Here is a 43,832-nt window from a genome sequence, read left to right on the forward strand (position 1 = left end):
TCATCACACAGTTTAGATAAAAGTTGAGACGGCCCCACATGTAAGGTTAAAATTTGATCTGACATAAAAATTTCCTCATCTTCCTCTAGTTAGATAATCATTCAATTCTACAAAGAAGGAGAAAATTCCTTTAAAAAAATCACAAAATAGAAAAATTTACGTGCGGAATATGCGGTACAAAGTTAGATTCTATTTTAAAGGAAAAAAATATTGATCATCTATATATTACAGGATTTAATACAGAGTATTGCTGTTTATTTACTGCTATAACTGCATTTGAAAGGGGATATAAAGTCACTTTTATCGAAGATGCAACAGGAACTGTTAATGATGATGATACCTATGAAATGAAGGGATTGGATATAAACGATTTTGTAGGTTGTATATTGGATTGGTCAGGTATAATTGAGGTTCTTTACTACGAGGAGTTTGAAGAGCAATATGCTGCATCAATATGAGAAGGCTATTGTATCAACAATAGTGACCAGGGGTATCTTGTGAATGTCTTTTGATTCTTTATGAAAACGGATTTATCCTACGTAATAGTAGAAGTATTATTCTTCATTTATTTCATTTTGAGAGATAAATATAAACAAAAGAAGCACTTTAATAAAATGAAAATTTCCATTGAGGTGTGTAACTATGAATATTATTACCTACAATTGGTCCGTTCATAATGGGGAAAAAGTTGAAACTGTAGTCAAGTATTGCCCAAATTGCGGAAAGGTAGTAAATTTTTATGACACTTTAATGAGAAGACATAATTCAAACGGAAAAAATATTTATAAATTTACTATTTTTAAATGCGAAAAAAACCACACTTGGAATAGAAAAGAGAAAATCTTTAAATCGTATGACCCTAAGTTGGAAATTAAAAATAGGGATTTTCCGAATGAAGCACCCCAGAATGATAACGAAAAAATTAATTTGGTTACACACTTAAAAAACGGATTTAATAAGATTTGTATTAATATAAATTATTTAGATGAACCTGTTCGTATCGATAAGGTGCTTGGAAATCAACTCATTGATATAAGTAGGAATCAAATTTGTTCGTTAATTAAAGAGGGGAAAATACTATTGAATAAAAATACAATTAAAAATCATACTGCTGTTAAAGAAAAAGATACAATAGAAATATTTATTTGATAAAAAATTAAATGATATTTTCACGGGATCAGTTCTATATTTTTATATTTAACCTGTGAAACTGAATAAGGAGATACCAAATCTTTACAGTATCCTTTTTAACTTCTGGTTACGGATACAGGAATCTACCACCACCCTACCAATTACCAACCTTCTTACAGGTGAATATACGAAAACCAAGGATTGGTGTGCCAATCCTTGGTCCTTGTTGAAGAACGTTACTACATGTCTTCATCAATGTTAAATTCGCCGTTTTCTTTTAAATATTGATAGGTAAATTGCAGTTCTTCCCTCGGCCTTATGCCTTTTTTTATAGCCTCCTCGTATTCTCTTAGCCAATAATCTTTCTGATTGTATGTTTTAAGCTTATTGAGCAAGCTAAACAATGCGTCTTCTTTAGATTCTTCCTGAATATTGCTTTTAAAATAACGGATAGCTGACTCATATTCACACAGTTCCATCTTTAGTTTGAAAACCGTTTCAATCAATTCATTTATATTTCGCTCCCGGCTATATTCATCATCCTTCCAAACCCATGTCTCTTCTGGCGTTATCGTTCGCTGCTTCAATCCCATTAGAAAATGATGGCATTGTTCGATTGCTATTTCTTTAGCATCCACAGTTCTCAAATTCGCAATGAACACGTTGAATAAAGATGACCGCAGTGTATCCATGTCGAGATGATAATTAATAATTTGTTTCAGGGCAGAACTTATAGTTTCTTTGTTAATCCCCATACTGAATTTTCTTTTTAGGAGAATATCGAATAATTCCACTTGCTCCATACCAATAGATCTAAAGGGATTGTCTGTGTTAAAGATGTAATAGCCACACCCATAACATAACATTTCATACAGTGCATCGAGTAAATCTGTAGCACGCTTCCCTTCGTTTCCTTCAACGGGTACCTGTTGCAATTGTTTTATGTATGATTTGACCTTGAATCGCCACTTGGGACGTTCCTTTTTGCTAACATACCGATTTGGGGCAATGTAATTTTGTTTATAAGCATTTTGAATGAATTGCGTAATTTCACGTTCCAAATCATTAAGGTCAACATGTTTTTCTTTCTCTTTTTTTATCTTTTCAGCTTCTTTGTACTGCTGAAAATCTTGCAACATCCCATCAATTTCTTTTTCATCACGCACTTTTTTCGGTATCGCCTTATACAATTCAATCATCATTTTGCTTAAGTCGTCCTTACTGTATTTTTCAAGGAGCTCTCTCAGCTCAGTGACACGCATTTAACATCCCTCCCATTCGTTTAAAAAACTCCCGGATTCCCGGCATTTGCTTGTTTCAATCAACAAATGTTACTCAATGGTATCTATTTTATTTACCATGTAACCCTCTGTTTAAATAAAAATTTTAAGTGATAAACTTCGAAGGTAAATTACTTATAACAAACTGTTTTTATGTTTTCATTGGATATAGTTTTTTCCTATCTGGTTCTTTCATTATATTTACGCTCCTTTCATTTTTCAATATATCTTTTATAAGTTCACATTTTTATTTGAATTACATAATTAATCCGCTTTCATCCAGCTTTTAATCCTTTTCTTCGGTATCACACTCTTCACATCTGTCAAATCTATGGAAATGTGTATGTGCAAACCATAAGTTTAAAAAAGGGTGTGAGACCCAGAGTGATTAAAGTGTCACTTTTCCCTTTAATATGTTGCTGGCGAGTTTGCAGCTGCCTGATCAGCCTTTACACAATCGATGGCGACAACGATAGCTATGAGAATCGTTTCCATTTCTTCTTTTAAGATTTGAATTTTGTAACTATCGCCCCAAGTAAACCATTCCTTACTAACTTTACCGACCACTTCACCGTGCCGCAACACTTCAAAATCCATATCCAGCCAATTCCCACGCACTTCAATTCCTGCCGCATCAATCGTATAGCGTGCCTTAAAGAAGGATAGCTCTTTCTTTATTGTTAACACTTCTCGTCCATTTACCTCGACAATAAACTTTGGAAGAAAGCTAAACGCCTTTTTCGTAATAAGCGAGACTTCCTCTCATTTTGTATTCATAATCGAGAACGTCTTAGGGATTTGCAAAAAGCTGCCCTCAACATAATAAACATCTCGTTCCTGTTGATCCTTGACCGTAAATTTGCCGCTTAAACTAAAAACCTTCTGCTTCATATATAGCTGCTTCATACCCGTCCTCCTTTATTTTAAAGGAATTTTTTATGATTCTATTCTCTCACATTATACCGAATCCACCAATGGGTTGACATGGCTGTTTGTACTAGAATAGAAAAATAATCTTGAATATAGAAGTTAAATTAAATGCTCGTTTGTTTAATAGTCTTTGGACACTATATAAAATGCACTAAACCTTGTTACTCTGTTTCCTAGCCCTGAAGTTACAAAGGCTCAAGACATTCCTTTTGCACAAAAAATAATTCGATAAGATATTGTAGGAAAAGTAATCGAAAGAGACATCGTAATTTAATATGAAAAAGACCCAGAAATCGAAAATGAAATCCGGGTCTGAATGGGAAATGTTTTATATTATTCTACATCCCAAACAGCAATTTTGTGACGACTTCCACATGTGTCGTATGCGGAAACATGTCAACAGGCTGTACTTCCACTGTACGGTATCCTCCCGTTTCCAGGAACCGCAAGTCTCTTGCCAATGTTGCCGGGTTGCAGGAGACGTAGACGACTTTTTGCGGTTTCATCTCCAGGATGGTTTTGAGCAGGGCTTCGTCACAGCCTTTGCGCGGCGGGTCAACCACTAAGACATCTGCCTTGTTGCCTGCCTCGTACCATTTTGGGATGACCGTTTCCGCTGTGCCCGCTTCAAACTCCACATTCGTGATACCGTTGAGCGCCGCATTTCGCTTTGCATCTTCAATCGCTTCCGGCACAATTTCTACGCCGAATACTTTGCGGGCCTTCTGTGCAAGGAAAAGCGAAATTGTCCCGATGCCACAGTATGCATCAATGACCGTTTCGCTGCCGGTAAGTTCCGCGTACTCGAGCGCTTTTTCATACAGCACTTTCGTCTGAACGGGATTGACCTGGTAAAAAGAAGGCGCGGAGATGGCGAATTTTATATCCCCGATTTTGTCGTAAATGACCTCATTTCCCCACAGTACTTTGGTTTTCTCCCCTAAAATCACGTTTGTGCGCTTCGGGTTGATATTGTGCACGATCGACTTAACTTGCGGCAGGCGCGAGACCACTAAATCCACGAGTTTTTTCCGATGCGGCAGTTCCACTGTTCTCGTGATCAGGACGACCATCAGCTCGCCGGTCTTCCTCCCGTAACGCACCATGATGTGGCGGAGGACGCCGCTGTGATGTTCCTCATCGTAAGCCGGGATGCCAAGTTCCCGGCAAATTTCTTTTACCACTTGGACGGCTTCGTTTACCGCCGGAAGCTGGATCACGCTCTCATCGGCATCTAGTATTTCATGGGTTCTCGGTTTAAAAAAGCCGGCTACGAGTTTCCCATTTTTTTCGCCGACCGGCACCTGGGCTTTGTTCCGGTAATGCCACGGGTTGTCCATGCCGATCATCGGATGGATGCGGGCGCCTTCAATTTTTCCAATCCGGGCGAGTGCCTGGCGCACCTGATTTTCTTTGTACATAAGCTGGCCATCATAGCGGATATGTGCAAGCTGGCAGCCACCGTATTTCGGTGCGTCTTCTTTCGGGATGTCGACGCGGTACGGGCTCCTTTCGTACAGTTCGAGGAGGCGACCGATCCCGTAGTTCTTGTTGGCTTTAATGACTTTAATGCGGGCTTTCTCCCCTGGCAAGCCGTTTTTGACAAACAGCGGATAGCCGTCCACCTTTGCCACCCCTGCACCGTCATGCGTCAAATCTTCAAAAACAACCTCTATTTCTTCGTTCTTTTGAACCGATAATGTTTTTTTCATGCCTGTCTTCCTTTTCGTCTTAATGGCTACGGAAATTTTAACATAAAGCGGCTTTGAATGCGAAAAACAATCAGTTGCCGCGGACTGTTTTCTTGAATATTCGACCGTTTTTAAAAATACACCTTTATTAAACAGATATTATGATGATAAAATGTTGTTGAAAGGACCAAAAACAAAGGGGGAAACGCTTCTTGAGTGATCAAACATTAAAAATGATTTCGATCGCCATTTATATGGTGCTGATGCTCTGGATCGGCTGGGTGGCTTACCGGCGGACGAGCAACCTCGATGATTATATGCTCGGCGGACGTTCGCTCGGCCCTGCAGTTGCTGCTTTAAGCGCAGGCGCTGCCGATATGAGTGGATGGCTGTTGATGGGCCTGCCGGGCGGTATTTATCTGACCGGGCTTGCTGATGCATGGATTGCGATCGGACTTACGATTGGGGCCTATTTAAACTGGCGGCTTGTGGCACCGCGTCTCCGCTCCTATACAAAGGTGGCCGGTGATTCCATTACGATCCCTTCTTATCTTGAAAACCGTTTCAAAGACCCGACCAAAATGCTGCGGCTTGTTTCTGCACTTGTCATTTTAATTTTCTTTACGCTTTATGTATCTTCCGGGATGGTATCCGGGGCCGTCTTTTTTGAAAACTCATTCCATACGTCCTATTATTTAGGGCTGATCATCGTTGCGGGCGTTGTTGTGTTGTACACGCTTTTCGGCGGGTTTCTCGCTGTTTCATGGACCGATTTTGTCCAAGGGCTGATCATGGTCATCGCGCTCGTTCTTGTGCCGATTGTGGCTTTTACCAAAACGGGCGGGCCGGTTGAAACTTTCCATACCGTGAAATCGATCAATCCGGATTTGCTGGACTTTTTCAAAGGGACAACGGCATTGGGGATCATTTCCGCGCTCGCGTGGGGGCTCGGCTATGTCGGCCAGCCGCATATTATTGTCCGCTTTATGGCGATTAAATCGGTAAAAGAAACGAAAAGCGCGCGCAGAATTGGGATCGGCTGGATGATTTTGTCGCTGATCGGCACATCCCTTACTGCGTTGATTGGGATTGCTTATTTCCATCAGGCCGGCCATAAACTGGAAAATCCGGAAACGGTTTTTATCCAGCTTGGGCAGATTTTATTCCATCCGCTCATTGCCGGATTTGTGCTGGCAGCAGTGCTTGCGGCGATTATGAGCACCGTCTCGTCCCAGCTGCTTGTCACTTCAAGTGCGCTGACAGAAGATCTGTATAAGCTCTTCTTCCGTCGCAATGCTTCGGATAAAGAGTCGGTATTTTTCGGAAGGCTCGCGGTGCTTGTTGTTTCTGTTGTCGCTGCATTGCTCGCTTTAAACCGCGATTCCACCATTTTGCAGCTTGTCAGCTATGCATGGGCCGGGTTTGGCGCATCATTCGGGCCGGTGATCTTTTTGAGCCTGTTCTGGCGCAAGATGAACCACTGGGGCGCCCTTTTCGGTATGATTGTGGGTGCCGTGACAGTGATTATCTGGACCGTGTCAGGAATGGATGCCAAATTGTACTCCATGGTACCGGGTTTTGCCTTTAACCTGATTGTCAGCATGGTGATCAGCATCGCAACCTACAAACACCATGCAGGCATTGAAGAAGAATTTAATGACAGCCTTTCCGCAATGAAAAAGGAAAGTTGATTGTAAAAAACGTCGGAAGCTTTTTATACTGCTTCCGGCTTTTTCAATGGAGCAGGGGTTGCACAAAATGCCGGGTTGGACTACAGATTTAAAAAACGCCGGCAGTCTGCGTGTATGCTTCCGGCGTTTAATCTTGTCCTACAGGCATTATTTCCAATCAGAGATGGCTCAGACTTCCAAAATCTGGGACTGCTTTCCGGTCTTTTCACCAAGGCGGTTGGTGCTAAAAACCCGCAATGGCAGTGTTTTCAAAAGCCGGCAACCTGCATACCCGCTTCCCGTTCTTTTGTCAGTCAGCCTTGTCCGGCGGGCGGATGTTGCCAATCAGAGATGGCACAGATTTTAAAAACCGGGACTGCTTCCGGTTTTTTACCAAGATGGTTGTTGCTAAAAACCCAGGATGACAGTGTTTTCACAAAAGCCCGCTTCCCGTTCTTTTGTCAGTCAACCCTGTCTTGCGGGCGGATTTTATCAAGCGGCGCAAAGACTTCGAGATGGCGGTACAGGTTTTCAAAAACAGCAGGGGCTTCTCCGCCGAGTTCGCCGTCCAGATTTAATAAAATTTTATCCGGTGAATGAACTTTTACGCGGCTGGCGGAGGTGTAAATGACGTTCGGGTCATTCAAATGTTCACCGCGCAGCGCAAGGGTAACAACCCGGATGAACTCAGCCAGGTTCGTTTTTTTCAAAATCATTAACGTAAACAGGCCGTCATTGATTGAAGAGTCCGGAGCAAGTTTTTCAAAGCCGCCAATGGAATTCGTCAGGCCGATTAAAAACATCATCGCTTCGCCTTCAAACAGCTTCCCGTCATATTCAATCGTCATCTGAGTCGCGCGGATCGAAGGCAGCATTTCAATCCCTTTTAAATAATAGGCGAGCTGGCCGAGCATCGTCTTCAGCCGGCTTGGCACATCATATGTCAGTTCCGTGAGCCGCCCGCCGCCACCGATATTGATAAAATATTTCTCATTCATTTTCCCAATATCGACCGGAAGGGTATCGCCTTTTACGATAATTTCCGTTGCTGCCTGCACATCACGCGGGATTTGCAGGGCGCGCGCAAAATCATTGGTCGTACCCATTGGGATGACGCCGAGTTTCGGCCGGTAATCCTGTTCGGCAATGCCGTTGACGACTTCATTGATCGTGCCGTCCCCACCGGCTGCCACGACAATATCATACTTGCGTTCAACCGCTTTCCTTGCTGCTTTAATGGCATCCCCGCCGCCGGTTGTGGCATGGCAGGACGTTTCATATCCGGCCACCTCCAATTTTTGCAGCACATCCGGGAGATGGCGCTTAAACGCTTCACGGCCGGAAGTCGGATTATATATGATTCTTGCTCGTTTCATTCGCATCATCCTTATTTATGTTGATGTACATGCGTATTTATGTAATCCCGTTTCGCGCAGGCAAAGGACAGTTTCCCCAAAACAGACCCGGATAGGGAAACTGCTCGATATGTTGTCCGTTCTTTCTGCATGGGGCAAATCCTTCATACATCCACCGAATTATCATACAACTTTTTTGAAAAAAAATCCACTAACAGCAAGGTGCGGCGTGCGCCTTGGCCGCAAAAAGACCCTTTTCGGCTGCCGTGTGCGTAGGGACTGCCTTTGCCTTATACCAAAGTGGTTCAAGGAAAGGGGGACGTGCAGGCATGGATGATTTGTGTATGCACCCTAAAATTTTCCATACTTCCGCATCATCACGGGCTGAACAAACGGATGCCGCGCTCATTCAGAAATTGTATCGTTTCCAGCAGAGCATCTTCGCCGATCTTGTATACTTCCCCGATGGTATCTTTCCAGCGGGCGAAATCCCGCATGTGCAGCTCGCGGATATTGCGGTAGTTCATAATTTTTAATGAGCGGTCGCGCAAATAGTAGCATTCCCGCCCGTTGAAGCGAACGGCGGTCACCCTGCGCATCGTCTGATTGGCGTTGTCGTCAAGGTATGATGCACGAATATCTTCTTTCAAATCGTCTTCCGTAAGCGGCAGCCATTCAATTGTTTTTTTCACAAAAGATTTCCCATTTGAACGGCGGTCGATTTCGTAACGGCCGGGCTCAAGCTGCGTAAAAATGATATCTTCACCAAAACCATGGAGCACGTGGCGCCGTTTTGCCTCAAGTTCAACCGGCTTCATGATCGGGGAGCCGTAGCCGACATCCACGTACAGTTTTTTTTCGTTTAATAAAACCATCAGCGCGACATGGCCGGGCACCACACGCACAAACGAGCATTGAAAACCCAAGCCACGCAACAGCCGCGCAAAATTGATGTTTAATGTAAAACAGGTGCCGCCCCATCCTTTTTCCCATAAATGCTCCACAAAAGTCTCAAACGGAGGTATGTAAATCCCCTCACGGAAGTAATGAAACTTGCTGAACGTTTCATAGGGGACACAAGAAAGATGGTGCTGGATGAGCCGCTGCAAAAAATTCAGCCCCGGCTCTTCACGTTCAAGCTTTAAGTAATTCAAATAAGCCTCCACCTGTTCTTCCATTTTCTTTTCCCCTTTCAAGTGCTTTATCCGTTCTTTTCGCTGCCCGGCATGAAAAAACCTTTTTTTCGCAACAACAGGGATGAAAAAAGTGACTCGACATGCATCCTTATTCTATTTTAAACGTTTCTGCACTAGACGCACAGCTTACAGGCTCTTTATTTCCTTATTGGAGTTTTTAAAAGGACAGTTTGCTCCCGGTCCGGTACTCTTTTTTGTCTTTTTAAGCCCTCCAAAAGGACAATTGGCCCCGGGTCTGGCTCTCTTTTGTCTTTTTGAAGCCCCCAAAAGGACAATTCGAACGGATTCCAGTTCCCTTTTGTCTTTTTAAACCCTCCAAAAGGACAGTTCGACCGGATTTCAATCCCCTTTTGTCTTTTTGAACCCTCCAAAAGGACAATTCGACCGGATTTCGGCTCTCTTTTTGGTCTTTTTTTGAAGCCTTCAAAAATCAATTTGCCCATCCCGGTTTCCACCCCTCCAAAACCTGTCTCTCAAAGGGTGCATGCCCATTTTTACAACGTTTTCCGGACGGGCGCTGCTTAAAAGATGATTCCATTTTTGTCTATTATTTTTTGGTGAAAGTTTATTCCTGCTAGATCGTGGTATATATGATACCGTAAGCGATATTCACAATCACCGAACAAAGGAGAGATTTGAAATGGCAGACAAAGATAAAAAAATGACAGTAGAAGAAGCAGGTCGCAAAGGCGGAGAAGCTACTGCTGACAGCCACGATAAAGAATTCTATCAAGAAATTGGTAAAAAGGGTGGAGAAACCACTTCCGAAAAACACGGCAAAGAATTCTATCAGGAAATTGGTAAAAAAGGTGGAGAAGCCACTGCCGACAGCCATGACAAAGATTTCTATCAGGAAATCGGTAAAAAAGGCGGAGAATCTACAGCGGATAATCACGATAAAGAATTCTATCAAGAAATCGGCAAAAAAGGCGGAGAAGCCACTGCTGACAGCCATGACAAAGATTTCTATCAAGAAATTGGAGAAAAAGGCGGTAACGCAAGAGCGAAAAACAACGGTGAAGATTAAGAGGAATGGTTTCACCCAAACCGGTTCAGCCCGCACGCTGAACCGGTTTTTTGCCGTATTCGTACTCTCTTTCTTTTTCTCCAATTGTTATCCTTATTATAGCACAGCCTGCCGGATTTGGCAGTACATTTTGAAAAGACACGCAATTTGGATGCGCTTACATAAAAAGAGCCGGCATCCACTTTGCCCGCTCTTTTTATGCATTCTATTCAACTGGCAACTTTATCGCAAGTGTTTTAAGCTTCTACCGGATTTGCCTGTTTTTCAACAGTTTCTTCGATCAAATTCCGGATTTTCACTTTTAAAAAATGTTCTTTGCAATAATAACCGAGCAGTTTATTTGTTTTCCAGTCATACACCGGATAAACAGCATCAATTTCTTTGCCGGCTTTTCTCAAACAATATGCACACGTGGTTGTCAGTTCAAATAAGCAATCACACATTGTTTGCAGCCTCCTATCGTCAATTTCACCCTTTCGTTATATACCCGGTCACCAAATTTTAAAACAAAAAAAGCGGTGGGGCACACCGCTTTTTTTGAAAACTTAACGTTTATTCATTTCCTGAATCAGCAGTTTATTGACAATCGGTGGGTTGGCCTGCCCTTTTGTTGCTTTCATGACCTGTCCGACCAAAAAGCCGAGCGCCCGGTCTTTTCCGTTTTTATAGTCAATAATGGATTGTTCGTTTTTATCCAGCACTTCTGTTACAATTTTTAAAAGCTCGCCTTCATCAGAAATTTGCACAAGTCCTTTTTCCTTGACGATTTTTTCCGGGTCGCCGCCTTTTTCGACCAGTTCGCGGAACACTTTCTTCGCCAATTTTGAAGAGAGCGTGCCGTTTTCGATCAATTTGATCATGCCGGCAAGGCTTTCCGGTGTAAGCGCAATATCATGCAGCTCTTTCTGGGCTGAATTCAGGTACGCGGACACTTCGCCCATCAGCCAGTTCGATGCCTGTTTTGCATCGGCGCCAGCTGCGATCGTCGCTTCAAAGAAATCGGACATTTCTTTCGTCAGTGTGAGCACCATGGCATCATAAGCCGGGAGCCCGAGTTCTTCCGTGTAACGCTTTTTCCGTTCATCCGGCAGTTCCGGAATTTCGGCGCGCACCCGTTCTTTCCAGGCGTCATCAATATACAAATCCACAAGGTCCGGTTCCGGGAAATAACGGTAATCGTCTGAGCCTTCTTTCACCCGCATCAGAATCGTTTTGCCGGTTGCTTCGTCAAAACGGCGTGTTTCCTGTTGGATCACACCGCCTGCAAGCAGCACTTGTTTCTGGCGTTCCTGCTCATACTGCAGGCCTTTGCGCACATAGTTGAACGAGTTCAAGTTTTTCAGTTCGGTTTTCGTGCCGAATGTTTCCTGCCCGATTGGACGAATGGAAATATTGGCATCGCAGCGGAGTGACCCTTCTTCCATTTTGCAGTCGGAAACGCCGGTATATTGAATGATGGATTTTAATTTTTCAAGATACGCATACGCTTCTTCCGGCGTACGGATATCCGGTTCCGAGACAATTTCAATAAGTGGCGTGCCTTGGCGGTTCAAATCGACGAGAGAATACCCTTCATTTGCCGCGTGGAACAGTTTCCCGGCGTCTTCTTCCATGTGAATGCGGGTAATGCCGATCTTTTTCTTTATGCCGTCCACTTCGATTTCAATCCAGCCGTTTTTCCCGATCGGTTTATCAAATTGGGAAATCTGATAGGCTTTCGGGTTGTCCGGGTAAAAATAGTTTTTCCGGTCGAATTTCGTTTCGGTTGCAATTTCGCAGTTCAGCGCCATGGCGGCCTTCATTGCGTAGTCAACCACTTTTTTATTCAGTACCGGAAGCACGCCCGGATAGCCGAGATCGATGACATTTGTGTTCGTATTCGGTTCTGCCCCGAAATGCGCAGGCGCCGGCGAGAAAATTTTTGTATTGGTTTTGAGTTCAACGTGCACTTCAAGTCCGATCACTGTTTCAAAATTCATCTTTTTCACCCCTTACAATTGCGGTTTTTGGTTATGGAAGTCCGTCGCCTGTTCAAATGCGTGGGCAACGCGGTACACGGTGCTTTCGTCAAAATGCTTCCCGATGATTTGCAGTCCTAATGGCAGCCCACCTGCAAACCCGCATGGAACAGAGATCCCCGGAACGCCTGCCAAGTTGACCGGAATGGTTAAAATATCATTCGCATACATTGTTAACGGATCTTCAATTTTTTCCCCGATTTTAAAGGCCGGCGTCGGCGTGGTCGGCCCGATGATGACATCATATTTTTCGAGTACATCGTCAAAGTCTTTTTTGATCAGGGTACGGGCCTGTTGTGCTTTCTTGTAATACGCATCGTAATAGCCTGCACTTAGCGCAAAAGTTCCGAGCATGATTCGGCGTTTTACTTCGTCCCCAAAACCTTCCGAACGGGTCTTTTTATATAATTCTTCGAGGTTCGTGGCGTTTGGCGAACGGTAGCCGTAGCGTACGCCGTCGAAACGGGCCAGGTTGGAAGACGCTTCAGATGAAGCAAGCAAATAATAGGTGGCCACGCCGTATTTCGAATGCGGCAGCGACACTTCTTCCCATGTGGCACCGAGCTTTTCCAGTACTTTCAAAGCATCGAGAACAGCCTGGCGTGCTTCTTCGCTGACGCCTTCGCCTAAGTATTCTTTTGGCACGGCAATTTTCAAGCCTTTTACATCACCTTTGAGCGCCTCCACATAGTTCGGCACTTCCACATCGGCTGAGGTGGAATCATGCCGGTCAAGCCCGGAAATCGCCTGTAAAAGATAGGCATTGTCTTCCACGGTCCGGGTAATCGGCCCGATCTGGTCGAGCGAAGAGGCGAATGCGACAAGGCCAAAACGGGAAACGCGCCCGTAAGTCGGCTTCATTCCGACAACCCCGCAAAATGCGGCCGGCTGGCGGATCGAGCCACCGGTATCGGATCCAAGCGCAAACGGTACTTCTCCCGCTGCCACGGCTGCAGCCGAACCACCGGAAGAACCGCCCGGCACCGTATCCAGGTTCCAAGGGTTATGGGTGATTTGAAATGCGGAATTTTCCGTCGACGAACCCATCGCAAATTCATCCATATTCAATTTGCCGATTGTGATCGTCTTTTCCTTATGTAATTTTTCCATAACCGTGGCATCATAAATGGGTTCGAAGTTTTCAAGGATTTTGCTGGCACAGGTTGTCCGCAAATCTTTCGTGACAATATTGTCCTTGATTCCGATCGGCATGCCGAACAGCACATTTTCAGCTTCCGGCGAGCCGATTTTGCCGTCCAGTTCCGCTGCGGTTTTGCGGGCCCGTTCTTCATCTAACGTTAAAAAAGCTTTCACTTTGTCGTCTGTTTCTGAAATTTTTTGATACGCTTCATTAACAAGTTCTGAGACTTTAACTTCCTTATTATGTAAAAACTCGTGGAGTTCCGAGATTTTATGGTCAAATAAAGACATGCTTTCCCCTCCTTATTCTACAATTGTCGGCACACGGATCATTCCGTCCTGGGTATCCGGCGCATTTTTCAACACAAGCTCGCGCGGTAGTCCTTTTTCCACTGTATCTTCACGCATGACATTCCGGATTTCAAGTACGTGCGTGGTCGGCGGAACCCCGGTTGTGTCAAGTTCATTTAATGATTCCGCAAAATGGATAATATCCCCCAGCTGTTTCGTAAACTTTTCCGTTTCCGTCTCATTCATTTCAAGGCGTGCCAGGTCGGCAACGTGTTGGACTTGTTCTTTTGAAATATCAGGCATAGCCTTTCACCTCCGTTATAAAAATCACATCAATTGTTCATGGAACCACCAATCGGGCGTGCAGTTCATTGCCCCGCAGCACAACCCGGAAAGCGGGGCCTGACTGTCCGTTCATATGGGGCGAATCGAACCCTGCAATACTATTGATCATAGCAGAAAAGCCCGCCCTTAAGCAAGGGGGGCGCCAGGGTTGCAAAAAAGAAAACGCGGCAGACCTGGCTTCGTCCTGCCGCGTTTTGGCGTGTTCCAATTTAATGAATGAATTGTTCCTGCTCGGTCGATCCTGTGAGTGCGGTGGTGGAAGAAGTGCCGCCTGAGATGACCATCGAGACTTCATCGAAATAACCGGTCCCGACTTCGCGCTGATGGCGTGTTGCCGTGTAACCATATTGTTCGTTTGCAAATTCGGCCTGCTGCAGTTCGGAATAGGCTGCCATGCCGCGGTCGCGGTAGTTGCGGGCCAGTTCAAACATGCTGTGGTTCAAGGCATGGAAGCCGGCAAGCGTAACGAACTGGAATTTATAGCCCATGCGCGCAATTTCTTTCTGGAAGTTCGCAATTGTTTTGTCATCGAGTTTCTTCTTCCAGTTGAACGACGGCGAGCAGTTGTAAGCCAAAAGTTTACCCGGGAATTTTTCATGGATCGCTTCTGCAAACCGGCGTGCTTCGTCCAGATTCGGCTCACTCGTTTCGCACCAGATCATATCGGCATATGGCGCGTAAGCAAGGCCGCGGGCAATCGCCTGGTCTATGCCTGCTTTTGTGCGGTAAAAACCTTCCGCTGTCCGTTCCCCGGTGATAAACGGCGCATCATATGGGTCAACATCGCTTGTGATTAGATTTGCCGCATTTGCATCCGTACGGGCAATGATAACGGTCGGCACGCCCATGACATCAGCAGCAAGGCGGGCTGCAATCAAGTGGCGGATAGCTGTTTGTGTCGGCTGCAACACTTTGCCGCCCAAATGGCCGCATTTCTTCTCGGATGAAAGCTGGTCTTCAAGATGGACAGACGCGGCACCCGCTTCGATCATCGCTTTTGTCAGTTCGAATACGTTTAACGGGCCGCCAAAACCGGCTTCTGCATCGGCAACGATCGGCGCAAACCAATCAATCCGTTCGTCCCCTTCTGCATGGTGGATCTGGTCGGCACGCTGCAGGGCCTGGTTGATCCGTTTGACGACATTCGGCACGCTGTTCGCCGGATACAGGCTTTGGTCCGGATACATTTGCCCGGCAAGGTTCGCATCAGCTGCAACCTGCCAGCCGCTTAAATAAATGGCTTTCAATCCGGCCTTTACCTGCTGGACGGCCTGATTTCCCGTGAGTGCACCCAATGCATGGATATAATCTTCCGTATGCAGCAGATTCCAGAATTTTTCCGCCCCCCTGCGCGCCAAAGTATATTCAATTTGAACAGAACCCCTCAGTTTGAGCACGTCTTCCGGAGCATACGGGCGGACAATCCCCTGCCACCTTTCATCTTTCTCCCAGCTTCGTTTCAATTCAAGCGCTTTTTCGTTTACCATCAAAAATTCCTCCCATTTTTTCAATATAATGTAAATCCGCAGGCAAAATAAGGCTTTCCCGAGGTTCAAACGATTCTCCTTTATACGGCTGCGGCTAAAGCAGCTAACATATAGAGCTTACGATATTCATATGATTCCTCTCTGCATGACTGCAGAACTTTCCATTGTACGTCTCCCCTTGTTGCGCTCATGCTCCGCAATTTGCCATTCGATCAGCCCAGCAGTTCATACGCCGGTAAGGTTAAAAATTCAATAAATTCGTCTTCTTTAACAAGCCGGTCAAATAAGGCCACTGCTTCTTCAAAACGGCCGGCCCGGTAATGTTCCTCCCCGATTTCCCGGCGGATGCGTTCCAGTTCTTCCGCTTTGATTTGTTCATATAGCTCAATCGTCACTTTTCTGCCGTCTTGAAGCACGCCCTTCGGATGGCGAATCCAGTGCCAAAGCTGGGTGCGAGAAATTTCAGCCGTCGCCGCATCTTCCATTAAGTTCGAGATCGGCACAGCACCCCTTCCCCGGAGCCAGGATTCGATGTACTGGATGCCGGCATAAATGTTCTCGCGGATGCCTTTTTCCGTAATTTCCCCTTGCGGCACAGCGAGCAGATCATCTGCCGTTGCCGTAAAATCCATCTGCTTGCCGGAATGGATTTGGTTCGGCTCAGGCATTTCTTTGTTAAATGCTTCCATGGCGACCGGCACAAGCCCCGGATGGGCGACCCAGGTGCCGTCATGCCCGTCTCTTGCTTCCCGCTCTTTATCGGCGCGCACCTTTTGGAAGGCTTCTTCATTTTTTGCCGGGTCGTCTTTTACCGGGATCTGCGCGGCCATTCCCCCGATTGCCGGCGCATTCCGGCGGTGGCACGTCTTAATAGTCAAAAGCGAATAAGCGCGCATAAACGGGACCGTCATGGTGACGAGAGACCTGTCTGGCGTAATAAACTGCGGATTGGTACGCAGTTTTTTAATATAGCTGAAAATATAGTCCCAGCGCCCGCAGTTGAGGCCTGCCGAATGCTCTTTCAGTTCGTAAAGGATTTCGTCCATTTCAAATGCAGCCATGATCGTTTCAATCAGGACAGTTGCTTTAATGGTGCCTTTCGGGATACCGATATACTTTTGCGCAAAGATAAAAACATCATTCCAAAGGCGCGCCTCCAGATGGCTTTCCATTTTTGGCAGGTAAAAGTACGGGCCTGTGCCGTTTTCAAGGAGCCTGCGGGCATTATGGAAGAAATAGAGCCCAAAATCTGTTAAACTGCCGGATACGGGTTTGCCGTCTACTAAAATATGTTTCTCTTCCAAATGCCATCCGCGCGGCCTGACAATTAAGACAGCGGGATGATCGGCCAGCTTGTATTCTTTTCCGTTCGGGCCGGTAAACGTAATCGTCCGGTTGACCGCATCACGGAGATGGATCTGGCCTTCAATGATATTCTCCCACGTCGGGGAAGTGGCATCTTCAAAGCAGGCCATAAATATTTTTGCGCCTGAATTCAAAGCATTGATCACCATTTTCCGGTCAACCGGCCCGGTAATCTCCACACGCCTGTCCTGCAAATCTTCGGGAAGCGGGGCAATGGTCCAGTCGGATTCGCGGATGGAGGCCGTTTCTTCGAGAAAATGCGGAAGCTTGCCCGACTTGATTTCTTCATCGCGTTTTTTTCTGTAGGCCAGCAGTTCGCGCCGCCTTTCGCCGAAATGCCGCTCCAGCTGTTCCAAAAACTGCAGCGCTTCCGGGGTCAATATTTCGTCATACCCGTCCTGGATGGATCCCGTTACGGTAATGCCTGGTGCTTTGGTCTCCATATCTGCACTCCCTTTCCTTGTTATAATACAGTATGTTTTGCATGTTTTTATTATATAACAGTGTTTTCAAAAATGGTAGCCTTTTTTTGAAAAAAACTTAAAAAATGTTTTCCTTTTTTGAAATGTGACATACTAAAAAAAGAGCAGATACAATTTTCATGTATCTGCTCTTTTTTCAGTTATAAATGTGGACGGTCGGGTCTTTTGCTTTTGATTCTCTTACAATGAGCGCTTTTGCTTCATTGTTAGCCGTGATGCTCACTTGTAAATTGACATAATCCGGGAAGGTTTTGACCACCAAGCCGGCGACATATTGCGTAAAGGCAATGACTTCCGCCTGGCCATAAAACTGGATCGGAATGTCGATGCTTAAATCAGCAAGCTGCCCGTCGCTGTATCTTGCCCTGCCAATACACCCGGTGTAATTCGGGAAAAAGTCTTCAATGTCCGTTTTAAAATTCTCAAATGTTTTCTCATCATCACGATGGGCTTTTTCCGCATCGTCGGACGGGAACAAATAATATTTTTCATTGATGTTTTTCCAATCGTCTGCAGATGTGCTGTTTGCCGGAACGGTAGCGTAAGCAAAGTAATTTCCGGGAATAACGGAATCCTTGCTCTGCTGTTTGTACAGCCCGATCGTAATCGGGACATTTTTCAATCCATCCATCTTGCGCAGGCGCTGGACGACTTCCGATGCAATCTGCTTCCCTTTTTCGTCCAGCGTTTTTTGGGAAATATTGACGTCATACGTGGAACCGTACTTTTCCGTCTGATAGTAATAAACCGAGTTCAGGGCAAGCCCGATGGCAACGCCGGACAGTTTGACGTTCCCTTTGCTGTCTTTTGTTAAATAATCCTGTTCGAGAATTTGCGCCAAATAAATCGGGTTTTTCTCGTTTTGCTGCTTTGCCGATCCTTTTTCATCATTCACCGGATTCAGCCCGACATTGTCCTGTTCTTTCAGGCCTTTCTTTTTCAACTGGTCTACCGTATATTTCCGGTTCAGCCATTTTGTTATGGTGTCGGAAGTCAGATACTGGCCTTCCTGAAAAAGATAGTCATCCGGCGGGTAGTTTCTCTGCGCAACCCGCATCAGGCCGGTTTCAAATTCCTCGATATCATATGAAGTATTTAAGTTGCTGACAACGAGCCCCCGCGATTTGCTCGTTTTATAGGGGTAAATATTTTTATAATACTGGTCGGAAATTTGGTAACTCGAAACAACGGATGTTTCTTTTTTATTGTTGCTTTTCTGGACCACTTTGTTATCCGAGCCGAAACCCGGTGAACAGCCTGCCAGTAAAACCATCGATATGATGAGGGGGTACCATTTTTTCATACTGCCTTTCCACCTTTTTGATTTCTCGCTTTCCCTTGCATTTATGAATGGAGCCGTTCCAAAAACGCTGCTTCATCCCATACTTCAATGCCGAGCTGTTCCGCTTTGGTCAGCTTTGTGCCCGCATCTTCCCCGGCGATGACAAGGTCGGTATTTTTGCTCACGCTGCCGGTCACATTTGCCCCGAGCGCCTCCAGTTTTTCTTTTGCTTCGTTGCGGGTCATGTTCACCAGTTTTCCGGTTAAAACGACCGTCTTTCCGGCAAAAGGCGAATCTGCATTGCGCTTTTCCGCACGTTTGGGGCCTTTATAAACCATGTTGACCCCGAGTGCAGCCAATTCCCGGACCAGGCCAAGCGCTTCTTCATTTTCAAAATACGCAGCAATGGAATCCGCCATCTTTTCGCCAATATCGGGTATGGCCTCCAGTTCTTCACGCGTTGCTTTCGACAGCCGTTCCATTGTTTCAAAATGCGCTGCTAAAATTTTCGCAGCTTTGGCGCCGACATGGCGGATGCCGAGGCCGAACAGCAATTTTTCCAGCGAATTCTTTTTTGAGGCTTCAATTGCGGCAAGCAAATTGGAAACCGATTTTTCCCCCATTCTTTCTAATTGTAACAGTTCTTCTTTTTTCAGTCGGTAAATATCCGCAACATTGTGGATCAATTCATGCGCGAACAGCTGGCTGATGACCTTTTCCCCCAGCCCTTCAATATTCATCGCATTCCTTGATACGAAATGGATCAGCCCTTCGCGGATCTGCGCCGGGCAGTTCGGGTTAATACAGCGGAGCGCCACTTCATCCTCAAGGCGGACAAGCTCGCTGCCGCAGTCCGGGCAGTGGGACGGCATGGAAAATGCCTGCTCTTCGCCTGTCCTCCGTTCGGGAATCGGGCGGACCACTTCGGGAATAATGTCACCCGCTTTTTTCACCACCACATAGTCCCCAATCCGGATATCTTTTTCACGGATCAAATCTTCATTGTGGAGTGTGGCCCGCTGGACGGTTGTTCCGGCCACCCTTACCGGATTTAGTATCGCAGTTGGTGTGACGACCCCGGTACGGCCGACTTTTACTTCAATACCGGTCAGTTTAGTGACGACTTCTTCAGCAGGAAATTTATAGGCAATAGCCCAGCGCGGACTTTTCACCGTTGTGCCAAGGGCGGCTTCCTGGGCATAGTCATTTACCTTGATTACAATGCCGTCAATTTCATACGGAAGGGCCGGCCGTTTTTCCGTCCATTCCGCGATAAATTTAAGCACTTCCCCGATATCCCGGCATATTCTTGTTTCTTTATTGACCTTAAGGCCGAGCCTTTTCAAATACGCAAGCCCTTCGCTATGGGCGGAAATATCGAGCCCGGTTGTATCACCGATTGCATACATAAACGTATCAAGGTTCCGCGATGCCGCAATTTTCGGATCGAGCTGGCGAAGCGAGCCGGCTGCCGCATTGCGCGGATTGGCAAACGGTTCTTCCCCGTTTTCTTCTTTAATACGGTTCAATGCCTCGAAAGACTTTTTCGGCATAAAACATTCCCCGCGCGCCTCGATGGTAACCGGTTCATTCAACCTGAGTGGTATCGAGCGGACGGTTCTGAGGTTGGCCGTGATGTCTTCACCGATCGTCCCGTCCCCTCTTGTGGACCCTTGGACGAATAATCCATTCTCATATTTAAGCGAAATCGCCAGCCCGTCAATTTTTAGTTCGCACACGTATTCATATCGATAGCCGGCCGTCTCTCGGACTCTGCGGTCAAAATCGCGAAGGTCGGCTTCGTTAAAGGCATTTGCCAGACTGAGCATCGGTGTATCATGGACCACTTTGGCAAATCCGGATAAAGGTTCTCCTCCGACCCTTTGCGTTGGCGAATCCGGCGTGATCAACTCCGGATGCGCATTTTCAATCTCCTGCAGTTCACGCAAAAGCCTGTCGTATTCCGCATCCGGAACGCTCGGGCGGTCGAGCACATAATATTCATAACTGTACTGGTTGAGCAGTTTGCGCAGTTCGGCTGCCCGGGCGGCTGCCGCGTGATTATCCATGTGCAACAATCCTTTCCATCAGGGCAAAAGTGGCATTTGCCGCCTGTGTCCCTTTCGTTGTCCAGACTTATTCTATTCTATTTTTGTAATCGGCGCAAACTCGGCTAAAAGCCGTTTGATGCCGACAGGGCTCGGGAATGCAATGTCAAGTTCAGCTGATTTGCCTTCTCCCTTGACACTGACAACCGTGCCGATCCCCCATTTTTTATGTTCGGCTTTATCGCCCACTTGCCAGGAAGGATTGCCGGCCCTGTTTTGTTGCCAGGCAGGAACAACAGGCGGCCGTTTCTCTTTTCTTCTCGTATTGCCGCTTGAAACCTGGCGGAAATCGAGCCGGTCTTTTTCCTCCTTGCGAATATCCTCGATCAGTTCTTCCGGGATTTCATTGATAAACCGTGAAACAGGATTGATGTTCATGCGCCCGTAAAGCGTCCGCACTTCAGCATTGGTCAGGTACAGCTCCTCTTGTGCCCGCGTGACGCCGACATACATGAGCCGCCTTTCCTCTTCCATTTCCGCTTCGTCCATGAGGGAACGGCTGTGTGGGAAAATGCCCTCTTCCATGCCGATCAGGAAGACAACCGGAAATTCAAGCCCTTTGGCGGCATGTAACGTCATTAATACAACGGCATCTTTTTGTGCATCATCTTCTTCAAGCCGGTCAATATCCGCGACAAGCGCCAAATCCGTCAAAAAGGCAACAAGGCTTTTGTCATCGTTCTCTTTCTCAAATTCCTGGGCAACTGAAAGAAATTCATCAATATTTTCGAGCCGGCTTTCGGCTTCAAGCGATTTTTCCAGTTTCAGCGCATCCCGGTAGCCGGACTTGTCCAGCAATTCTTCCACCAGTTCGGTAACGGATAAATATTCCTGCATCCGGGTAAAATTGCTGATAAGCTCGTAAAATTCTCGGCAGGCTTTGGTAATTTTCGGACTGAGGCCGATAAAATCGATTTCCTGAAGTGCCGTAAATAAGGAAACATCCTGGTCCGCCGCATAACGCACGATCTTATCCAATGAAGTCTGACCGATCCCGCGTTTCGGCACATTGATAATCCGGGTCAGGCTGAGGTCGTCATCCGGATTGGCGATGACCCGCAAATACGCGAGAATATCTTTAATTTCTTTCCGGTCGTAGAAACGGGTGCCGCCGACGATATTGTAGGCAATGTTCGATTTCATCAATACTTCTTCGATGACACGGGACTGGGCGTTCGTGCGGTACAAAATGGCAATATCGGAGTACCGGCGTTTACCCGATGCAGTGAGTTCCTTAATTTTTCCGGCAACAAACTGCGCTTCCCCCTGTTCGCTGTCTGCCCGGTAATAGACGAGATTTTGCCCCTCATCGTTTTCCGTCCATAAATTTTTCTTTTTCCGGTTTGCGTTGTTTTCGATGACTTTATTGGCCGCCTGTAAAATTTTCTTCGTCGAGCGGTAGTTTTGCTCGAGCAAAATGACTTTCGCGTTCGGGTAATCTTTTTCAAATGACAAGATATTGGCAATATCCGCACCGCGCCAACGGTAAATCGACTGGTCATTATCCCCGACAACACACAAATTCTGAAACCTTGAAGCCAACAATTTCACAAGTGTATACTGGGATTTATTGGATATGGATAGGTAAGCCTTTGAAGTCATCTCCAGCTTTTCCCCCCATTCACACCGTACATGAGAGTTTCCCCTCATACGGCGTTCCATCAATTTGTTATCGCGTTATAATACCTACTATTTTATCGTTTCCAACCAAATCGCGAAGTTTGTTGATTTTATCTAGGGCATTCTCGTCTTTCTTTAGCTTTTGGTTGTTATCAGTCAACTAATCACCACCCGGTTACTGGCAGCTTTCGTTTCTCTTAGTCATACTCGAACCTGATAGACGATAAATGTAGTTGCTTTAACAAATTGACTAGTGGCTATCCCTCCATGATGTTTCCATCACCTCAACGGTACTGTGCCACCACTTTCACTGACATAAAGATAAGTTATAGCCTTCGCTTTTCCTTATCACCGCTTCATTGGCCGGTAAGTCCTCCGCGTTGTCAGCTTCCCACGTTCCGATGATTCTATCTGTACATACACTTTTAGGTGAATCCTCTAGTCCTGCTAGCTTGGACGTGCCTGTAACACGTCAAGGTGTTTCATAAAGACAATTCTTACTCCACCTCACTAGCGCCACGTACCGTGACAATGCCATTTCTAGCATCTATACCTCTAGAACCGTACATTCGGATTTTCGTCAGTTAGTTGTTGTTCACTAACATTCTCACCATGAGTGTTTTATAGACCCCCGGCTTATTTGCTGCACCTTCCACCTCTGGAAAGCTTTCGTCAACTTGACTTGTTACGGCAGCATTCAGCCGACTTCACCGAGCTTATAACCTCAAGATCCTTACCTATCTTGACGCTATTCGGAGGATCAGGGAGAGCCTTTCCGGGCGTTACTCCTTCATTCGACTCTTCGAATCATCAGTTCTCCCAGCTTTCGCTGGTGGCTAATCTTTTCAATTAGCAACGTGTCGCACTATCCTGATACTCATCAACGTGGATGTATTGAAATTTTCTTTGGTAGTATTCGAGGACTTCCGGGACGCGCTTGAACAATTGGATTGTCATCATGATCAGATCGTCAAAGTCAAGCGACTGGTTTTTCTTCAGGCGTTGCTGGTAAGCCTCGTATACGTCACTGACAATTTGGTCAAAAAAATCGCCCGCTTGTTTGGCGTACTGCTCAAAATCAATCAGTTCATTTTTCGCGCTGCTGATTTTCCCTAAAATCGCCCGTGGATCAAATTTTTTCGGATCCAGATTTTTTTCTTTTAAAAGGTTTTTAATGACCGATAGCTGGTCGGTCGCGTCAAGGATTGAAAAATTGCGGTTAAAGCCGATCCTGTCGATATCCCTCCGCAAAATGCGCACGCACATCGAATGGAAGGTGGATATCCACACTTCTTCAGCAGCACCACCCATGATCCCGGCAATCCTGTCTTTCATTTCGCGGGCGGCCTTATTGGTAAACGTAATCGCTAAAATATTATACGGATTCACGCCTTTTTCCACCATTAAATAGGCAACGCGGCGAGTCAGCACCCGCGTTTTGCCGCTTCCCGCCCCGGCAAGAATCAAAAGCGGCCCTTCCGTTGTTTTGACCGCTTCTTTCTGTTCGGGGTTCAGCCCGTTCAGAATACGGTCGGTTAAAAATTGCATGATTTCACCACCAAATGAGAATGTTTGTTCTATTTTATCACAAACCTGTTTGCTTTACAACCCGAACCGTTTTCACGGCCTCGTGTATATTTTCATAAACCACATTGCCGACGACCACTACATCTGCAGCCCGTGCCATCTCCGCAGCCTGTGCCGCAGTGCGGATGCCGCCGCCGTAAAACAAAACGGTATCTTCCAGTACTGTTTTCACTTTTTCAACAAGCTTTGGATCTCCGTAAGTGCCGCTGTATTCCAAATAAAAAACCGGAAACTTGAACATATGCTCCGCCATGCTTGCATAAGCGAGAACGTCGTCGTCATCAAGGCCGGTTGCTGCTTCTGCAAGCTGAGCGGCTTTACAGTCCGGATTTAAAATACAGTAGCCTTCCATGACGATCTCATTCCAATTCATCCATTCCCCGTATGCTTTCACTGCTTTATGGTGGGCACCGGTGATCCAAGTTGTATTTTTGCTGTTTAAAACCGCCGGAATCAAGTAAAGGTCATAAGCTGGTGCGATTGCGTCCGGATCCGATACTTCGAGGCAGCACGGCACGGCGTATCTTCTCACCCTTGACATTAACTGTAACGTGTTATCAAGGGTGACACCGTCCGTTCCACCGATAATCACTGCATCCGTGCCGGACTCGCAAACTTTTTCCAAATCTTTTTCCGAAATATCTTTATTCGGATCCAATTTGAAGGCATGCCGCCATTCACGCACATCATACATCAACCGGAAATCCTCCATTCTTCATCCATCATAGCCCATTATAGCATTTGAAGGTACAGGCAAAAAAGCTTTTCATCGGAACGGGAAAATATAACAGGCCTGCCCGGAAACGCCGCGCTTTCCCCCCATTAAAGCCGGAAAATCTCTCCTGTATGCTTATGCAAAAAAAGCGGTGCCGGCAGAAGGAAAAATGAAAAGCGCAACTTTTCTAGCAAGATGCGCCAAGCCCCGTGATTCTATCACGAAAAGCGGTTGTTCTGCGTAAAAAAAGCCCTTCTTTTAAAAGAAGAGCTTTTTCTTTTTATTCTGATGGTTCTTCTTCTGTACGGTTTTCCTGCCTTTGTTTTTTTTCGATCCGGTCGAGGACCATCTGGTAGGAATCGTTGCCATAATTCAGGCAGCGTTTGACACGGGAGATAGTAGCTGTGCTCGCGCCGGTTTCCGTCTCAATCGCATGGTACGTCTTATCGTTGCGCAGCATTCTCGCCACTTCCAGGCGCTGCGTCATCGCCTGAATTTCGTTGACGGTGCATAAATCGTCAAAAAAACGGTAGCACTCTTCAATCGTTTCAAGCGACAGGATCGCTTCAAACAGCTGATCCAGCGCTTTTCCGCGTAATTTGTCTATTTGCATAAACGTTTTTCTTCTCCTTTACTCTATTGCTTTCCAGCACGGCTCTGCCGGACTGCCCGAACCCCTGCCTAATCTGTAACGGTAACACTGCTTAAAGTTGGTACAATATTGATCCATGTTTTTCCCGGCACCAGTTTGACCGGTTCCCCGTTTTGATACGGAAGAATCCTGCCGTTGTCATTTTCCCATTCGACTTCCCGGAGCTTTCCCTTTTGGATGAGATACGCTTTGCCTCCAGATGTTAAATCAATATCCTTGCGCCCGTGACTGTCAATCAGCTTATGTTTAGCAGCAACAATGAACAAATTGTCGATGAGGACCGGTTGATCGTTGTTTGCATCCACCGTCTCCACCCCGCCAGAGTAGCGGTCATACTTTCCTTTTTCTGCGTTATACCGGTACACGGCATTTAAATTTTCCCGGCTTGAATAACGGATACTGACTTTCCCCGCAGAAATGCCCGAAATGTTTTTCACTTCATTGGCAGAGGCAAAAGAAAGAGGAGACGGAGGCTGGTTCATTACATAGCCTTTTTTCCGTGCGCCCTTTAAAATATTTTGATAAGTGATATAGGAATTATGGGGCGCTTTTCTGGCCGCCGACCGTTTGAACAAAGTGCCGTCATACTGCATGCCGTTCAGTTCATCGACATAGCCCGAATCGAGCAGCTTTTTCGCGCCCGGGCTGTAGCCGTGGGCAATATATAAAGCATCGTATCCCTTTGCCAGCTTGATGAAATACGGTCTGGCGCTCCGGACAGGCCCGAATTTGGCCGGCATATGGCTCTCAAAAATTGCGACAAACCGGGTGATTTCCCCTTCTGCCAGGGCTTCATAGACCACATCGGCTGAACTTAACCCTGACTGCGGGCGTGCAAGCGGATGATTATTGATCATGACGGCAACCGCCCGTTTTGCTGGCCTGTTTGTTGTCCGAAGCCCTGTCAGCGGTGCGGTCCACCGGTGTGCCGCAGATTTTCCGGCTCCCTGCTGCTGACTGCCTGTACCATGCTGGCGGCCGCATGCCGATAGCACCAACAGGAGGAACATCAGACCAATCAGTCGTTTCTTTCCCATTTTTGCAACTCCAATCACATTTCTTAAATACACCGAACGGCAAACCGCAACCTGCCGTACAGAAAGAGGTTTTTTAGAAACGAACCATCTCCCTTTTTACGCCACGCTTAACCATTTCCATTACTTTATTATTTTAACGCATTATTGTTGGAAAGAGTATCGTTTTCTTCATCACATCGTACATTCCTTTGGAAGTGATCCGGATATAGGGCAAATGGGTCGCGCATAAAAAGAGCAAAGAATACATCGGATCATCATATGCATAGCCGCGGTCCCTTAAAATACTGGAAAATTTTTTCATATCCCCGATCAGTTCATCCATGCTTTTATCCGACATGATGCCGCCGACCGGGAGCGGAATCTCATGGATGATTTTCCCGTTTTCCGCAATCACGATGCCGCCGCCCATTTCTTTCATCCGTTTAAATGCAAGCAGCATATCGCTCTTTGATTTTCCAATGCAAAGAATGTCGCCTGTTGATGAATAAGAAGAGGCAAGGCCCATCAGATTTTTGGCAAATCCTTTCACCAGTGTGTTGATCCGCCATTTTCCTTTTTTATCCATTAACATGAGAAAATTATCTTCATAGTTGTCCGGAAGCACTTCATACGATACGTCATACGAAATGGAGTACGGCCTTGTAATGACACTGTTGGACATCTCTAGTCCGAATGGCATGGAAAATTGCAAATCGTCCGGTTCGAGATCCCAATCCAGTTCAAGCGGGCCTTGACCGTACAATGCCCAATCGACCGGTTCTTCCGGTTCGATTCCTTTGCCATCTTTTTTCAACCAAACTCCTTTCGACAGAACCGAAACAGGCACCGGATTTGTTTCGCTCTCCAAAAAATTGATACTTGCCACCCGGCCTGTTGCAATGATACCGTGCAAATGCTGGATATTGTAGTAACGTGCCACATTGTAGCTTGCCATTAAGTATGCGTCCACCGGGGGCACCCCGTGTTCCATCGCGATTTGAATCATCCTGTCGATCACGCCTTCTTCGTAAAAAGCAGGCGAGCTGCCGTCGGTTGTAAAAAACATTTGATCATACTGGTCAATGCCGAGCGCTTTCATTTCATCCAGTAACACAGGCAGATCGGGGCGGATGGATGAGTGGCGCAAAGACACCGTGTATCCCTGCATCAGCCGGTTCAGTACTTCCTTGCCCGTCATCGCTTCATGGTCACAGTCTGCCCCAAACAGCATCATTTTTGCCAATGTTTTCTCGGAGGCACCCGGGAAATGGCCTTCAATTTTTTTCCGCATCCGCTTGGCTTCCTGAATCCAATGGAGCATTAAGTCGTCGCCGTCCACCAGTTTCGGCCAGCCGGTCAGCTCCCCTCCCTGCAGGACAGCATCATGCTCGAGCCACGATTTTACACACTCGTGAGAAAAAACCATTTCTTCGTCCACAAGCTCCGTCTGCCCGTCGAACCGGGCCCACCAATACATCGTAACCGGTGAATGGCGGAGCTTTTGCATTAGAGAAAACGCTTTCTTTTTGTCTGTTAATAAAACGAGCATGAGGTTATCGTTGATCAATGTTGTTGTCCCTTTTTGCGCTGCATAATGGGCAAAGGTTTGGGGATTATAAAGTTGAAACGGATGGACATGCGGTTCAATATACCCGGGCACAAGCCACTGCCCCGAGCAATCGGTGATTTCGCATCCGGATGTCTTTTCAGGCAGTTTTTCCCCGGTGTATATAATCCGGTCCTGATAAATCCAAATATTGCCCGTAACCCATTTTCTTAACGTCGAATGAAGAAACCGGGCATTTGTTAAAACCATGTCTGGCGAAAGCTTGCCGTCCAGCACGGCGACATGTTCCCTGATTTGTTTGTTTTTCCATCTGTAACGTTGGTCAAGCATTGTCTCATTCCTCCCTAGGGAGACCCTAATATATTCATATATTACCATATTTTATCCATTAAAGCAGTAAAGAAGTTCGAAAACATGGGAAAGGAGATGTTCATCATGAAAATCGCACCCAATATTGGCATTTTAAATGCCTTAATCCGAATTACGTGCGGGCTCACTTCGCTTGCATGGGCCACAGCTAAATTATCGAAAAAACCGGGGCGCTGCAGCTATTTATGTGTTGCGCTCATGGGTGCCATGAAAGTGGGAGAAGGGATTGTCCGTTACTGCCCTGTGACGGATCTCATTCAAAACCGGCAAATGAATGGCGGCCAGGAAGAAGTGTAAACGAGAAGGTAATATAAGGAATAGGAAACATTACCATCTGGAGAAAAAACATACCAGGCAAAAGGCCGGGATTTTCCAGCCTTTTGCCTCAAGGGCTAAGCCTGATTTCTTTTGCCGATATCTCTCCGGTAAAAAAAACCATCCAAACGGAGCCTTTCCAATTCGTGATACAGCGCTTTTCCCGCTTCTTCCAGCGTACCGGCTTTCCTTCCGATGAAAAGAACCCTTCCACCGTTTGATACAAGCCTTTCCCCATCCGCGCGCGTGCCAGCATGGAAAACAAAAGACTGCAATTTTGAAAGCGACGGAATTGGAATCCCTTTTTCGTACGCATCCGGATAGCCGTTTGCCGCAATCACAACCCCTAATACAGCTTCCTTGCGCCACTTGATGCTAGGGGTTTTGTCGTCCAACAGATCGAGAAAAATCTGTGCCAGATCCGATTCAAGCCTTTCGAGCACAACCTCCGTTTCCGGGTCACCGAAGCGGGCATTGAATTCAATCACTTTCACACCTTTTTCCGTCAACATCAAGCCGGCATACAGGACGCCGGTAAACAGGCAGCCTTCCTCTTTCATCGCTCTGGCTGCCGGGCGCAAAATATGTTCCACTGCCTTTTTCACTTCTTCATCCGGGATTTGCGGAACCGGGGAGTAGGCGCCCATTCCGCCTGTATTCGGGCCGCTGTCGCCGTCATATGCACGCTTATGGTCGCGCGCGATGACCATAGGATACACTTCTTCTTCCCGGACAAACGCCATCAGGGAAAATTCTTCCCCTTTTAAAAATTCTTCTACAACCACTTGGTTTGAGGCTTCCCCGAATTTCTTCCCGATCAGAGCAGCACGGAGCGCTTCCTTTGCTTCTTCCAGTGTCATCGCAACAGTTACACCTTTTCCGGCGGCGAGGCCGTCTGCTTTAATGACGATCGGTGCGCCTTTTTCTTCAATATATTTCTCTGCCTCCGAATAGTCGGAAAAAACGCGGTAATCCGCAGTCGGAATGTCGTATTTTTGCATCAGTTCTTTTGCGAATGCTTTGCTGCTTTCAATCCGAGCCGCTTGTTTTGTCGGCCCGAATATTTTCAAGCCGGCATTTTGAAATTCGTCGACAATCCCTGCGCTTAAAGGGGCTTCCGGACCGACAACTGTTAGTTCAATGCCCTTATCTTTTGCAAAAGCAAGCAAAGAAGCCGTGTCCGTTTCATGGATCGGAACGATTTCGGCGATTTGCGCAATGCCGCCGTTTCCCGGTGCGCAATAAATTTTATCAACGCGGGCGCTTTCCGATATTTTTTTGCAGACGGCATGCTCGCGGCCGCCGCTGCCGATTACAAGTACTTTCATTTTAACGTGGCCTCCTCTCTTTGTCCATCATTTTGTAAGGTCTTCTGACTAATTTTATGATCTGATATAACGGGCACCCAGGGACAAATTTCCTGCCGAAACATTCGCCGGTCCTGGCCGGACAGTGGCCTTCGCTTTTCTGTTTACCCGGCTCTGCTTCCCGGGCTTGCGTACTTCTGCGCCTTTTCCTTTTGATAAGCGGGCATCGGTTCGCCTGCAGTCATTGTGTCCTCCAAAGTAAGCCGTACGCTGCGCTTTTCTGTTAGTGTTTAAAGTGGCGGATGCCGGTGAAGACCATGGCGATGCCGTATTCATCGGCCTTTTTAATGGAGTCTTCGTCGCGGATGGAGCCGCCCGGCTGGATGATCGCGGTAATGCCAGCTTTGGCAGCTGCTTCGACAGTGTCGTCCATCGGGAAAAACGCATCGGATGCCATCGCGGCTCCTTTTGCTTTTTCGCCGGCCTGGGCCAACGCAATTTCTGCCGCGCCAACACGGTTCATCTGCCCGGCGCCAATGCCAAGCGTTTTTTCAGTATCCGTCACCACAATCGCATTTGATTTCACATGTTTTACCACTTTCCAGGCCAGTTTCAAAGCCTTCCATTCCTGTTCTGTCGGCTCACGTTTTGTGACAGTTTTCACTTGGGCTTCATTCAAAGTATAGGTATCCTGATCCTGGATCAGCAGCCCGCCTTCAACGGAAGTAATGATTTTTTCCGGTTTGTGCGCTTCCGTAAAAGGCACAGTCAAAAGGCGGATATTTTTCTTACTTGCCAAAATGTCAAACGCTTCGTCCACAAACGACGGGGCAATTACAATCTCGAGAAAAATTTCATGTAGCAGCTTGGCCGTTTCCGGGTCAACAGGCCGGTTGAATGCGACGATGCCGCCGAAAATCGATTTCGAGTCTGCCTCGTACGCTTTTTTATACGCTTCAAGCGCCGAATCTCCGACCCCGATGCCGCACGGATTCATATGCTTTACGGCTACAGCTGCCGGTTCCTTGAAATCTTTTACAATCTGCAGGGCGGCATCTGCATCGCGAATATTATTGTACGATAATGCTTTGCCGTGCAGCTGCCTTGCGTGCGCAATCGAAAACGGCGAACCAAGCGGGTTGATATAAAAGCTTGCTTTTTGGTGCGGGTTTTCCCCATAACGGAGCGTTTGCTTGAGCTCATATGTAAATGTGACATTCTCCGGGGCCTCTTCGCCAACAAGCGTTGTCATATAACCGGCAATCATGGCGTCATACGCTGCTGTATGGCGGAAAACTTTTGCAGCCAGCGCTTTTTTCGTATCTTTCGTCACATCGCCGTGCGTTTTAATTTCGTCAATCACTTTGTCGTAGTCCCCTGCGTCCGTAACAACGGTGACATATTCGAAATTTTTCGCAGCCGCACGCAGCATTGACGGTCCGCCGATATCAATATTTTCAATGGCCTCTTCTTCCGTGACATCCGCCTTTGCAATCGTCTCTCGGAACGGATAAAGGTTTACACAGACAAGGTCAATCGGTTTGATCCCGTGCGCTGCAATTTGCTGTTCATGTTCCGGCGTCCGTTTTGCCAAAAGCCCGCCGTGGATATTTGGATGGAGCGTTTTTACCCTGCCTTCCAAAATTTCCGGGAAACCTGTTACCTCTTCCACCCCCGTAACAGGCACGCCGGCTTCTTCCAGCGCTTTTTTCGTGCCGCCGGTTGAGAGAATTTCAAAGCCGAGCCCGCTCAAACTTTGTGCAAATGCCGTTACCCCTGTTTTATCCGATACACTGATTAATGCTCTTTTCATTCTGGTAAAACCTCCATGTTGGTTTGATTTTCCACTAGCTTCCTGAGCACATCCGGATACAGCATATGCTCTGTCTGATGAATTCTTGCCGCCAGTGTTTCGTATGTGTCCCCGTCAAGCACAGGGACAGCCGCCTGTGCAATAATCGGCCCGGTATCCATGCCTTCATCGACGTAATGAACGGTTACACCCGTTATTTTCACGCCTGCCGCAAGCGCCTGCCCGATCGCATCTTTGCCCGGGAAAGCCGGCAGCAACGACGGATGGATATTGATGATTTTCCGTGGATACTGATTCAGGAGCACCGGCCCGATCAGCCGCATATAGCCGGCCAGAATGATCCATTCAATCTGTTTCTCCTGTAACTGCGCCAAAATTTCCTGCTCATACGCCCGCTTATCTGGGTACGTTTTCGGATTGAACACAAACGCCGGGATGTTTTCTTGTGCTGCCCGGCGGATGACATACGCATCTTCACGGTCACATACCAACAGTTCAATCGCGGCATCAAGTTCCCCTTTTTTGGCTGCATCACATATCGCCTGGAAGTTTGTGCCGCTGCCCGATGCGAAAACAGCCATTTTATGCATTGCCTCTGCTCCCTGCTGCAAAACGGACACCCGCCGTATTTGTAACATGGCCGATGATGAAAGCTTGTTCCCCGGACTGGTTGAAAAAGGAAACAGCGGCCTGTGCCTCTTCCGCCTTCACCGCGAGGACAAACCCGATGCCCATGTTAAAAACGTGAAACATCTCATCGCGGCTGACGTTTCCGTAAGATGCCACAGCGGAAAAAACGGGTGGGACCGGCCATGAACCGAGGCTGATTTCAACACCGAGCCCGTCTCTGTGCATACGCGGAATATTTTCATAAAACCCGCCGCCTGTCACATGTGCCATTCCTTTAATCTCAAATTTTTTCAGCGCGGAAAGCACCGGTTTGACGTAAATTTTGGTCGGGGTTAACAGCACTTCTCCAAGCGGCCGGCCCAGTTCCGGCAAAATCGTATCAACGGTCATCGCATGGTCTTTGAAAAAAATTTTCCGGATCAGCGAATAGCCGTTACTGTGAATGCCACTTGAGGCAAGGCCGATTAAAACATCTCCGGGTGCGGTATTACCCGTGACAAGCGCCTCTTTTTCACATGCGCCAACCGCAAATCCCGCCAGATCGTATTCGCCTTCTTCATACATATCCGGCATTTCTGCCGTTTCTCCGCCGACAAGCGCGCACCCTGCCTGCACGCATCCTTCCGCCACGCCTTTTACAATTTGCTCAATCGTTTCCGGGTTCTGGCTGCCGCAACCGATATAATCAAGGAAAAATAGCGGTTCCGCCCCCTGGACAATGATGTCATTGACACACATGGCGACACAATCGATGCCGATCGTATCATGCTTATTTGTTAAAAAGGCAAGTTTCAGTTTCGTGCCGACGCCGTCCGTTCCGGAAACAAGCACGGGCTTCTGGTAATGGAGCGCGGATAAGTCAAACATGCCGCCAAATCCGCCGAGTGCACCGATTGCCCCCGCCCGGTTTGTTCGCGCCACATGCTTTCCCATCCGTTTGACCGCTTCATAGCCTGCTTCGATGTCGACGCCTGCATCCCGGTATGTGTTTGCCATAGGAATCCTCCGTTAATTGCTATTTTTGAATCAGTTCTTTTTCATGCGGCAGCACCGTATCCGGATAAATTTCCGTCGGATACTTGCCGGTAAAACAGGCGAGGCACTGGCCGCATGTTTCATTAATGGCCGGCCTGCCGATTGCTTCGAGCATATTGTCAACCGTCAAAAAAGTGAGGGTGTCTGCGCCGATCATCTGGCGGATTTCCTCCACGCTGTGATGGGCTGCGATCAGTTCTTCATGCGTCGATGTGTCAATGCCGTAAAAACACGGATGTTTCATTGGCGGTGAGCTGATGCATACATGCACTTCCGTTGCCCCGGCATCGCGGAGCATGGTGACGATCCGTTTGCTTGTCGTTCCGCGCACGATCGAATCATCGACCATGACCACCCGCTTTCCTTCGACGATAGCGCGCACCGGCGACAGTTTCATTTTCACACCCTGTTCGCGCAGCGACTGCGACGGCTGGATGAACGTGCGCCCGACATAGCGGTTTTTGATCAGGCCCATTTCATAGGGGATGCCGGATTGTTCTGCATAACCGATCGCCGCCGAAATGCTTGAATCCGGCACGCCAGTTACGACATCCGCGTCAATACCCGCCTGGATCGCAAGCCTTCTCCCCATATTTTTGCGTGCGGCATGGACGTTGATACCGTGGATATTGCTGTCCGGCCGGGAAAAATAGACATATTCCATTGTGCAAATGGCCGGATTCGCAGCATACGCATACTGCTCCGACTCAATGCCGCGGCTGCTGATCGATACGAGTTCACCAGGGCGGATGTCGCGGATAAACTCTGCCCCGACAATGTCAAGCGCGCATGTTTCAGAAGCAACGCAATAAGCGTCGCCGATTTGTCCGAGTGAAAGTGGGCGCAAACCGTTCGGGTCAAGGGCGACAAGCAACTCGTCTTCAGTCATAACAGCAAATGCATACGCCCCCTTTAGCATCGTGAGTGCGCTTTTCATCTGTTCTTTCATGGTACGGTAGCCGCTTCTTTTCATTAAATGGGCGAGCACCTCTGTATCCGATGTCGTCTGAAAAATGCTGCCCTGCATTTCAAGCTGGTGCTTCAATGTATGTGCGTTGACGAGATTGCCATTATGCGCAAGCGCAAGGCTGCCGTTTTGCGAATGGAACAGAAGCGGCTGGACGTTTTCAATCCCGCCGCCGCCCGCTGTTGCGTAGCGGACATGCCCGAGGGCTGCATCCCCGTCAAGCCCGGCAAAAGACTGGGCTGAAAATACTTCCGTCACAAGCCCTTCCCCTTTTTTTCCAATGAGTCGCCCGTTTTGTTTGACTACGATACCCGCACCTTCCTGCCCCCTGTGCTGCAGGCTGTGGAGCCCGTAATAGGCAAGTTGCGCTGCATCTTTGTGGCCCCATACCGCGAAAATCCCGCATTCCTCATTTAATCCCTTTATTTCAGCAAGCATCTTAAGGCTCCTTTCCAAGCCGTTTCACATTCCGCTGTATCCGCCAGAATCCACGTCTCCCCGTTTTCCCCTTTGATGGTCATTTGCTTATCATCCGTGACATGGCCTATCCAAACAGCCTCATTCACCAAATTTTGAAAAACCTGCTGGTGCTCTTTTTTCACTGACACAATAAATCGTGACTGGGTTTCGCTGAATAACGCCGTAACCGGGTTGCCTTTTAAAACGACATGGGCCCCCAAATTTTCCGTCCCAAACAGGCATTCGGCGAGTGCCGGTGCAAAACCGCCTTCCGAGACGTCATGGGCGCTTTGCACAAGGCCGGACTGGATCGCAGCAAGCAGTTGGTGCTCTCGCCGGGCTTCGGTTTCCAAATCGAGTGCCGGCGGTTTTCCGGAAATTTGGCCGTCTGTAAGCTTTTGCAGTTCGCTGCCACCGAATTCCGGTTTTGCTTCCCCGATTAGATAAATGAGGTCACCAGCCTGTTTAAATGTCTGCGTGGTCGCATGAGTAATGTCTTCGAGAAGCCCAACCATGCCGACAACCGGTGTCGGATACACGGCCTGTACGGAGACTTCCCCATTTTCCGTTTTTTGCCATGTTTCATTGTACAGTGAGACATTGCCGCCAATGACCGGGGTTTCAAGCGCGCGGCACGCTTCGCTCATGCCATCTGCTGCTTTTTCGAGTTGCCAGAAAATTTCCGGTTTTTCCGGTGCGCCGAAGTTCAGGCAGTCTGTCACGCCAAGCGGCTGGGCCCCGGAACAGACAATGTTGCGCGCCGCTTCCGCCACTGCGATTTTCCCGCCCGTTTCCGGATCCAAATAGACGTAGCGGGCGTTGCAGTCCGTTGTCATCGCGAGCGCTTTTCTTGTCCCGCGTATCCGGATGACGGCTGCATCTGATCCCGGCATGACCACCGTGTTCGTCCGCACCTGATAGTCGTACTGTTCATACACCCATTCTTTGCTGGCAATGGTTGGCTGTTTGAGCAATTGGAAAAAGGTTTCCTGAAGATTTTCCACCGCCGGAATTTGCGGTTTCATCACCTGATAGGCCGCAAAGTAAGCCGGCTCTTTGGACGGTTTATGGTAGACGGGCGCATCCTCTGCAAGCGCATCGGCCGGCACATCTGCGACAAGTTCGCCGTGGTGGTACAGTTTCAACCTTTTATCATCGGTTACCGTTCCGATGGCAACAGCATCGAGCCCGTATTTTTGAAAAAGGCGGATGATTTCCGGTTCCCGGCCCTTTTTTACGACAATCAGCATCCGTTCCTGCGATTCGGAGAGCATCATTTCGTATGGTGTCATCCCGGTTTCGCGTTGCGGAATGCGGTCAAGATTCATCACAAGCCCGACGCCCGCCTTGCTGGCCATTTCGGAAGAGGAGCTGATGAGCCCGGCCGCCCCCATATCCTGGATGCCGACGAGCGCATCATGGCGGACAAGTTCGAGGCAGGCTTCAAGGAGCAGTTTTTCCATAAACGGATCGCCAACCTGGACTGCCGGACGCTTTTCATCCGAATCTTCGCTGAGCTGCCCGGAGGCAAAAGTGGCGCCGTGGATGCCATCCCTTCCTGTTTTTGCGCCGACATACATGACCGTGTTGCCGATGCCGCGCGCCTGCCCTTTTTGAATGTCTTTATGTTCGATCAGGCCGACGCACATCGCGTTGACGAGCGGATTGCCGTCATAACACGGGTCAAATGCCACTTCTCCGCCGACTGTCGGAATGCCGATGCAATTGCCGTAGCCCGCAATTCCGGCAACGACTTCTTTGAAAAGATGTTTCACCCGCGGAGAATCGAGTTCGCCGAAACGGAGCGAATTGAGGAGCGCAACCGGCCTTGCCCCCATCGAAAACACATCGCGGATAATCCCGCCGACACCCGTTGCCGCGCCCTGGTACGGTTCAATCGCAGACGGGTGGTTATGGCTTTCAATTTTAAAAACAACCGCCAGCCCGTCGCCGATATCGATGATGCCGGCGCCTTCCCCGGGCCCCTGGAGAACGCGTTCGCCTTTTACCGGAAACTTTTTTAAGACCGGCTTAGAATTTTTATAGCTGCAATGTTCCGACCACATGACGGCAAACAGCCCTGTTTCGGTATAATTCGGCGTCCGGCCGAGAATCGCTTCGACCCGTGCGAATTCTTCGTCTGTCAGCCCGATTTCACGGTAAATCTTTTGGCTCTTGATTTCGGCCGGTCCTGGTTCAAGCAATAACGGCATGGGATTCCCTCCAGTTTTTCACAATGGATTTGAACAGCTTCAAGCCGTCCGTGCTTCCGAGTAATGTCTCAACGGCCCGTTCCGGATGGGGCATCATCCCGAGTACATTACCTTGTTCGTTCATAATTCCCGCAATATTGGCAATACTCCCGTTAGGATTTTCCCCGTACGCGAACACAATTTGCCTATTTTCTTTCAGCTTTTCGAGCGTTTCTTTATCACAAGTATAGTTCCCTTCCCCGTGGGCAACTGGAATCCGGATCGTTTCCCCATGTTCATACAGGGAAGTAAACATCGTTACGGCATTTTCGACCACAAGCGGTACCGTTTTGCAGACGAATTTCAAGCCTGCGTTCCGGAGCATGGCCCCTGGCAAAAGGCCGGCTTCAAGCAAAATTTGAAACCCGTTGCAGACGCCGAGCACCGGTTTGCCTTCTTCAGCAGCTCTTGCAACAGCCTGCATAACCGGCGAAAAGCGTGCGATCGCGCCTGTCCGCAAATAGTCGCCGTACGAAAAACCGCCCGGCAGGAGGATCCCGTCAAATCCATCTAAACAATCTGCATCATGGCGGACGTATGCCGCTTCTTCACCAAGTGCATCTTGAATCGCATGAAACATATCGGTGTCACAATTGGATCCCGGAAAAACGATGACAGCAAACTTCACGGCGCAACACACTCCTCAATTTCATAGCGGTAGTCTTCGATGACAGGATTTGAAAGCACCCGCCCGCACACTTCCCGGATGACGTCATCCAGGTCCCGGTCCGTTTTTTCTATAAGCAGCTCCAAATATTTTCCGGCCCGCACGTCCTGCACTTCGCTGTAGCCGAGCTGGGCAAGCGACTGTTTGATGGCAACCCCCTGTGGATCAAGGATGCCTTCGCGCAAGGTGACATAGACTTTCACTTTATACATGTTATACATGCGAAATATCTCCTCTCAAGCGATTTAAGATTTCCTGGTAAACTTCCGTTAAACTGCCCAAATCCCGGCGGAACACATCTTTATCCAACTTTTCATTCGTTGCCCGGTCCCAGAGCCTGCACGTATCCGGGGAAATTTCATCAGCCAACAGGATCGCCCCGTCACGTCCGCGTCCGAACTCGAGTTTGAAATCCACAAGGCGGACGCCGATTTCTGCAAACAGCGCCTTTAGGCTCTCATTTACAGCCAGTGCCTGTTTTCTTAAAAACTGCAAATCTTCCGAACTTGCAATCCCTAAAAGCCGTACATGGTCTTCTGTAATGAGTGGGTCGCCGAGTTCATCCTTTTTATAATAAAACTCGACAACCGGCTGCCCGACCGGCGTTCCTTCTTCAAGTCCGAGGCGTTTTGCAAGGCTGCCCGCCACGACATTGCGGACGACTACTTCAAGCGAGATGATCTCCACCCGGCGCACAAGCTGTTCGCGTTCCGATATTTTACGGATAAAATGGCTCTTGACCCCTTTTTCCGCAAGCCGCTTAAAGATCAGGCTTGAAATCTCATTGTTTAGCTGCCCTTTTCCTTCAATCTCCGCTTTTTTCACGCCATTAAACGCGGTGGCCGAGTCTTTATACTCAACGCGCAATACATCCGGATCCTCTGTTTCATACAACCGTTTTGCTTTCCCCTCGTATACAAGCATGCGCCTGCCTCCTTAAGCCTGCTGCAAATTTCGCAGCCGCTTTTTATTTTCCGGGACAGCCGGGCTGAATTCACCCGGCCGCCCCGGTTCAGTTCAGCCCGAGACGGTCAAAAATCGTATCGACATGTTTCAAATGATAATAGTAGTCAAAGCATGCCTCGAGTTCCGCTTCCGTGAGCCTGCTTTGGATGGCCGGGTCTTTTTTCAACAGTTCCTTAAACGGTACCTGTTTCTCCCACGACTCCATCGCTTTCGGCTGCACCGTATCGTATGCCGCTTCACGGGACATGCCTTTATCAATCAAAGCAAGCAAAACCCGCTGTGAATAAATGAGACCGAGCGTTTTGTCCATGTTCCGTTTCATATTTTCCGGGAAGACGGTCAGGTTTTTCACAATATTGCCGAACCGGTTCAGCATATAATTAATAGCAATCGTTGCATCCGGCAAAATAATCCGTTCCGCGGAAGAATGCGAGATGTCGCGCTCATGCCAAAGGGAGACATTTTCATACGCCGTTACCATATAGCCGCGCAGCACCCGCGCCATCCCGGTCATATTTTCCGAACCGATCGGGTTGCGTTTATGCGGCATCGCGGACGATCCTTTTTGCCCTTTGCTGAAAAACTCTTCCACTTCACGGGTTTCGCTTTTTTGCAGCCCCCTGATTTCCGTAGCAAATTTTTCAATCGATGTCGCGATCAAAGACAAGGTCGCGATGTAATAAGCGTGGCGGTCGCGCTGCAGCGTTTGCGTGGAGATTGGCGCCGGCTTTAAGCCGAGTTTCCCGCAGACATACTGCTCAACGAACGGGTCGATGTTGGCATAGGTCCCGACAGCACCGCTTAATTTCCCGTAACGGATGCCGTCCGCCGCTTGCCTGAAGCGTTCGAGATTCCGTTTCATTTCTTCGTGCCAGAGCGCCATTTTCAGGCCAAAAGTGGTCGGTTCGGCATGGACGCCGTGGGTACGGCCCATCATGACGGTGTATTTATGTTCAATTGCTTTTTGCTTTAAAATTTCAATAAAACGTTCAAGGTCTTTTTCAATGATTTCATTTGCCTGTTTGATCAAATAAGAAAGCGCCGTATCGACCACATCCGTGGACGTCAGCCCGTAATGCACCCATTTTCTTTCTTCGCCAAGCGACTCCGAAACGGCCCTTGTAAAAGCGACAACATCGTGGCGCGTTTCCTGCTCAATTTCTAAAATTCTTTCAACATCAAATCTGGCATTTTCACGGATTTTTTGCACATCTGCTTTCGGGATTTCCCCAAGCTCCGCCCATGCTTCACAGGCAAGGATTTCCACTTCAAGCCATGCTTTGTATTTATTTTCGTCTGTCCAGATGGCGCCCATTTCAGGCCTTGTATAGCGTTCAATCATTCACTGCTGCCTCCGATCGTTTCTGTACATCCTGCCATACACCGGATTGTTCAAGGGAAAGCAAAGTCTCTTCGATTTCCTCTGTCAGCACTGTAACATGGCCCATCTTTCGCTGGAATTTCGCTTCTTTTTTGCCGTAAAGATGGACCGACCATTCCGGCTGGTAAGGAATTTGCGTAAGCGCCCTTTCGACGTGCTGGCCGAGCAGATTGACCATGACAGCCGGCTTCAAAAGTTCCACTTTGCGGAGCGGCCAGTTGCAGATCGCGCGGATATGCTGGCCAAACTGCGAAATCGAACAGGCTTCAATCGAGTAATGCCCGGAATTATGCGGGCGCGGTGCCAGTTCATTGACATAAAGCGTACCGTCCGCTTCTAAAAACATTTCGACTGCAAGCGTACCGGTTAAATGAAGCTGCTCTGCCACCTTTAGGGCGAGTTGCTCCGCCTCTTTTTTCACCGTATTTTCCACCCGTGCCGGCGCGATTGTTTGATGCAAAATATGGTTGTGATGAATATTTTCAACTACCGGAAAAAGGCTCGTTTCCCCTGCTTCATTCCGGGTGATGATGACAGAAAGTTCTTTTGTAAATGGAATCATTTTTTCAAGGACACATGCGCCGTGGGCAAGAAGCGGATCCGTTTCATTAAAATCCCCTTCATGCCGGAGCGTGATCTGCCCTTTTCCATCATAACCGCCGCGCGCCGTTTTTAAAATACATGGATAGCCAATTTCTGCAACAGCTTCTTTCAAATCCGCCGCGTTTTCAACGACGCGGTACGGCGCAACCCGGACGCCTGCTTTTGCAACTGCTTCTTTTTCAAAAATACGGTTCTGCGTGATCCGGATCAGCTCCGCTCCTTGTGGCACATGGGCAAATCCGGTGGCCTTTTTCAATGTTTTATAATCGATATTTTCAAATTCATAGGTGAGCACATCGCATCGTTCCCCGAGCGCCCGCAATGCCGCTTCATCATCATATGGCGCCGTGATTTGCCCGTCCGCTACCTGCGCACACGGGCAATCCGGCACAGGATCAAGGACAATGATCCGGAAACCCGCCTCTTTTGCGGCAAGGGCCATCATTCTCCCGAGCTGGCCGCCGCCGATGATGCCGATTGTACTCCCCGGTTTAATCATTTTCCTGTTCAAGTTGATCACTGCTTTCATATACGGTTTTTGAAAGTCTTTCCCGCCTTTGTTCAAGCCTTTTGGCAATATGTTCGTTTGTTATGGATAAAATTTGGGCGGCAAGCAGTCCAGCATTCGTTGCGCCCGCTTTTCCGATCGCGACCGTTGCAACCGGGACACCGCCCGGCATTTGCACGATTGAAAGCAAAGAGTCAAGGCCGTTCAACGCTTTCGACCGGACCGGCACGCCGATGACTGGCAACGTCGTTTTTGCTGCGACCATCCCCGGCAAATGGGCCGCGCCGCCTGCTCCCGCAATGATGACTTTTACGCCCCTGCTTCTTGCCTGTTCTGCATATTGAAACATCAGATCCGGCGTCCGATGTGCAGAGACAACTTTTTTCTCATAAGGCACGTCCAATTCATCCAGCACGCTGCACGCATGTTTCATCGTTTCCCAGTCTGAAATGCTGCCCATAATGACGCCAACTTCAACTGCCACCTGCATCCCTCCCCTATTTATGTACAAAAAAACCCGGACGGATCTGCCCGCTCTATTTTAGAGAGAAAGCAGTCCATCCGGGTGCAGCACAAATAAGCATGGAAAACCTTGTGATTCCCAACTTCCGCTTTCCCTCATAGTCCGATTATTTACGGTAACCGGGTAGAGACGTATGGGCCGTATTCCCATTATATATGAGGGTCATATTCACTTTGTATTTTTATCTTAACAGGGAGGCTTGTTGCTGTCAACGAATAATTCATGTTTTACAGGTCGGGAATGTTCGGGTCTGAACTTGATTTTCTTCCTTCAAATACAATTTTTCTGGTGACCGGCTCATATTCTTTCTTGCCGTTTTTCTTGACTTCCCGGAACACCGGCTTTTCGATTCTTCTGACCGGTTGGAAGCCTTCTTTTTCCATTCTTGCCAGACAGTCCGCAATGGTCTCATTTTCAAACACTTCAAACTGTTTTTTCATTTGTTCAATTTTCCTTTCTTCACCGCTTTTACCCAAAAACCGCCGTAAATGGTTTTCGGCTCGTATGCAATGATAAAGGCCTTTGGATCAATCGTCTTTATCGCTTGGTATAATTTCAGTTCATATTTCCTCGGCGTCAAAACCTGAAGGGCAATCCGATCCCCTTCAAGCCCGTGCGCATCCCATGTAGTAACGCCGTAGCCACTTTCCCGCAATTTTTTTGCCAAATCCAAATTTGCCCCTGTTGTAATGACATTGACCGTAATATAGCCGAGCGCCAATTTTTCTTCAATTTTCATCCCCACCATGACGCCGATTCCGTAACCGGCCGCATACGCAATAATGTTTTGGATCTTATTCAAATTATCAAGAACAAGCCCGAGACCGATGATATACACGATAATTTCAACCATGCTGACAAAAGCAGCAATATACCGGTATCCCTTTAACGTTAGAATCATCCTCGTTGTCGAAAAGGATACATAGATAATATTAACAACAAAAATAATCAGTACCATGACAATACTATTGTGGAGCAATGATTTTCCCCCTCCTCATCACACATTCATTTTGCTTCTTTTCCATCATATCACGGCCGGAGCAAAGTAAACGTGTCCATAAGCATGATTTTTTATGATAAAACTTTTTTGTGATACGATAGGGGGTAATCGAAGAAATGGGGTGTTCATATGAAAATTGAAGTGTGGTCTGACTTTGTCTGCCCATTTTGCTATATTGGAAAACGGCGTTTGGAAATGGCGCTGGCACAATTTCCGCACCGGGATGAGGTGGAAGTTGAATTTAAAGCTTTTGAACTTGACCCTACTGCTGAAAAAGGCATTGGCAAAAATATCCATGAAGCGATTGCCGAAAAATACGGCATCAGCATGGAAGAGGCAAAACAGGCAAACCACGGGATTGGAGAACAGGCGGCAACGGTTGGGCTTCGTTATGATTTTGACAACATGAAGCCGACGAATACGCTGGATGCACACCGCCTTGAAAAATTTGCCGCGGCTGAAGGCAAAGGGGCGGAACTCGCCGAAAAACTGTTCCACGCTTATTTTACAGAAGGAGCGTATATCGGTGACCACGAAACACTTGCCACGATCGCCGAATCTGCAGGCCTCAGCCGGGAAAAAGCTTTGGAAGTGCTTCGTGACCCGAACGCCCACTTAAATGATGTACGCGTAGATGAAGCCATCGCACAGCAATACGGCATCACCGGCGTCCCGTTTTTTATTCTCAACCAAAAATACGCCATCTCCGGCGCCCAGCCGCTCGAAACCTTTACAAGCGCCCTTCAGAAAGTATGGCAGGAAGAAGCCGCAGCACCGGTGCTGCAAGACCTGTCCACCGAAGAAGACGTTGCCTGTGCAGATGGAAGCTGCATTATACCGGGGAAGGAAGAAAAGTAACCATGTTATAAAAGGCAGGGATATTCCCTGCCTTTTTAAAATACGCCTATGGGCACTCTTTCTGTATCCGCTGATGGTTAGAAAAATTTGTTCGCGGATTTAGAAAAAGCAAATAAAAAAACGCAGACGATTTGTCTACGTTTTTTTATTTGGCCCGGCAACGTCCTACTCTCGCAGGGGGAAACCCCCAACTACCATCGGCGCTGGAAAGCTTAACTTCCGTG

General features: G+C 47.7%; 35 protein-coding genes, 1 rRNA gene, 4 pseudogenes and 1 riboswitch. Of the genes and pseudogenes, 6 read left to right on the forward strand and 34 right to left on the reverse strand.

Annotation, left to right across the window (positions count from 1 at the left end):
• Positions 1-176 precede the first annotated feature (176 nt).
• Both NFR98_RS09975 and NFR98_RS09980 read left to right on the forward strand, forming a co-directional pair.
• Positions 177-458, forward strand: a pseudogene (locus tag NFR98_RS09975) (cysteine hydrolase family protein); the annotation flags it as partial.
• 184 nt (positions 459-642) lie between these two features.
• Complete coding sequence (locus NFR98_RS09980) at positions 643-1,149, forward strand: S4 domain-containing protein (protein WP_251460047.1); 507 nt, start codon at positions 643-645, stop codon at positions 1,147-1,149.
• Positions 1,150-1,370: 221 nt separating this feature from the next.
• Here the strand turns inward: NFR98_RS09980 and NFR98_RS09985 are convergent, their stop codons facing one another.
• The 3 genes and pseudogenes from NFR98_RS09985 to rlmD all read right to left on the reverse strand — a co-directional run bounded on the left by NFR98_RS09985 (position 1,371) and on the right by rlmD (position 5,053).
• Entirely contained in the window at positions 1,371-2,393 is a 1,023-nt protein-coding gene (locus tag NFR98_RS09985; protein WP_014096929.1) for a hypothetical protein, read from the reverse strand.
• A gap of 426 nt (positions 2,394-2,819) precedes the next feature.
• Positions 2,820-3,317: pseudogene (locus NFR98_RS09990) on the reverse strand (LURP-one-related/scramblase family protein).
• Positions 3,318-3,679: 362 nt separating this feature from the next.
• Positions 3,680-5,053 carry a 23S rRNA (uracil(1939)-C(5))-methyltransferase RlmD gene (gene rlmD, locus NFR98_RS09995; protein ID WP_014096928.1) on the reverse strand — a complete coding sequence of 458 codons (1,374 nt, stop codon included), beginning with the start codon at positions 5,051-5,053 and terminating at the stop codon, positions 3,680-3,682.
• A gap of 191 nt (positions 5,054-5,244) precedes the next feature.
• Between rlmD and putP the strand changes: the two genes are divergently transcribed.
• On the forward strand, positions 5,245-6,723 hold the full coding sequence (gene putP, locus NFR98_RS10000) for a sodium/proline symporter PutP (protein WP_081111656.1): 1,479 nt from the start codon (positions 5,245-5,247) through the stop codon (positions 6,721-6,723).
• 440 nt (positions 6,724-7,163) lie between these two features.
• Here the strand turns inward: putP and NFR98_RS10005 are convergent, their stop codons facing one another.
• Together NFR98_RS10005 and NFR98_RS10010 are read right to left on the reverse strand one after the other, a co-directional pair.
• Positions 7,164-8,078 carry a diacylglycerol kinase gene (locus tag NFR98_RS10005; RefSeq protein WP_014096926.1) on the reverse strand — a complete coding sequence of 305 codons (915 nt, stop codon included), beginning with the start codon at positions 8,076-8,078 and terminating at the stop codon, positions 7,164-7,166.
• A 356-nt stretch (positions 8,079-8,434) separates the two neighbouring features.
• Positions 8,435-9,235, reverse strand: coding sequence for an arylamine N-acetyltransferase (locus NFR98_RS10010; protein WP_014096925.1), 801 nt, complete (start codon positions 9,233-9,235; stop codon positions 8,435-8,437).
• 658 nt (positions 9,236-9,893) lie between these two features.
• Between NFR98_RS10010 and NFR98_RS10015 the strand changes: the two genes are divergently transcribed.
• Positions 9,894-10,280 carry a con-10 family general stress protein gene (locus tag NFR98_RS10015; protein WP_017550759.1) on the forward strand — a complete coding sequence of 129 codons (387 nt, stop codon included), beginning with the start codon at positions 9,894-9,896 and terminating at the stop codon, positions 10,278-10,280.
• 236 nt (positions 10,281-10,516) lie between these two features.
• Here the strand turns inward: NFR98_RS10015 and NFR98_RS10020 are convergent, their stop codons facing one another.
• From NFR98_RS10020 to NFR98_RS10085, 14 genes and pseudogenes are all read right to left on the reverse strand, one after another.
• A complete protein-coding gene (locus tag NFR98_RS10020; protein ID WP_013860577.1) occupies positions 10,517-10,723 on the reverse strand; it encodes a hypothetical protein in 207 nt (68 codons plus the stop codon).
• Positions 10,724-10,825: 102 nt separating this feature from the next.
• A complete protein-coding gene (gene gatB, locus NFR98_RS10025) occupies positions 10,826-12,259 on the reverse strand; it encodes an Asp-tRNA(Asn)/Glu-tRNA(Gln) amidotransferase subunit GatB (RefSeq protein ID WP_014096922.1) in 1,434 nt (477 codons plus the stop codon).
• Positions 12,260-12,271: 12 nt separating this feature from the next.
• Complete coding sequence (gatA, locus tag NFR98_RS10030; protein WP_251460050.1) at positions 12,272-13,729, reverse strand: Asp-tRNA(Asn)/Glu-tRNA(Gln) amidotransferase subunit GatA; 1,458 nt, start codon at positions 13,727-13,729, stop codon at positions 12,272-12,274.
• 12 nt (positions 13,730-13,741) lie between these two features.
• On the reverse strand, positions 13,742-14,032 hold the full coding sequence (gene gatC, locus NFR98_RS10035) for an Asp-tRNA(Asn)/Glu-tRNA(Gln) amidotransferase subunit GatC (protein WP_014096920.1): 291 nt from the start codon (positions 14,030-14,032) through the stop codon (positions 13,742-13,744).
• A gap of 251 nt (positions 14,033-14,283) precedes the next feature.
• Entirely contained in the window at positions 14,284-15,561 is a 1,278-nt protein-coding gene (gene aceA / locus NFR98_RS10040) for an isocitrate lyase (protein ID WP_026104537.1), read from the reverse strand.
• A 212-nt stretch (positions 15,562-15,773) separates the two neighbouring features.
• A complete protein-coding gene (gene aceB, locus NFR98_RS10045) occupies positions 15,774-17,369 on the reverse strand; it encodes a malate synthase A (RefSeq protein ID WP_251460052.1) in 1,596 nt (531 codons plus the stop codon).
• Positions 17,370-17,544: 175 nt separating this feature from the next.
• A complete protein-coding gene (locus tag NFR98_RS10050) occupies positions 17,545-18,711 on the reverse strand; it encodes a CamS family sex pheromone protein (protein WP_014096917.1) in 1,167 nt (388 codons plus the stop codon).
• A gap of 41 nt (positions 18,712-18,752) precedes the next feature.
• Positions 18,753-20,759: an NAD-dependent DNA ligase LigA gene (ligA, locus tag NFR98_RS10055; RefSeq protein ID WP_014096916.1), complete on the reverse strand. Its 2,007-nt coding sequence runs from the start codon at positions 20,757-20,759 to the stop codon at positions 18,753-18,755.
• Between the two features lie 72 nt (positions 20,760-20,831).
• Positions 20,832-22,373, reverse strand: a pseudogene (locus tag NFR98_RS10060) (3'-5' exonuclease); the annotation flags it as partial.
• Between the two features lie 909 nt (positions 22,374-23,282).
• A pseudogene (locus NFR98_RS10065) lies at positions 23,283-23,966 on the reverse strand (UvrD-helicase domain-containing protein); the annotation flags it as partial.
• A gap of 37 nt (positions 23,967-24,003) precedes the next feature.
• Positions 24,004-24,699: a heptaprenylglyceryl phosphate synthase gene (gene pcrB, locus NFR98_RS10070; RefSeq protein ID WP_014096913.1), complete on the reverse strand. Its 696-nt coding sequence runs from the start codon at positions 24,697-24,699 to the stop codon at positions 24,004-24,006.
• Positions 24,700-25,000: 301 nt separating this feature from the next.
• The gene (locus tag NFR98_RS10075; RefSeq protein ID WP_014096912.1) at positions 25,001-25,333 is read right to left on the reverse strand and encodes a YerC/YecD family TrpR-related protein; all 333 of its coding nucleotides are present in this window, start codon (positions 25,331-25,333) and stop codon (positions 25,001-25,003) included.
• 68 nt (positions 25,334-25,401) lie between these two features.
• Positions 25,402-26,409 carry a DUF3048 domain-containing protein gene (locus NFR98_RS10080; RefSeq protein ID WP_014096911.1) on the reverse strand — a complete coding sequence of 336 codons (1,008 nt, stop codon included), beginning with the start codon at positions 26,407-26,409 and terminating at the stop codon, positions 25,402-25,404.
• Positions 26,410-26,542: 133 nt separating this feature from the next.
• Positions 26,543-28,285, reverse strand: coding sequence for an adenine deaminase C-terminal domain-containing protein (locus NFR98_RS10085; protein WP_017550750.1), 1,743 nt, complete (start codon positions 28,283-28,285; stop codon positions 26,543-26,545).
• Between the two features lie 105 nt (positions 28,286-28,390).
• On the opposite strand from NFR98_RS10085, the gene NFR98_RS10090 reads away from it, so the two are divergent.
• The gene (locus NFR98_RS10090) at positions 28,391-28,621 is read left to right on the forward strand and encodes a YgaP family membrane protein (protein WP_014096909.1); all 231 of its coding nucleotides are present in this window, start codon (positions 28,391-28,393) and stop codon (positions 28,619-28,621) included.
• 95 nt (positions 28,622-28,716) lie between these two features.
• Here NFR98_RS10090 and purD read toward each other — a convergent pair whose 3' ends face one another.
• The 14 genes from purD to NFR98_RS10160 form a co-directional block, all read right to left on the reverse strand.
• Positions 28,717-29,967 (reverse strand): phosphoribosylamine--glycine ligase, encoded by a 1,251-nt coding sequence (purD, locus tag NFR98_RS10095; RefSeq protein ID WP_026684448.1) that lies wholly within the window; start codon positions 29,965-29,967, stop codon positions 28,717-28,719.
• A gap of 262 nt (positions 29,968-30,229) precedes the next feature.
• On the reverse strand, positions 30,230-31,759 hold the full coding sequence (purH, locus tag NFR98_RS10100) for a bifunctional phosphoribosylaminoimidazolecarboxamide formyltransferase/IMP cyclohydrolase (protein WP_061086440.1): 1,530 nt from the start codon (positions 31,757-31,759) through the stop codon (positions 30,230-30,232).
• The gene (gene purN / locus NFR98_RS10105; protein ID WP_061086439.1) at positions 31,756-32,349 is read right to left on the reverse strand and encodes a phosphoribosylglycinamide formyltransferase; all 594 of its coding nucleotides are present in this window, start codon (positions 32,347-32,349) and stop codon (positions 31,756-31,758) included. The genes purH and purN overlap by 4 nt, the downstream gene beginning before the upstream one ends.
• The gene (purM, locus tag NFR98_RS10110; protein WP_061086438.1) at positions 32,342-33,385 is read right to left on the reverse strand and encodes a phosphoribosylformylglycinamidine cyclo-ligase; all 1,044 of its coding nucleotides are present in this window, start codon (positions 33,383-33,385) and stop codon (positions 32,342-32,344) included. Before purM ends, purN begins: the two co-directional genes overlap by 8 nt.
• Before the next feature lie 19 nt (positions 33,386-33,404).
• Positions 33,405-34,829 carry an amidophosphoribosyltransferase gene (purF, locus tag NFR98_RS10115; protein WP_017550745.1) on the reverse strand — a complete coding sequence of 475 codons (1,425 nt, stop codon included), beginning with the start codon at positions 34,827-34,829 and terminating at the stop codon, positions 33,405-33,407.
• On the reverse strand, positions 34,814-37,063 hold the full coding sequence (gene purL, locus NFR98_RS10120) for a phosphoribosylformylglycinamidine synthase subunit PurL (RefSeq protein WP_110134242.1): 2,250 nt from the start codon (positions 37,061-37,063) through the stop codon (positions 34,814-34,816). The genes purF and purL overlap by 16 nt, the downstream gene beginning before the upstream one ends.
• The gene (purQ, locus tag NFR98_RS10125) at positions 37,047-37,730 is read right to left on the reverse strand and encodes a phosphoribosylformylglycinamidine synthase subunit PurQ (protein WP_110134243.1); all 684 of its coding nucleotides are present in this window, start codon (positions 37,728-37,730) and stop codon (positions 37,047-37,049) included. The genes purL and purQ overlap by 17 nt, the downstream gene beginning before the upstream one ends.
• A complete protein-coding gene (gene purS / locus NFR98_RS10130) occupies positions 37,727-37,981 on the reverse strand; it encodes a phosphoribosylformylglycinamidine synthase subunit PurS (protein ID WP_013860601.1) in 255 nt (84 codons plus the stop codon). Before purS ends, purQ begins: the two co-directional genes overlap by 4 nt.
• 1 nt (position 37,982) lies before the next feature.
• Positions 37,983-38,693, reverse strand: coding sequence for a phosphoribosylaminoimidazolesuccinocarboxamide synthase (purC, locus tag NFR98_RS10135; RefSeq protein WP_251460054.1), 711 nt, complete (start codon positions 38,691-38,693; stop codon positions 37,983-37,985).
• 88 nt (positions 38,694-38,781) lie between these two features.
• Entirely contained in the window at positions 38,782-40,077 is a 1,296-nt protein-coding gene (purB, locus tag NFR98_RS10140) for an adenylosuccinate lyase (RefSeq protein ID WP_017550741.1), read from the reverse strand.
• Positions 40,070-41,230: a 5-(carboxyamino)imidazole ribonucleotide synthase gene (gene purK / locus NFR98_RS10145; RefSeq protein WP_017550740.1), complete on the reverse strand. Its 1,161-nt coding sequence runs from the start codon at positions 41,228-41,230 to the stop codon at positions 40,070-40,072. Before purK ends, purB begins: the two co-directional genes overlap by 8 nt.
• Entirely contained in the window at positions 41,211-41,687 is a 477-nt protein-coding gene (gene purE, locus NFR98_RS10150; protein WP_429895601.1) for a 5-(carboxyamino)imidazole ribonucleotide mutase, read from the reverse strand. The genes purK and purE overlap by 20 nt, the downstream gene beginning before the upstream one ends.
• A 141-nt stretch (positions 41,688-41,828) precedes the next feature.
• Positions 41,829-41,929: riboswitch (purine riboswitch) on the reverse strand.
• 48 nt (positions 41,930-41,977) lie between these two features.
• Positions 41,978-42,190, reverse strand: a complete 213-nt coding sequence (locus tag NFR98_RS10155; protein WP_017550738.1) for an NETI motif-containing protein — start codon at positions 42,188-42,190, stop codon at positions 41,978-41,980.
• A complete protein-coding gene (locus tag NFR98_RS10160) occupies positions 42,187-42,729 on the reverse strand; it encodes a DUF2179 domain-containing protein (protein ID WP_017550737.1) in 543 nt (180 codons plus the stop codon). The genes NFR98_RS10155 and NFR98_RS10160 overlap by 4 nt, the downstream gene beginning before the upstream one ends.
• Before the next feature lie 150 nt (positions 42,730-42,879).
• Here NFR98_RS10160 and NFR98_RS10165 point away from each other — a divergent pair, with 150 nt between their 5' ends.
• Positions 42,880-43,608 carry a DsbA family oxidoreductase gene (locus NFR98_RS10165; RefSeq protein WP_017550736.1) on the forward strand — a complete coding sequence of 243 codons (729 nt, stop codon included), beginning with the start codon at positions 42,880-42,882 and terminating at the stop codon, positions 43,606-43,608.
• Between the two features lie 152 nt (positions 43,609-43,760).
• Here the strand turns inward: NFR98_RS10165 and rrf are convergent.
• Positions 43,761-43,832, reverse strand: a 5S ribosomal RNA gene (gene rrf, locus NFR98_RS15895); the annotation flags it as partial.

Origin of the sequence: Weizmannia agrestimuris (assembly GCF_943193165.1) — a bacterium.
Lineage (GTDB): Bacteria > Bacillota > Bacilli > Bacillales > Bacillaceae_C > Weizmannia > Weizmannia faecalis.

What these genes read in the sequence shown, in the direction of transcription:
- NFR98_RS09980 (WP_251460047.1), top strand. Translation starts at nt 643, where the DNA reads ATGAATATTATTACCTACAATTGGTCCGTTCATAATGGGGAAAAAGTT.
- NFR98_RS09985 (WP_014096929.1), bottom strand. Translation starts at nt 2,393, where the DNA reads ATGCGTGTCACTGAGCTGAGAGAGCTCCTTGAAAAATACAGTAAGGAC.
- rlmD (WP_014096928.1), bottom strand. Translation starts at nt 5,053, where the DNA reads ATGAAAAAAACATTATCGGTTCAAAAGAACGAAGAAATAGAGGTTGTT.
- NFR98_RS10005 (WP_014096926.1), bottom strand. Translation starts at nt 8,078, where the DNA reads ATGAAACGAGCAAGAATCATATATAATCCGACTTCCGGCCGTGAAGCG.
- NFR98_RS10010 (WP_014096925.1), bottom strand. Translation starts at nt 9,235, where the DNA reads ATGGAAGAACAGGTGGAGGCTTATTTGAATTACTTAAAGCTTGAACGT.
- NFR98_RS10015 (WP_017550759.1), top strand. Translation starts at nt 9,894, where the DNA reads ATGGCAGACAAAGATAAAAAAATGACAGTAGAAGAAGCAGGTCGCAAA.
- NFR98_RS10020 (WP_013860577.1), bottom strand. Translation starts at nt 10,723, where the DNA reads ATGTGTGATTGCTTATTTGAACTGACAACCACGTGTGCATATTGTTTG.
- gatB (WP_014096922.1), bottom strand. Translation starts at nt 12,259, where the DNA reads ATGAATTTTGAAACAGTGATCGGACTTGAAGTGCACGTTGAACTCAAA.
- gatA (WP_251460050.1), bottom strand. Translation starts at nt 13,729, where the DNA reads ATGTCTTTATTTGACCATAAAATCTCGGAACTCCACGAGTTTTTACAT.
- gatC (WP_014096920.1), bottom strand. Translation starts at nt 14,032, where the DNA reads ATGCCTGATATTTCAAAAGAACAAGTCCAACACGTTGCCGACCTGGCA.
- aceA (WP_026104537.1), bottom strand. Translation starts at nt 15,561, where the DNA reads ATGGTAAACGAAAAAGCGCTTGAATTGAAACGAAGCTGGGAGAAAGAT.
- aceB (WP_251460052.1), bottom strand. Translation starts at nt 17,369, where the DNA reads ATGGAGACCAAAGCACCAGGCATTACCGTAACGGGATCCATCCAGGAC.
- NFR98_RS10050 (WP_014096917.1), bottom strand. Translation starts at nt 18,711, where the DNA reads ATGAAAAAATGGTACCCCCTCATCATATCGATGGTTTTACTGGCAGGC.
- ligA (WP_014096916.1), bottom strand. Translation starts at nt 20,759, where the DNA reads ATGGATAATCACGCGGCAGCCGCCCGGGCAGCCGAACTGCGCAAACTG.
- pcrB (WP_014096913.1), bottom strand. Translation starts at nt 24,699, where the DNA reads ATGTATGATGTGCGTGAATGGCGGCATGCCTTCAAATTGGATCCGAAT.
- NFR98_RS10075 (WP_014096912.1), bottom strand. Translation starts at nt 25,333, where the DNA reads ATGCAAATAGACAAATTACGCGGAAAAGCGCTGGATCAGCTGTTTGAA.
- NFR98_RS10080 (WP_014096911.1), bottom strand. Translation starts at nt 26,409, where the DNA reads ATGGGAAAGAAACGACTGATTGGTCTGATGTTCCTCCTGTTGGTGCTA.
- NFR98_RS10085 (WP_017550750.1), bottom strand. Translation starts at nt 28,285, where the DNA reads ATGCTTGACCAACGTTACAGATGGAAAAACAAACAAATCAGGGAACAT.
- NFR98_RS10090 (WP_014096909.1), top strand. Translation starts at nt 28,391, where the DNA reads ATGAAAATCGCACCCAATATTGGCATTTTAAATGCCTTAATCCGAATT.
- purD (WP_026684448.1), bottom strand. Translation starts at nt 29,967, where the DNA reads ATGAAAGTACTTGTAATCGGCAGCGGCGGCCGCGAGCATGCCGTCTGC.
- purH (WP_061086440.1), bottom strand. Translation starts at nt 31,759, where the DNA reads ATGAAAAGAGCATTAATCAGTGTATCGGATAAAACAGGGGTAACGGCA.
- purN (WP_061086439.1), bottom strand. Translation starts at nt 32,349, where the DNA reads ATGCATAAAATGGCTGTTTTCGCATCGGGCAGCGGCACAAACTTCCAG.
- purM (WP_061086438.1), bottom strand. Translation starts at nt 33,385, where the DNA reads ATGGCAAACACATACCGGGATGCAGGCGTCGACATCGAAGCAGGCTAT.
- purF (WP_017550745.1), bottom strand. Translation starts at nt 34,829, where the DNA reads ATGCTTGCTGAAATAAAGGGATTAAATGAGGAATGCGGGATTTTCGCG.
- purL (WP_110134242.1), bottom strand. Translation starts at nt 37,063, where the DNA reads ATGCCGTTATTGCTTGAACCAGGACCGGCCGAAATCAAGAGCCAAAAG.
- purS (WP_013860601.1), bottom strand. Translation starts at nt 37,981, where the DNA reads ATGTATAAAGTGAAAGTCTATGTCACCTTGCGCGAAGGCATCCTTGAT.
- purC (WP_251460054.1), bottom strand. Translation starts at nt 38,693, where the DNA reads ATGCTTGTATACGAGGGGAAAGCAAAACGGTTGTATGAAACAGAGGAT.
- purB (WP_017550741.1), bottom strand. Translation starts at nt 40,077, where the DNA reads ATGATTGAACGCTATACAAGGCCTGAAATGGGCGCCATCTGGACAGAC.
- purE (WP_429895601.1), bottom strand. Translation starts at nt 41,687, where the DNA reads ATGGGCAGCATTTCAGACTGGGAAACGATGAAACATGCGTGCAGCGTG.
- NFR98_RS10155 (WP_017550738.1), bottom strand. Translation starts at nt 42,190, where the DNA reads ATGAAAAAACAGTTTGAAGTGTTTGAAAATGAGACCATTGCGGACTGT.
- NFR98_RS10165 (WP_017550736.1), top strand. Translation starts at nt 42,880, where the DNA reads ATGAAAATTGAAGTGTGGTCTGACTTTGTCTGCCCATTTTGCTATATT.